This window comes from Streptomyces sp. NPDC102360, from assembly GCF_044766085.1.
Taxonomy (GTDB): Bacteria; Actinomycetota; Actinomycetes; order Streptomycetales; family Streptomycetaceae; genus Streptomyces.
In genome coordinates, this window is sequence record NZ_JBIWLG010000002.1 from 920,310 (window position 1) to 976,845 (window position 56,536).

Sequence of the window (56,536 nt, forward strand, 5' to 3'; positions counted from 1 at the left end):
GGCGTGCTCACCCTGACGTTCCAGAACAGGTGGGCCGAGGCGCTGCTGGACTTCCAGTCGACGGGCACGATCGGTTCGCGGGTGCCGCTGTTCCTCTTCGTGATCCTCTTCGGGCTCTCGATGGACTACCAGGTGTTCGTGATCAGCCGGATCAAGGAGGCCGTCCAGCGCGGGGTGCCGACGCGGCAGGCGGTGCTCGACGGGGTCGGCAGCTCGGCCGGGGTGGTGACCAGCGCGGCGTTCGTGATGGTGACCGTGTTCGCGAGCTTCGTGTCGCTGCACTTCATCGAGATGAAGCAGATCGGGTTCAGCCTGGCCGTGGCGGTGCTTCTGGACGCCTTCGTGATCCGGGTCCTGATCCTGCCCGCCCTCATGTTGCTGCTGGGTGAGCGGAGTTGGTGGCCCTCGCGCGGGCCGCTTCGAGCCGGGAGGTCCACGACCGAACGCCCGCTCGCGAACGTAGGCTGATCGCCGTGGACAGCAGCCGAGCGCCTCTCCTCACCCCCAGCCCCACGACCGTCGTACCCGCACTCCACCGGTGGAACGCCGTGGTGTGGGTGCTGTGCGGTCTGGTGCCGCCCGCCCTCGCGGTGGCGGACACCCCGGCGGGGACGAAGTACCCGACGTTCGTGCTGCTGTCCGCCATGACCTGCGCGTACGCAGCCGTGGCGATGTTCCCCGGCCGTGAGCTGCTGCGGCCGACCACCTACCTCTCGCTGCTCGCCGTTGGGGTCGGCGCGGTGTCGTACACGATGGGCAGCGGCGCCGCCCTGTTCATCGTGTCGCTGCCGCACTTCTGGATCTACGCGTCCGGGCCGGGCGCCGCCCTCGCCCTCAGCGGTGCTGCGGCCGCGCTCACGGCCGCCGGCACCATCGCCGGACGTGACCCGGGCACCCAACTTCTCGGCGGCAACGTCCTGTTCACCCTCGCCGGGTACGCCGCCGGGTCCACGGTGGGCCTCCTCGCGCACCGGCTCAGCGAGCAGGGCGAGGCCCGCACCCAGGAACTGAGCGACGAACTCGCGGACGCCCAGCAGGCGTTGGACGAGGCGCACCGCAAGCAGGGCGCGGCGGACGAGCGGGAGCGGATGGCCCGCGAGATCCACGACACGCTCGCCCAGGGTTTCGCCTCGATCATCGTCCTCGCGGAAGCGGCCCGTGCGGGTCTTCCCGCCGAACCGGCGCGCTCCGCACAGCAGTTGGCGTCGATCGAGCAGACGGCGCGGGAGAACCTGGCGGAGGCGCGCGCCCTCGTCGGCGCCACGCCTCCGCCGGGCGGCGGCGCGCAGGGACCCGTGGCAGGAACGCTGCGCCGCACCCTCGACCGGTTCGCCGAGGACACCGGGATCACGGTGGAGGCCGAGCTGGCCGAGGTGGACTGCGACCAGCAGACCCGGATCGCGCTCCTGCGCTGCACGCAGGAGTCACTCGCCAACGTCCGGAAGCACGCCGCCGCTACGACCGTCGTCGTCGTACTGGAGCAGGGCGTGGGCGCCATCGATCTGGAGGTCACCGACGACGGGCGCGGTTTCGACGTGTCCTCGGCGCGCGGCTTCGGCCTCGACGGCATGCGCAAGCGGCTCGCCGAACTCGGCGGCGAGCTGACCGTCACCAGCTCACCGGGGGACGGCACCCGCGTTCTGGCCCAACTGCCCGGCACCCGTACCGAAGAGGAGCGAGCATGAGCGGCATGAGTGGCACGAGCGACGCGGCGAAGCTGCGGGTCGTCGTGGTCGACGACCACACCGTGATGCGGGCCGGCGTCGTCGCCCTGCTCGCGCCGGAGGCCGGCATCGAGGTCGTCGGCGAGGCGGACGACGGGCGGTCCGGCGTGGCGCTCGTCGAGGAGCTGCGCCCCGACGTGGCGCTGCTCGACCTGCGGATGCCGGGGCTCGACGGGGTGGCGGCGACCGAGCGGATCGTCGCGGGGCCGAGCCGCACCCGCGTGCTGATCCTGACGACGTACGACACGGACACCGAGATCGAACGCGCGGTGGAGGCGGGCGCGATCGGCTACCTGCTCAAGGACACCACGCGCGAACAGCTCGTCGACGCGATCCGTTCGGCGGCGCGCGGCGAGACGGTGCTGGCCCCGCGCGTGGCACAGAAACTGGTGGCGAAGCTGCGCCGGCCGACGCAGACGGCGCTGACCGCGCGCGAGGTGGACGTCCTGACGGCGGTCGCGGACGGCCTGTCCAACCCGGACATCGCGAAGCGCCTCATCATCGGTGAGGCGACCGTGAAGACACACTTGCTGCGCATCTTCGCGAAGCTGGACGTCGGCGACCGGACGCGGGCCGTGGTCGTGGCGATGGAGCGCGGGGTGCTGTAGAGCCGGTCGTGGCACCGACCGTGGCGCCGGTCGTGGCGCCGGTCGCGGCCCGGAAAATCGGAGCCGTGCACGACCGTTGACACTCCCACTGACCAAGTGATCTATTCACTTTATGAGTTACGCCGACCAACCCTCGCTGTCCGAGCGCCTCGCGGACGACATAGTCGAGATCATCCGCACCGAACGACTCACCCCCGGAGACGCACTGGCCTCCTCGCGTGAGCTGGCCAAGCGGTTCGAGGTGACGACGCCGACCGTGCGGGAGGCCCTGCGACGCCTGGAGGCCATGCAGGTCGTGGAGTTCCGGCACGGTTCGGGCACGTACGTCGGGCCCGGCGTGGAGCGGCGGCTGCTCGCCAATCCGCACCGGCCGCGCACCTCGCGGCGGTCCGTGCTCGAACTCGTCGAGGCCCGCCTCGTCGTGGAACCGGCGGTGGCGGCCGAGGCGGCGCGCATCCGACTCCCGCAAGGAGTCGAGCAGTTGGAGCACGCGGCGGCCAACGCCCTCTTCCCACCCGAGGAGTCACTGCGCCGCTCCGTGCACTTCCACGTGGCACTCGCGACAGCCAGCGGGAACGCACTGCTGAAGGAGACCGTCGAGGCACTGCTCCAGGTCCGCGCCCGCGACCAGGTCGAGATCCGGCACCGGTACAACGACCGGGAGCGCGACCACGCCGAGCACCTCCAGATCGTCGAGGCGGTACGCGAAGGTGACGCGCCGGCCGCCGAGCGACTCACCCGCGAGCACCTGACCGCGATCCGGGACACCGTGCTCGGCGCCGATTTCCCCGATGGAGGTGAGCTCGCATGAGCTCCGAACAGACGCTCCGCCTGGCCGAGTTGACAACCGAGGAGGCCACCGAGGCCGTCACCCGCGCGCCCGTCGTCATCATCCCCGCCGGCGCCTACGAGCAGCACGGCCCCGGCATGCCCCTCGCGACGGACACCATCCGCGCCGAGCGGATCGCCGACCTCGTCGGGGCCCGGCTCGCCGGACGCGTGGTGATCGGCCCGCCGCTCCCGGTCGGCGTCTCCCCGCACCACATGGCGTTCGCCGGGACGTTGACGCTGACGACGACCACGTTCGCCGCCGTCGTGCGCGAGTACGTGGAGAGCCTGCGGCGGCACGGCTGGCGGCGGTTCCTGGTGCTCACCGGACACGGCGGCAACAACGCGACGCTCACCACGGTGGCGCAGGACCTCCTCGTGTCCCACCCCGACGTGCGGTTCGCCTGGACGCCGGTCACCTCACTCGCGTCCGGCGTGATCGCCGAGATGGGAGTGAGCGAGGTCAGCGGGCACAGCGGGGAGGCGGAGACCGCCCAAATGCTGCACCTGGCACCGGACTTGGTGCACCGAGACCGCCTGAAGCCGGGGTCGGTCGCCGTCGACGGACTCAAGCCCGAGGCGCGCCTCGCCCGCTCCTTCTCGCAGCCGACGCTGACCCTGCCGTACGACGAGCTGAGCGCCAACGGGGTGCTCGGCGACCCGACGTCGGTCACGGCCGAGGACGGGCGGGCCATCGTGGCCGCCGCCGTCGACCGTGTGTCCGCCTTCGTCGAGGAATGGCTCGACGTGTAACCCCCTGCCCCGTCCCTCTGAGCAACCCTCATTTAGGAGCCGCAATGAAGGGTCTACTTCGGCGTGCCTGCGTACTGGCCGCCGCGCTCGTCGCCGTACCGTTCGCCCCGGCCCAGGCCTCCCCGGACGCCCACCCCACCGGCTGCGGCGCCCCCGCCCCGCAGCAACCCGGCACCAGCGTCCCACACACCATGACCAGCGGCGGCCGTGAGCGCACGTACCAGCTGCACCTCCCCAACGGGTATACCCCGGACCGCAGTTGGCCGCTGATCGTCGCCTACCACGGGCGCGGGAACACGGGTGCCGGAACCGAGGCGTTCTCCCGCCTCTCGACGCTGCCCGCGATCGTCGCGTACCCGAACGGCGTCGTCGGCACCGGCGACGGGGAGCGGCAGGCCTGGCAGGGCGCCCCGTACGCGGCGGCCGGCGTGGACGACGTCGCGTTCACCGGGGACCTCCTCGACTCCCTCGAAGGCTCGCTGTGCGTGAACGAGCGGCGCGTGTACGCGACCGGCAAGTCGAACGGCGCCGGGTTCACCGGCCTGCTCGCCTGCCGGATGTCCGACCGTTTCGCGGCCGTCGCACCGGCCGCCGGGGCCTTCTACCCCGGCACGCGCGAGGGCGGCTGCGATCCGAAGCGCCCGATGCCCGTCCTCGACTTCCACGGCACCGGCGACACCACCATCCCGTACACGGGTGACACCGACCGGGGGCTGCCCGCGATCCAGGACTGGGTGCGCGAGTGGGCCGACCGGGACGGCTGCCGCACCCGGACGCCCGACGAGGTGACCGGGCCCGACATCACGACGTCGCGGTGGACCGGCTGCGCGGACGGCGCGGAGGTGGCGCACGTCGCGGTCACCGACGGCGGACACACATGGCCGGGGGCCGACGGATACAGCGGCGGCGGCTGCACCACTCAGACGATCCAGGCCCACAAGGTGATGTGGGCGTTCTTCCGCGACCACCAACTCCCGTCCCCGACACGCTAGTTCGGAGCCCTCATCATGACCGTACAGAGAACCGTACAGAGAGAGGCACCCCCGTCGGGCGAGGCCGGGGCCGAGGCGGCACGGCTGCCCCTCGTCATCCGCGCCCTCGGCGTCGTCGAGCGGGCGGGGAACGCGCTGCCGCACCCGTTCTGGCTGTTCTGGATCCTGTCGGCGGTGCTCGCCGTCGTCAGCGCCGTGCTCGCCGGGTTCGACGTGTCCGTGGTGTCGCCCGCCGACCACAAGACGGTCGTCGTGCAGAACCTGCTCAGCGGCGACGGGCTCGCCATGGCGGTGTCGACGATGGTGTCGAACTTCGCCGAGTTCCCGCCGATGGCGACGATCGTGGTCGTCATCATGGGCGTCGCCGTCGCCGAGCGCAGCGGGTTCCTGTCCGCCGCGATGAAGGTCGGGGTCGCGCGGGTGCCCGCGTCGTGGGTGGTGTTCGCCGTCGCTTTCGCCGGAACGGTGGCGCATGTCGCGTCGGCCGCCGCGTACATCATCCTGGTCCCGCTCGGCGGGCTCGCCTTCCGCGCCGTGGGCCGCTCCCCGATCCTCGGCATCGTCGTGGCGTACACGTCGATCGCGTCCGGCTACGACGCGAGCCCGATCCCGACGCCGAACGACGCGATCTTCGCGGGGATCACCACGGCGGCCGCGAAGATCGCGGGCGGCGACGACGCGTATGTGTCGCCCCTGTCCAACTGGTTCTTCAACATCGCCTCCTCCCTCCTGCTCGCCACCGTCATCACACTGGTCACGCGCTGGGTGCTCGCCAAGCGGCCGGACCTCGACCCGGATCCCGACGCCGACGTCGAGGATCTGGGCACGCTGGACCTCAGCGAGCGTGAACGGTCCGCGCTGCGGCGTGCGCTGCTCGCGCTCGGCGGCGGCCTGCTGCTGGTCGTGGCGGCGCTCGTCCCCACGTCCTCTCCGCTGCGCGGGGACGGCGGCAGCATCGTCGAGTCCCCGTTCATCGACGGCATCGCGGCGGTCGTGGCCATCCTGTTCGCGCTCACCGGCATCGTGTACGGGGCGCGCTCGGGGTCGATCGCGAAGCCCGGCGACGTACCGAAGCTGATGGCGGCGGGCGTGAAGCAGATGGCGCCGGTCCTTGTGCTGTTCTTCGCGATCGCCCAGTTCCTCGCCTACTTCGACTGGACGCACATCGGCGACGTCCTGGCGGTGCGGGCGGCGGAACTTTTGGAGCACAGCGGGATGCCGATCGTCGTGGTGTTCCTGCTGATCCTGCTCCTGCTGACCGTCGTGAACGTCATGGTGACCAGCGGCTCCGCGATGTGGGCGCTGGCCGCGCCCGTCCTCGTACCGATGCTGATGCTGGCGCACGTGCCGGCCGAGACGACCCAGGCCCTGTTCCGCATCGCCGACTCCGGGTCGACCGCGATCACCCCGATGAGCCCGTACTTCGTGATGGCCCTCGGCTTCCTCCAGCGCTACCGCAAGGACGCGGGCATCGGCACCCTCGCCGCGTACACGCTGCCGCTGGCGATCGCGATGACGGCGACATGGACGCTGCTCTTCCTCGCGTGGTGGGCGCTGGGGATTCCGCTGGGGCCGGGGGCGCCGGTGCGCTGAACGGCCGTACCTGCGACGGCGTTTACAAAACGTTCAGTAAACATTCCTGTCCACGGCTCTCGGGATGCGGCGCAATCCATTGACGCCTGCCGGAATTGCCGCCACCGTCTTGGCGACAAGCATTCCACTCATTCCCGAGAGCTGGGACACCCATGAAAAGAATCAAACACGGAGTCGCCTTCCTGGCGGCGTCCGCGGCCATCGCGGCGGGCCTCTTCTCCTGGCCCTCGACCGAATCCGCGCAGGCGTTCCCGCCGAGCTCCAAGCAGACCGTGCTGAATTACTTACGGTCCGTTTCCGGGAATCACATCATTTCCGGCCAGCACAACAAGGAGCCCGCCACCGCACCCGGCCAGTACACGCAACAGGTCAAGGACGTCACCGGCCAGTACCCGGGCCTGTGGGGCGGTGACCTGATGTTCAACGCCACCGATGTGGCGAACCGGCAGCGGGTGGTCGACCAGGCGAAGACGGAGTGGAAGAACGGGTCGCTGGTCAGCCTGACCTGGCATGTCTGCCCGCCGACCGGGGGCAGCAGCTGCGCGTTCGAGGGTGGCGTGAAGTCGAACATCTCGGACGCGCAGTTCTCGCAGCTCGTCACCGACGGCAGCGCCCTGAACACGGCGTGGAAGAAGCGACTCGACGAAGTCGTGCCGTATCTCAAGCAGTTGAAGGACGCGGGAGTGCCCGCCCTCTTCCGTCCGCTCCACGAAATGAACGAGTCGTGGAACTGGTGGGGGAATCGCCCCGGCACGAACGGCAGCGCACGCCTCTACCAGATCACGCACGACTACCTCGCCAATACCAAGGGCCTGGACAATCTGATCTGGGTATGGAACGTGCAGGACAATCCGGCGGGCGGCTGGAGCCGTTACTACCCCGGCAGCCAATACGTCGATGTCGTGTCCCTCGACGCCTGGTACAAGAATTACCCGAGTTCCGCCGACTATCAGCAGATGCGGAGCATCGCAGGCACCAAGCCCATGGCCATCGCGGAAATGGGCAAGATGCCGGACGCCGCCCTGCTGTCGAGCCAGCCGCAATGGGCCTGGTTCATGCTGTGGTCGGAGCAACTGCGCGGGAACAACACCAACGCCGAGATCCAGTCGACGTACTTCCACCCCCGAGTCCTGAACCAGGGCGAACTCACGCTGTAGCCGTCGAACCCGTGCTCGTGCCCCGCGGCGGCGCGCTGCTGCCGCGGGGCACGAGCACGGGCGGCGCGACCGGCTCCGACGAAGGGTTGCGGCGGTGGACGACATCGAAGAGGCGGCGGGTGACATCGGCGCCGAAGGCGAAGACGTCGTGGCTCATGGCGGACAGGTCCGGGTGCGTGAGCCGGCACAGCTGGGAGTCGTCCCAGGCGATCAGGCTGACGTCCGCCGGGACGTTCAGGCCCAGTTCGGCGGCCGCCGCGAGACCCGCGACGGCCATGATGTCGTTGTCGTAGACGATCGCCGTGGGCGGCCGCGCGGAGCTGAGCAGCCCGCGGGTGGCGCGGGCCCCCTGCTCACCGGAGAAGTCGGTGGTGACGCTGCGGGCCGGTTCGAGGCCGAGGTCGGCCACCGCCTGGTTCAGCGCGGCGGTACGCAGGGTGGTGTGACCGAGCGCCGGGTGGCCGCCGACCCGGGCGATCCGCCGGTGCCCGAGCCGCGCGAGATGGCGCACCGCCTCGCGCACGGCGGTCTCGTCGTCCGTCCACACCGAGGTGTAGCCGCCGGTCAGGGACGGGTGGCCGACCGCGACGGCCGGGAGTCCGATCGCCGGGAGCGCCGTGATCCGCGGGTCGTCGTGCTGGAGGTCGACCAGGATGGACCCGGCGATGCGGCGGGAGCGCCACCAGTGCCGGTGCACGGCGATCTCCCGGTCGGTGTCGCGCACCAGGTGCAGGAGGAGCGAGCAGCCGTGCTCCTCCAGGACCGACTCGGCGCCGGAGATGAACTCCACGTAGAACGGCTCCAGTTGGAGCTGCCGCGCCGGTCGCGCGATGACGAGGCCCACGGTGTCCGCTGCGCCGGTCGCCGCACCGGACAGTTTGCTCGGCGCCCGGTGCGGCGACCAGCCCAGTTCGGCGACCGCAGCCATGATGCGTGTCCGCGTGGCGTCGGCGAGGCCGGGGCGGTTGTTGTACGCGAGGGAGACCGCGCCCCGCGACACCCCGGCGCGGGCCGCGACGTCGGTGATCGTGACGCGTCGTGCGGGCCGGCCGGTCATTTCGTGGCGCCGGCCGCGAAGCCGTTGTAGATGTAGCGCTGCAGGAAGAGGAAGACGAGCAGCGTCGGCAGGATCACGAGGATGGCGCCGGCGGAGATGTCCTCCCAGTGCGCGCCGAACGGCCCCTTGAAGCGGAACAGGGCCGTGGAGATCGTGCCGTGCTCCTCGGACGGCATGTAGAGGAACGGGATGTAGAAGTCGTTGTACGTCGTGATGCCCTTGACAATGACGACGGTGGCGATGGCCGGCTTGAGCAGCGGCAGGATGATCTTCCAGTAGACGGTGAAGGTGTTGGCGCCGTCGAGCCGGGCCGCCTCGTCCAGCGACGTGGGGATACCCCTGATGAACTGCAGGAAGATGTAGATCGAGACGATGTCCGTGCCCATGTAGAGCAGGATCGGCGCCCACCGCGAGTCGAACAGGCCGAAGCTGTTGACCACTTGGAAGGTGGCGACCTGAGTCGTCACCCCCGGAACGAGCGTGGCGAACAGGAAGAGCGCCATGACGGTCTTCTTCAGGCGGAACTCGAAGCGGTCGATCGCGTACGCCGTCATCGAGCCGATGAGGACGGTGCCGGTGATCGAGAACAGCAGGATGAACGCCGTGTTCCCGAACGCCGTGAGCATCTTGCCGTCGCGGAAGGCCGTGACGTAGTTGGAGAGGTTCAGCCAGTCGTCGGGCAGGCTGAACGCCCCGCCGCCCCGCGCGAGTTCGCCCGACGACTTCAGCGACGTGAGGAACACGACGACGAGCGGCACCAGGACCACGAGGGCGGCGACGACCAGCGAGAGATAGGTGAGAGCCGTGCCGACGCGCGGCGCTCTTCGGGCGGTGGCGGCCCGGTCCGGTACAGGAAGCGCGGTCATACCAGGTCCACCTTCTCGTCGGGGACCAGTCGGCGCTGGATCCACGTGATCAGCAGGATGATCAGGAGCAGCACCACGGCGCAGGCCGAGGCGAGCCCCGTCTTGTTGAACTGGAAGGCGAGTTTCACCGTCTGGATGACGAAGGTCGACGTTCCGGTCGCGCCGCCGGTCATGATGTACGGGATCTCGAACACGGCGAGCGAGCCGGAGACCGCGAGGATCACGCTGAGGCTCAGCACCGGCTTGATGCCCGGCGCGATGATGTGCCGGAACTGCTGCCAGCGACTGGCTCCGTCCAGCTGCGCGGCCTCGTACAACTCCCCCGGGATCGACTGGATCGCACCGAGGAACAGCACGAAGTTGAGGCCGGTGAACCGCCACACGGACACCCCGGCGAGCGAGGTGTTCGCCGACTCCGCATCGCCGAGCCACGCGTGGTCGCCGCCGGCCCCGAACCACGAGAGGACCGAGTCGAGGGTGCCGCCGTCCTGGAAGAAGTACAGGAAGACGAAGCCGATGGCGACGCCGTTGATCAGGTACGGGAAGAACAGGATGCCCTTGAAGAGATTGCGGAAGCGCAGGTCGAAACTGAGCACGGTCGCGAAGTAGAGCGCGATCACGATCTGCACGGCGGACGCGGCCAGATAGTAGAAACTGACGAAGAACACCCTGAACAGCTCGGGCCGCGTGAAGAGTTGGGCGTAGTTCTCGCCCCCGGTGAAGTTCCGCTCGGGACTGACCCCGTCCCAGTCGGTGAAGCTGTAATAGATCATGTTGCCGACCGGCACGTACGTGAAGGTGATCAGCAGCCCAAGCGGCACCAGAAGGAACAGCCAGGGGGTGATCCGCCTCAACGGGTGCTCCCGCCAGGAGCGGGTGACCATTTCAAGCCCCTGCGGCGATTGAGCAGCGGGGTCCGGGGCAGAGCCCCGCGACGTAGGACCGGTCGGCCTGGTGGCGCGCGGCACGTCGGAGACCATGTCACCCACCCGCACTCGCGGCCGCACCACTCCACCGCTCGTCGAGCTCGGCAAGATACCCCTCCAACGACCCCTTCTGCGCCCCCCGCGCAATATCGACAAGCTTCTGCCGATAATCCGGCTTGCTGAACCCGATCTCCGCCGCATTGTCGATGGCATTGACCCGCGCCGTCTCGGCCTCCGACCGCTCGATGTACCTGACATCGTTGTCCTCGTAGGACTTCAGCGTCACCGGCATCGGCGCGGAGCGCACCGCGGAGACCGCCCCCTCCTTGGCCGCGTACCCGGACTTCCCGGTGAACCAGTCGATCCACGCCCGAGCGGCAGCCTTGTGCTCGGAATGGATATTCACGGCCTGCTGGTAATCGGAGAGCAGGGTCGCGCAGAACTTCCCGTCCTTCTGCACGGGGAACGGCATGAACCCGATGTCGTCCGGGTTCTCACCCGCCTTCTTCGCGGCGTCCTGCATCTGCGTGACGGCCCAGGAGCCGAGCAGCATGCTCGATATCTTCCCCTTGGCCAGCAGGTTCTTGGAGTTCTCCCAGTTGGTGGTGGTCGGGTCCTTCTCGGCGTACTTGTCGTGGACGATGTCGTAAAGCAGCGTGTCGATGACGTTGAGGTCGCTGCCCTCCGCCCACGGCTTCTTGTCGTCGGCGAGTTTGTCGTTGGCGAGCACGTCGCAGCTCACCGAGCCGATGGAGTTGGACCAGGGACTGCTGAGCGGCCAGCCGTCCTTGAAGTTCGTGTAGTACGGCACCGAGTCCGTCTTCCCCTTGACGGCCTTGAGGTCGTCGAGCAACTCCTGTGGTTTTGTTGGCCACTTGGTGATGCCGGCCTTCTTCCACACGGCCTTGTTGTAGAGGAATCCATTGACCGTGCCGAAGCTCGCGATGCCGTACGTCTTCCCCTTCACGTCCGTCTTTCCGGTGAAGCGGTACGTCTTCTTCAGGTCCGAGGTGTCACCGAGCGGGGCGAAGAACTTCGGGTAGTCGTTCTTGGCGATGACGCCGGGGATCATCAGCACGTCACCGTAGTTCTCGGTGTTCATGCGGATCTTGACTTCGCCCTCGTAGTCGGTGATGCCCTCGAACTTGACCTTCACCTTGGGGTACGTCTTGTTGAACTCGGCGGCGTACTTCTTCATCGCGCCGCTCTGTACGAGATCGGTGCGGTGGGTCAGGACGGTGATGCTGCCCGACACGTCCTTGGGATCGGTCGGAGCCTTCGCCTCCCCTCCCGTCCCCGTGCTTCCTCCACTGCACCCCGCGACGGCCAGCATCGCGGTGGCGAGCAGCGCGACGCCCAACGGCTTGCTCGGCTTCATCCTCATGTGCCCCACTCCTTCGCGGGTTTTGACGGCTCCGGCCCAGCGGCTGACGGCACTATGGCAGCGAACGGTGAACCGGTAAAGCCCTTTGGTACGACAAGACCGCAAAGAGCCTTCAGAGAAGGGGACTAGACCGGTTCACTGAACCGGAGTTAGGTTGGCGCTGAACTCGAACTCAGGCCTGCCGTACGCCCGATGGGAGCCGCACCATGAAGGACGCCGTCCAGCTCGGCGAGGACTGGAGCCTCGATCACGACGGGACCGGGATCCCCGCCCGCGTCCCCGGCTGTGTCCACACCGACCTGCTGGCCGCAGACCTGATCCCGGACCCGTTCCTCGGCACGAACGAGCACGAGGTCGAGTGGGTGGGCCGGCGATCCTGGACGTACACACGCCCGCTGGACGCGACTCAAAGTGCCCACGAGCGGGCCGATTTGGTATTCGACGGCATCGACACGGCGGCCCGCATCACTCTCGACGGGCAGTCGCTCGCCCGCACGCGCAACATGCACCGCTCGTACCGTTTCGACGTCACCGGCCGCTCCGGCGAGCTGCGGGTGGAGTTCGCCTCTGCCTACGAAGAGGCCGCCGCCATACGGGAGTTGACCGGCGAGCGCCCCAACGTCTATCCCGCGCCGTCGCAGTACATCCGCAAGATGGCCTGCTCCTTCGGCTGGGACTGGGGGCCCACCGTGGTGACGGCGGGCCTGTGGCGCCCGGTCCGGATCGAGCGCTGGTCGACGGCACGCCTCGCGAAGGTCCGTCCACTGGTTACGGTCGACGGCACAACAGGACGCGTAGAGCTACGAGTTGACTTGGAGCGCACCGAACGTGGCTCCGGACGACCACTGACGGCGCGGGCCTCGGTGGCGGGCGTCGAGACACACGTATCCGTGGAGGGTGACGCGGCCACACTCGCCCTGGACGTCCCCGACGTACACCTCTGGTGGCCACGCGGATACGGCGAACAGCCACTGTACGACGTCGAGTTGACGCTTCTCGACGACACGGGAACGGCCGAGCTGGACACCTGGCAGCACCGCATCGGCTTTCGCACCGTCGAGATCGACCAGAGCGCCGACGACCACGGCACCGGCTTCACCTTCGTCGTCAACGGCGTCCGCGTCTTCGTACGCGGCATCAACTGGATCCCCGACGACGTCCTGCCCTCCCGCGTCACCCCGGAGCGCTATCGCACCCGCCTCACCCAGGCCGCCGAGGCGAACGTCGATCTCGTCCGCATCTGGGGCGGCGGCATCTACGAGGACGACGCCTTCTACGACGTGTGCGACGAGCTGGGCCTCATGGTCTGGCAGGACTTCCCCTTCGCCTGCTCCGCCTACCCGGAGGAGCAGCCACTGCGCGGCGAGGTGGAGGCCGAGGCGCGCGAGAACGTGGTGCGCCTGATGCCGCACCCCAGCCTCGTCCTGTGGAACGGCAACAACGAGAACCTGTGGGGCTTTCGCGAGTGGGGCTGGGAGGACGAACTCGCCGGCAACTCCTGGGGCGAGGGCTACTACCTCGGCCTCCTGCCGCGCGTAGTCGCGGAGTTGGACCCCACGCGCGCGTACACCGCCGGCAGCCCCTGGTCCGGCTCCTGGGACCACCACCCCAACGACCCCGAGCACGGCACGTTCCACTCGTGGGAGGTGTGGAACCGGCTCGACTACACCGAGTACCGGAACGAAGTCCCGCGCTTCGTCGCCGAGTTCGGCTGGCAGGCGCCGCCCGCGGTGACCACACTGCGCCGCACCCTGCCCGGCGAGCGACTCGCGCCGGACTCCCCCGGCATGCTGCACCACCAGAAGGCGGAGGACGGGAACGGCAAGCTTCAACGCGGCCTGGAGCGTCATTTCGCCGCGCCCGAGGGCGACTTCGACCGCTGGCACTATCTGACGCAGGTCGTGCAGGCCCGCGCCGTCGCCACCGGCATCGAGCACTGGCGCGCCAACTGGCCGCGCTGCGCGGGCACCGTCGTATGGCAGCTCAACGACTGCTGGCCGGTCAGCTCCTGGTCCGCGGTCGACGGTGACGGCCGCCTCAAGCCGCTCCACCACGAGTTGCGCCGGGTGTACGCGGACCGACTCCTCAGCCTCCAGCCGGCGGTTGGTGAACCGGAGTTGGTGCTGTCCAACCTGGGCGCCACGCCCTGGACCACCACCGTCACCCTGCGCCTCATGCGCGCCGACGGGACCATGGCCGGGCAGACCCGGCTGCGGGCCACCGCGGGCGCGCGTCAGGTGACGCGGGTGCCGGTGCCACGCTCACTGGCGCCCGCGCCGGATTCGGCGAAGGAGTTCCTGGTGGCGGACGCCGACGGCCTGCGTGCACTGCACTTCCCCGTACGGGACAAGGAGTTCGGCTACCCCGAGCCCCGCTTCACGGTCGTGACGGAGACCGTCGGCGGGGACCCGGATACAGTCGACGTCGTGGTGACCGCCCAGACCCTCGTACGCGACCTGCTGCTCCAGCCCGACCGTGTCGCCCCGCAGGCACGCGCCGACCGAGGCCTGGTCACGCTGCTGCCCGGCGAACGCGCCCGGATCCGCCTCACCGGCGCACGCGGCGCGGGAGCCAACGCCGTCCGCGCCGCCCTCTTCTGCGTGGAACCGGCGTGAGCGCCCCCATCCGGAACGTCACCATCAAGGACGTCGCGGCGGCTGCGGGGGTCTCCAAGGGCGCGGTGTCGATCGCGTTCAACCAGAAGCCGGGGCTCTCGGAGTCCACCCGCGAGCGGATCTTCGCCGCCGCACGGGAGTTGGGCTGGGCGCCGAACTCCTCGGCACGCAGCCTCTCCCGGCGCACCACGGACACGATCGGGCTCGCCCTGTGCCGTCCGGCCCGGCTGCTCGGCCTCGAACCGTTCTACATGGAGTTCATCTCCGGCATCGAGAGCGTCCTGGCCGAACACTCCTGTTCCCTACTCCTCCGCCTGGTCAGCAGCCTGGAGGAGGAGATCGCGCTCCAGGAGACGTGGTGGCGCGAACGGCAGATCGGCGGCAGCGTGCTCGTCGACTTCCACCAGGACGACCCGCGCGTCGAACTACTCACCCGCCTCGGCCTCCCGGCCGTCGCGGTCGGCCACCCGGACCTCACGGGTGGCCTGCCCTCCGTGTGGACCGACGACGCCACCGCGATGACGGAGGCCGTCCGCTATCTCGCGGCGCTCGGCCACCGCAGGATCGCCCGCGTCGGCGGCCCGGCCGACCTCGGGCACAGCGCGATCCGCGAGGAGGCGTTCCAGTCGACGCTGCGCGGGCTCGGCCTCGACGCGAGCCTGCACCTCACCACCGGCTTCGCGGACGAGGAGGGGGCCCGCGCCACGCGCTCCCTCCTGCTGCGCCCCGACCGCCCGACCGCGATCGTCTACGACAACGACATCATGGCGGTGGCCGGGCTCGGGGTCGCCGCGGAAATGGGGGTGGCGGTCCCGGACGAGCTCTCGCTCCTTGCCTGGGACGACTCCCAGCTCTGCCGCCTCACCCACCCCACGCTGTCCGCGATGAGCCACGACGTGCACAGCTTCGGGGCGCAGGTCACCCGCGTCCTCTTCGACATCATCGCGGGCAACCCGGCGAACCCGGGCCCGGTGCCGACACCTTCGCTGACACCGCGGGGCTCGACGGCGCCGCCTCGGGGGTGACGTCAGTTTCGACGGGCATACGACGCAAGACGCTCGGCGAACTCACCTACGAGCTCGCGGAGTTCGGCGGGCCGCTCGACGACGAACGGCCGGTCGAGCGAGGCGAGCACCGGGGGCAGCCAGTCGAGCCGCTGCGCCCGTAGCTCGACGCACCTACGGCGCTCGGCGGCGGGCTCGGCCTCATCCAACACCGCGACACTCGCAGGGAGTTGAGCCCGAATCTGCTCGACGGTTCCATGGATCCGCAGAGTCACCTCGTACCGGTACGCGGCCGTGGCAAGCCCCGCCAGCACGCGCTGCGCCGGCTCTGGCCCGTCACCCTCCTCGGGCGCCTCGAACGTCCCCGGCAGCGCCCTCGCGTCCACGATCCGGTCGAGCCGCAGGGTCCGGTCCTCGCCGAGCCCGGCGTCCCGACCGGCGACGTACCACCGGCCGGCGTGGGCGACGATCCCGTACGGATGGAGCGTGCGCTCGCTGCGCCGCCCCTCCCCGTCGACGTACCGGATCGAGACGGGGCGCCGGTGGCGCACCGCGTCGGCGAGGGTGAGCAGCACCTCGGAGTCCGGGGCGGGGGCCCGCTCGCCAGGCCGCTCCGTGAAGGCGAGCGAGTCCAGGAGTGTGTCGAGCCGCCTGGCGACCGGCTTGGGCAGCACCCGCCGGATCTTCGCCGCGGCCGTCTCGCTCGCCGTGTCCCCCGCCGCCGTCAGCCCCGCCCGCCGGCCGGCGATCAGGCCGAGCAGCACGGCCAGCGCCTCGTCGTCGCTCAGCATGAGCGGGGGCAGCCGGTAACCGGGGCCCAGCCGGTACCCGCCATAGCGGCCGCGCACCGACTCCACGGGCACGTCGAGGTCGATGAGGTGGTCGACGTACCGCCGCACGGTGCGCCCGTCGACGCCGAGCCGGTCGGCGAGTTCGGCGACGGTCCGGGTGCCGCCGGACTGCAACAACTCCAGGAGGGTGAGCACACGGCCGGCAGGTCGGGACATCCCCGCAGACTAACGCGCCGCTCCCGAATACCGGACCGATTCTGTCCCCTATCCGTCCTAGCCTGCGAAGCACCCGACCCGCCAGAGCTCAGGGAGACCTCATGGACTTCGTATCGATCCGCATCATCACGGCCGACGTCGCACGCCTCGTCGAGTTCTACGAACGGGCCACGGGCGTGCGGGCGACGTGGGCGACCGAGGACTTCGCCGAACTACGCACGCCGGGCGCCACGCTCGCGATCGCCAGCACCCGCACGGTCCCGCTGTTCGCCCCGGACTCGGCCCGCCCGGCGGCCAACCACAGCGTGATCACCGAGTTCCTCGTCGCCGACGTGGACCGCACCCACAAGGACCTGACCGACTACGTGACGGACTTCGTCACCGAGCCCACCACAATGCCCTGGGGCAACCGCTCCCTCCTCTTCCGCGACCCCGACGGCAACCTGGTCAACTTCTTCACCCCGGTCACCGCGGAGGCGGTCGCGAAGTTCGGGCGGTGACGCCCGCACTCCGAGCGCCGCCAAGCCCGCGACGAGCGTCAGGCGTCCTTCTTCACCGGCTCCAGAATCGCCACGCACTCCACGTGATGCGTCATCGGAAGCATGTCACCCAGGTGAACTCAGAGAAACCGCAGGTCAGGTCCGTCCCTCGCCTCCGTCTTGGGGCCACCAGGTGCGAAGAGCGTCAAACAAGCGTCACGGCGGACGCCCAGTGATCCCAGCAAGCGGTGCACCAGACTCCGTCCCCGTGGTCAGGTTCAGGCTTCGGCGCTCACACGAGCGACCTCGCTCAGGAAGCGGATGACGTGCTCCCCGCCGGCTTCGGTCCGGCCACCGGAAGCACGTACTCACCGGCGAGACGCGCCAAGTGCAGCGGGAGAGGCCGGGCGAGCGGCGGGTAGTCGTCGTGGTAACGCAGCTGGTGCGTGAGCGTCGCCCACTCCGCCGGCCGGTCGGGCGGGTCACCCGCACGTCCCGAGTCCATCAGCGCCTTCTCCGACAGACAGCCGAGCACGGTGATCTCCAGTTGTGCGGGGTTCCACGCGGTCTTCCCGGGCGCTGTCCGGCCCTGTGCCGTGGGCGCCAGCTTCATGAGCCCCTTCGGCAGTTTCGCCACCGTGTGCGGCTTCGAGGCGGTACTCGCGAAGACACGGCCCTCCGTATCCGCCGTCCCCCACACACCCTCGGCGAAGCCGACCCCGTCCTCGGTGTCGTGGGCGTACCACTCCGCCACTTCGCCCCGGGCGTTGGCGTCCCGTACGAGCAGCACCCGCAGGTCGTGGCCGTAGAGCGTGTGCCGCTGGGCGGGTTCGGCCCCGAAGCCGAGCATGTCGCGGTCCAGTGCACCGTTGCGCAGGCCAGGCCAGCACTGGCGTAGATTTCCGGCGTCCGCCAGCAGCAGCGTCGGGCGGTCGCGGAGCTGGAAGAGCAGTGCCCGGATCTGCCGCTCGGTCTCCCGCTGCCTGTCCTGCTCCACGCCCTGGCGGGCAGCGGGCCGGGATCCTCCCGGGGCTGCCGAGTCATCGACGAGCTTCCCCGTGCCGGTCTCCTTCCCGCCGCTCGCCGCCGGTTCCCGTGCCTGGGAGAGCAGCAGCAACAGCTTCGGATACGGCACCCATTCGGCTCGTTCTGCGTCCCACCCCTCGATGACGCCCGGTCCGTCCCCGGGGCGCACCCGCACCGCCACCAGCCGGTGGACGGGGCATCGCGTGGGCCCCTTCCTGGTGTGGCGTACGAGCCAGAGCGCCGCGTACTGAAGGTCGCCCGGAATGCCGGCTCCCACCCGATGGGCGGGCGGGCTGATCGCGCCCAGCTGCCGGAAGGCGTCCAGCCAGGTCCACCTGGCCCGGTGTTCCAGAGCGCTGTCGGTGTCGTCGGGCGAGTTCACGAACTGGGTCAGCCGTCCCTGCCGTGTCCAGGCGATGCGCAGCGCGTGCTTGGGGTCGGAGTCCGGGACGGCGGCGAAGCGCTCCTTGCCGGCGATCTCCGTGATCACGACTCCGGCCCCGCCGAGGAGCGGGTCCGCCTGGTCCGCCACGAGCCCGCAGCGCCCTTCGATGGCCTCGGCCAGCCGGACGGCCCTGAGGCGCCTGCGGGTTCGGGTGGTCGGCAGGGCGTCGGCCAAGGGTCCCGCGGGCCGGGCCCGGACGCGGATGTCGACCCCCTCGCACTGCCACTGCCAGGTCTCCCCGTCGGCCGACGGCACTTGCTGCCCGGCGGGAAGACCAATGAGCTTGGGCAGCTCGGTGAGCAGCGCCACACGGGTTTCCGGGGACTGCCAGAAGACGTCGATCTCCAGGGGGCGGCCGTTCAGTGCGCGTGTCAGCGCCGCCCGCCGTTGCAGAGCCAGCTGGGCGTCGCGGACGCCCGGGACGCGTCCGGCGCCGGAACGGGGCAGCAGGGAAGGTGTGTTGCTCCGGGAGACGCGCGTGAGGTCGGGGACCCGGGTCAGCAGGGGGCGCAGCCCTTCCTCGACCCAGGCGTCCAGATCCGCCCGCTCCCGTGGCATCAGCCCGGGTCCGACCTCGTGCGGGCCGATCGACGGGTGGTAGACGATGCCGGCGGCCACGTCCCCGGAACCGTTGATCCAGCGTTCGGGGTCGGAGAAGAGCGCTTCGGGCCGGGGATAGTTGCGCACGATGTCCAGCTCGGGCACGAGCGGTGCGGGGCTGTGCCGACGCCAGGCCAGTTCCTTCGACCGCCGGTCGTAGCCCAGCGTGTTCACCATCAGCCGGTGGCCCCGGTCCGGCCCTTCCGGCCATGGCAGTGGAGCGTCGAGCAGGACGGTCGTACCGCCGAGCTGGTGGGGGCGTACGTCCAGTCGGGTGGCCCACCGGCGTACCTGGGTGGACACATGGACGCGGAACCGCGGGGCGAACGGCACGGTGTGGACGGTGATGGTGAGGCAGGCCGAGTAGTACCAGGTCTGCCGTCGGCGCTCGTATCGCTGAGGCGGCCAGGAGACAAGTCGCGCGCCGTCACCCGAGCTCTCGACGCGGAAGTGGAGTGTGGTGCCGCCCGTGCGGAACGTCCGGGCGGCCAGCCGGAAGGCAATCCACTCGGGCAGTAGGCTGTAGAGCCGCGCAGCGGGTTCGGCGGTTCCGCCCGCCGAGAGCACGCTCTCGGCGAGGTCCACCGGTTCCGTTTCCCAGTGGGGCAGACGTAACGTCTCGGCCGGGTCACCGGAGCGGAGCCGCTCCTCGAGATCGGCGCCCTCCGAGTCGTCGTCCTCCCGGTGCATGCCCGCCGCCCAAGCTCCTACCACCGGGGCCAGCACGTCCGGCGGGACGGCTTCCCGCGCGTAGAGCCACGGCAGACGGCCATCCGTCCCGGCGTTGCGGCCAGTCGCGATGACGCCTGGCGCCATCGCCTGGAGGAGGGAGTTGAGCCTGCGCACTGGGAGCCGGTGGGGGTGGACGGAGTTCTTGTCCGCCTCGGCACGCATCCCGGTGAGCTCGGCGTGCAGGTCCTCGCCGAGCCGCAGCACTTTCATCTCCTCCCGCCAGGGTCCGTGGAGCGGGTCGGGTTCGTAGGCCGCGACGCGAATGTGGTGGTACACGGAATTACCTCCTGGGACAGGGGTTCGGTGCTTACGGGTGGGCGGGTACGGCGGCGAGCAGGCGGGTGAGCATGCTGCGCAGTGGCGCGTACAGGGCGCGGACGATGAACTGCTCCTCCGCGGTCGTCGTGCCGCCGTCGAAATACGGGTCCAGGACGGCGAGGACGCTGTGCAGCAGACTGGATTCGGGAGTGTCGGGCCGCGCCGGTACGGCGCCGCGGTTGGGGGCGAAGGCGGCGTCGACGAAGACCACCCGGGCCGGTACGCCACCGCGTACCAGTCGCCCGATCACCTGCCACAACAGGACCAGCATGTCCCAGGTGACCTGTTCCCGTACATCGTCGTCGAGACGGCTCCACGCCATCGAACGGGCGAGTACCTGGTACCAGTACGAACGGGCGAGGCGGCGGAACTCCTCCGCTCCTTCCTCGACGGTGGGTTTTCCCTGCACCAGGGTGGCGAAGTCACCGCCGGTGACGGCGCGGACGACCCAGTCGTTGACGGCATTGACGGCCAAGTGGAGGTCCTCTGGGTGCGGATGGGGCCGTGCCAGGAAGTAGACCGTGCCGATGGCCGCCTCGTCGTCCTCGTTGAGGATGTTGTGGCCGCGTTCCAGCGCAAGCAGGGGCGCCACCAGGATGTCCGCCTCGAGGTCCTTCAGGTGCTCGACGTCGCCCCGGCGCAGTGATCGGGCGTGGTAGGCGGACGGCGCCTCGTCCTCCGCGGTGATCTCCTCATCGTCCGACACCAGGCACAGCACCTTGTTGCGCCAGCGGACGTTGAGGTTGTGCAGTGTGTCGGCCACCACACGTGCCTCGGCATAGCTGCCGACCAGCAGAAGGATCTGGTCGCGCCCTGGAGGAAGAGAGAGCAACTCCTGCTGGAGCGGACCGCCGCCAGTGACCTCGTACTCGTCTCCGCCCTCACCTAAATGGCACGCGATGCGGCGCAGCTTCTCCGGGCGGTCGTCCGGGTGGGTTCCCGACATGCGCAGTTTCTCGTCGCCGTCGTCGATGAACTCGAAGCGCATGGAGCTCTCGTTGGCGATGCGTTCGGTCGCCTCGGCCGGTGGTTCGATGACCACACCGACCGGGACACAGACGTGGTAGCGGCTGGACGCGCCCGCCCAGCTACTGCCCGACATGAGCAGCAAGTGGGCACCGGGCCTGCCGTCTACGGAGGTGAGATCGGGGATGGCGCGCAGCAGCTCACGCCCGACACCGCTGCACCGGAAGAAGGTCAGTTCGCCGCTGCGGACTCCACCCTTGTCCTCACCCGGGACCCGGAACTGGAAGCCGAGCACATTGCCCATCGGGGCCTCGGGCACCATCGGGCCGTAGTCGAGCGGCCGGCGGTACATCGTGTTGAAGCCCAGGCTGAGGGAAGCCTCGACGCGGGGCCACATGGCGTTGATCATGGCGAGCCGTGGTTCCAGGGCGCTGAGCAACAGTGTGAACTCGAAGCGCTCCGCGAGTTGCTTCCGCCATTCCTCGGGAGTCTGGGGCGGAGTCTTGGGCTTCCTACGGCGCCCGCGCTTCTTCTCCTGTTCTTCCTCCTCGCGCCGCCACTCGTCGTACGCCTCTTGGTACTTCCGCTGCCGGGCAGCCATGTACTTCGGGTCGATGGCGAAGACCTCGTCCATGACCTCGGTAAGGCGGCGCCGGGTGTTCTCCGGATTTCCGGTGTGGAGCAGTTCGTTGAGGAGGGCGGTAAGCCGACTGAAGTCCTCCTCCGTCCTGCGGTGACGGTCACCGAAGGGGTTGTCCCGGAACGCGTCGAGCAGTTTTCCGAGAGTCTCGCGGGGGGCGTGATGAGGGTGGTCCGGACCGCTGTCGTCGGGGAGTTCGTAGCGTTCGTCGAGGAGCCCCAGCTGGAGCGTCCAGGCGCTGAAGTAGCCCGTCCGCACCCACTTGCGCAGCTCGTACCCGGCGACGAGCATCGCGTACAGCCGGTCGGTGGCCGCGCCTGCGGTGTTGAGGGCGGCGGCGAAGGTATCGACGTCCCGTTCGGAGAGCTGGGTGCGTCCGCCGGCCGCGAGTTCCCGGATCTTGTGCCGGCTCAGCTGGTCGATGAGGCCCTTGTCCTCGTCGCTGGCGAGGACCACGGCGGGTGCGAAGGTCCGGTCGAGCTGCATCTGGACACGGTCGGCCTCGTCGATGATCACGAGGTCACTACGGCGGCAGGCGAGTTCGAGGAAGCGGATGCGCTCGCCGTTCTGAGGGCGGGGCGGCGAGGCGTCGATCAGCCCGGCCGGGGTGGCCACCCAGATCAGGGCGCCGACCAGGGTCCGAGCTCCGTGGTGACGTGGACAGGCGGACCAGTACGGGCAGCTCGTCACCCTCTTCTGCCACGCGGAGTGCCGTCCGTCGCTCGGGTTACGCCGCAGGGCCGAGGGGGGTCGGAGCCGGGAGCAGGGTGCCTCACCGTAGGCGAGGGGGTCGGTCGTCGACGTGGCGTCCTGCCGTCTGACGTTGAGCAGGCAGGACGTGCCGAGGTAGACGAAGGCGGGGTCGTCGTGGGCGAGCAGTCGGTGCTCGCCGCGGCCCGCCAGCCGACGGTGCAACCGCTGGGCGTGCCGCTCACGACCCGAGGAGCCGAGCACGGGTGCGGCGGCGCCGTCGGTGTAGAGGTCGTAGAGCCGGACGAGCTTCAGCACCTCCGCGACATCGGTGACGACGATGGTGGTGCGCTTGCCCAGCTTGGCGAGATGGACGGCGATGATGTCGCGCAGTGTGCTCTTGCCGGCGCCGACGATGCCGAGCAGGTGCTGGATGCCGTCGACCGTGAAGGCGAAGTCCTCGTCCTTTCTCGCCTTGTGGAAGGTTCCGTTCTCCTTGGTGGACAGGTCGAACGACCGTAGCCGCTCCAGCCACCGTGGTGCCCGGCCCTTGCCGGAGCGAGCGTGTTGGGCGTCCATCTCCGCCGCCGTGCGCTCCAGGTCCTCCCTGGTGAAGATCAAGGGCTCGCCGCCGCCGGCCGGTTCCAGGTCCATGTCGTGGGCGACGAGGGGGATGCGGGGGACCGGCGGCAGGTCGACGACGGCCATGGTGCGACTGACGGAAAAGGCGTGCGGGCCCTGACCCGCGACCGGCAGGCCCCTGCCCGCCAGCGGCGGTGCGGCACGCAGCAGTTGCTCGTAGACGGCGAAGCGGTCGCCGGCGACGGAGAGGTCGCGGCGGGCAGCGGGTGTCTCGGCGTCCGGTACGTCGTAGGCGCGCACCCTGGGGTCGAACCTCTGGTAGGTGTCCAGCGCCTCGAGCCAGGTACGGCTCCGGCGCAGCGTCCACAGCGAGTACCTGGCGATACGCAGGGTCTTCGCCGCATCGGATGGCAGCGGTGCCCGGTGCGCCTCGGCGAACCCGTACCCGCTGAACAGCACCCAGGCGCTGCCCGCGGGGCTGCCCGGCATCATCTTCTGCTGGAGATACAGGCCGAGTTCGACCTGGCAGAGGGCTTCCAGCGCGGGCTGGGGCACGGAGGACCCCAGGAATGCTTTGAGCGCGTTGAACACGTCGGTCAAGGGCGGGGTGATGCTACGCATCGTCCTTCTCCTCTCGCCGGGCCTGTCCCAGGTCGGGCACGAGGTCCATGGGGGTGGTGAGCATCAGCCGATCCCGCAGGAGCGCGGGAAGCGCATCGGTGAAGGCCTGCCGGTAGCCGTCCCGTCCGGCGAGCGCGTCGGGAACCACGACGAGGGTGCGGTCCGCGAGGGGTGTGTTGTCGGTGAGATGGGCTGCGAGGAGCGCCGGCTGCAAGCGGTCGTACACCTGGATGTCCACGATGCGGGGGCCGGTATCCCTGAGCCGGTAGGCGGGCAGAAGACCGGGCAGGGGCTCGTACGCGACTTCGGCGCGCTCCAGTGCCTCCCGGGCGGCTTCGTCGGTGCGGTGCGGCAGTACGAGGTACCACCGCAGCGAGCGCTGCAGGATCCACGCCTGGTCCGGCTCACGGATGAGCCGCTGAGGGGCATCGCACGGGCAACCCTCCCCCTCGCACCAGGCTTCCGCGCCGGTGCCGGACGGCCCGGGTACGGGCACGGCACTGTCCCGGGGTAGCGCGGGGAGCCTGCACGAGGGGCAGTACAGGAAGTCTCCGTCAACGAGCAGAAACTCGGGCAACGGACCGTAGAGGCTCTTGACCCGGCTCCAGACGGCCCTGTTCCAACCCGACGCGAAGCGGTCCTGCTGGTGGACGACCGGGTGACGCGCCAGGAACACCCGGCACTGCCGGTAGCGCTCTTCCGTTCCACTCCGCGCGTGCAGGTCCCCGAGGAGCGCGCGGGCGTGGCCCGCCACACCTCCGTCCGGTCCGTGCGAGGCCACCTCGAGACACGACCGGGTCGGCATCCGGCCGACCTGGTGCACCAGCGTGGTGCCCGGCGAGACCTGGGAGGAGGGGACCGCGAAGAGTGGGTCGTCGGACGGCCTGGTCCGGCACCACTCCCACAGCTCCGGAAGACTCCTCGGCGGCGCCTCCCCCGCATCGAGGCAGCGCATCACCGTGTGATCCAGCGCCCGCTGGGCGAGGCCGGGATAGGGCAGGGTGAAGGAGCGGAGCCCTTGGACCTCGGAGAGAGCCGCCACCATGCGGGCGAGTTCGCCGAAGAGGTCGCTGCCCACGCCCTCGGGCGCCTCATCGGCGTCCGGCCGGTCGGCCCGGCCCGCCGTCCCCGCCCTCATGCCACAGCCTCGCTGACGGACGACGCTGTGCACCAGCGGGCCGCTTCGCACCGCTCGCAGGAGCGTCCGGGCCGGGCCGCGTACTGGTCGTCCCCGTGCCAGTCGGCCACCATCGCCCGCAGCACCTCCTCGGCGGCGACCCGATTGGCCGGGGCGAAGGGATCGATGATCTCCAGGTCGGCGCCGCCGGGGCGCAGCACCTCCAGCTCGACCCGCGCGCGGAACGGATCACCGCCCAGGTCACCGCGGGCGATCAGCACGACGGCCAGGGCCAACTGCGGATAACGCTCCAGCAGGGGGCGGTCGGACCGCCGATCGATGACGGAGGTCTTGGTCTCGCGCCACACCCATGACCCGGCATCCCGGTAGAGCAGGTCGGGCGCGGCCAGGACCACCACGTCGGCGGCTGTGTCGTGCCGCACCACCCGGGGCTCGGTCCGCACATCCGTACCGTCTCCGACATACCGCAGCGGACAGACCGCGGCGTGCCGCCGCAACAGCAGGGCGCCGAGTGCGCGTTCGTGTGCGGGCAGGTCGAATCCCTCCGGTACCCACTCCTCGGGGACCTCGACCGTGCAGGGCCGAGGCGATCCGTGGGCGTGCCGTTCGGCGAGGTAGGCGTGCAGCGCCCGGCCGCGCTCGGCCGTCACCTCGCGTTCGACGGAATCCGCCGTGGGCAGGTGCAGGCGGCGCATATGGTCACGCGCCGGGCAGGTTCGGTAGGACCGCCCGTTGGTGACCGACCAGGTGCGGCGGGGCCGGTCGTGCGCCTCGATGCCCAGCAGTCCGGGCGCTGTGCGCAGGGCCGGGCACACCGACAGGTAGGGGCATCCGCCACAGGCGGACCCCGGGCGGTACTCCCGTCCGTCCAGTACGCCGGCCAGGGCAGCGGGGCCGTGTTCGCGGTACCGGGCACGCGCCTCTTCCCGGCTTCCCGCGAAGAGTTCCCGCGTACGGCCGTCGAAGAGCGCGAACTCCACGATCCGTACGTCCTCCGGCGGTGGCCCGGGGGCGCCCTCGGCCAGCACCAGGGCGGCGGCCGCGGTGAACCCGTCGGGCGGCAGGTCCCGCAGGCGGTGCACGGGCAGACGAAGCTCGCGGTAGGCACCGTCGGGGGAGGCCAGGCAGCGGCCCCACACGGTGAGGCGGTACTCCTGGGCGTCGCGCGGGTCGGGACCGGACGGCCGGTAGCGGTACGTCCACGGCTCGGGCACCTCGTGCAGGGGGCGTTCCGGGTCGAGGGGGAAGGCCGCCTCGTACAACGTAACGCCGTGCTCCGACCAGGTCCGCAGACCGTCGTGCAAGGGCCCGGTACGTGTCCGGGGCGGGTGGCCGGCAGGCCCCGAACGGATGTCGCAGGCAGCCATGAAGGGGCCCAGAGTGAAGTGTTCCAACCGCTCGCGGCGCCGCGGTACGGGGTCGGTGGTGTGGTAACCGCGGGTCTTGAGAGCGTCAGCGGCGGGGCATCGGAACTCTCCCCCCTTGAACATTCCGGCGGATACCGTGATGACGTCGGACGTGCGGGTCACCCCGTCGGGGGGCAGCCATGGCTGTGACATCTCATGCTCCATTTCCGTACGGAAAGGTGAATGGCCGTGAGGGAGATCGAGGAGGTCGGCGATGTGGAGAGGCGCTACGAAGTGCTGGACATCGTCGGCGACGGCGGCCAAGGTGACCTTTTCCTCGGGCGTGACCGCAACAGCGGGCAGAAGGTGGCGTTGAAGCTTCAGAAGGCCCGGGACCTCGGACCCGAGAGCGATTTCCACTGGGCCGGCGATGAACTCCTCGAAGAGGGGGCACGCATGATGATGCTGACGGGAATTCAGGCGATTCCCGAAGTCATCGCCACGGGGACACATCGGCGACGCCGGTGCCTGGTCATGGAATTTGTCGAAGGGCACCAACTGCAGAAGGTCCTGTCGGCGGCCCTGCCCGTTAAGGATCCTGGGACCGTTGCGGCCGTCATCGGCCAACTGTGCGAAATCCTGGCAGAAGTCCACGACCGGAATCTGGTGCACTGCGATCTCAAGCCCGAGAACGTCATCGTGCAGCCGGACGGCCGTCTCCGGCTCATTGACATGGGCCACGCGGTCGTGGCGGATCAGGAGACGGAATACGCACGCGGCACGCGCGGCTGGGCCTCCCCCGAGCAGTCCGACGCGTGCCCGTCAGGTCTGACGCGGCAAGCGGACATCTTCGCACTCGGCTGCATCCTGCTGGAGATGACCGTGATGCGCCTCCCCTACGGCGGACAGGACGAGCGGGCGGAAGAGGGCACCCCGGTGCTGTCGGCCGATCGGCTCGCCAAACTACCTCCGGAGTTCGCCTCCCTGGCACTGTGGATGGTCCGGTGGAAGGCGACGGAACGCCCCGCGGATGTTCGTGAAGTGTTCGATCGGCTCCGCTGCTACCTACCCCAGCTCGGCTCGCAACGGCCATCGAAGCCCCTGCGCCCGGACCCGACCGAGTACTACCGCACACATCTGCCCCGGCTTTGACGGTGAGCCGACGGCCGCCGACCGGGCGGGTCACCTCAGCCCTTCCAGCCGTTCTCGGACCTCCCGCACCCCCTCACCGTCCATCAGCTCACGCAGCATGATGACTCTCTCCAACTCCCGCACCGCCGCGTCGGTGTCGCCGACGGACACCAGGACATCAGCGAAGAGCATCCGTACCTTGTCCTCGTTGGGCCAGTTCTCCTGCTCGCGGTAGATGTCGGAGGCCTGCCGGTACAGAGTGATGGCATCGTCCCGTTCGGAACGGGCCAGGTGCACCTTGGCCAGGGTGAACAGCACATCGGCCAGGCCGCTGCGCTCCGTCGTGCGCTCCACCACGACCAGGGCGTCGGCGCACCGACGGAGCGCCTGCTCGTCCTCGCCCCGGTCGAGGTCGATCGCGCCGAGGACGTTCAGCACAGCCGCCTCCCCGACCCGGTCGGACACCTCCCGGCACAACTCCAGTGCGCGGCCGAGCGCTTCCTCCGCTCCCGTCCGGTCGCCCTGTTTGCGCAGGGTGAGTCCGAGCCGGTGCAGCGTACGGGCCAGACTTAGCCGGCCTTCCGTGCTGCGGTCCTCCTCGCTGAGCCGGATGGCCCTGCGCAGGCTGCCCACAGCCAAGTCGTACTCACCGAGCCGCCAGTGGGTCCCTGCCAGCGACCGGTAGACCATGGCGCAATCGACCGGGCCGGCGACGGTTTCCGCCGCCTCGGCGGCGTCCCGGAGGTTCTGCCGCGCATGATCGAGCAGGCGACGGCGCCACTGGTAGATGACCAGGGCCATCGGAAGCAGCCACACGTACCGGTCGATATGCCGATTGATCGCTAAGCGAATGCCTCGCTGGACGGTGGGGTACTCCTCGTCCAGGAACGCCATCGCCTCCGCGAGGTCCGCGGGGTCGGTGACCCGGACCGCTCCGGGCTCGCCGGTGGGCAGGGTGCGTTCGCGGTCGAGCACCCGGTCGCAGGCTCGGACGTTGTGCAACTGGTGTTCCAGCACCTGCCGTACGGTCGCCCGCTCGGTCTCCGCGTTGTCTCCGTCCGACACCGGCCGCACGTGCCGAAGGGCGAAGGCCCGCACGAGGTCGTGCAGCCCGTAGCGGTCGCCGTGATGTTCCACGAGGTTCGCCGCCACGAGGTCCACCAGAGCCCGGTCGGTACGCGTCCCTTCGTCCACTGCCCGTCCCAGATCCATCACCGCCTCCCAGGAAGCGCTGGGCCCGGGGTGGACGGCGAGCTGCCACAGCAGCAGTCGGGCTTCCTCATTCAGCACGCGCACGGAGCAGTTGAGTGCTGCGCGGACCGACAGGTCGTGCTCGGGCAGGTCCAGGGTGTCCAACATCGCCCGCTTCCGCTCCTCTTTCATCTCTTGCACCAGGAGAGGGAGGGTGTGCAGCGGACGCGCACCACCTTCCAGGATCCGGGCCACCACCACAAGGGCCAGCGGCAGTCGGCCACAGAGGTCGACAAGTTCGCTGAAGGCCATGGCGTGCTTGGCCCGGTCCTCAGCCGACACTTTCTCCTGGAGCACCTCCAGCGCGTCCGCCTCGTGCAGCGGCTCCATCTTGCGGAACAGCACCTTTCTCTCGGACTTCAGCCGCAAGAGGTCGTTACGACTGGTGACGATCACGGCGCAGGTACCGTCTCCGGGAAGCAGCGGCAGCACCTGCTGGGCGCTGAGCGCGTCGTCGAGGACGATGAGCACCGACCGGTGGGCCAGCGCCGACCGCAGCGCGTTACTCTTGCTCTCCGTTCCGGTCACCGTGGTGTAAGGCGGCAGCGCGGCCAGAAAGCCGTCCAGGACCTCGTCCGGTTCGGCGGGCCGCACGTCTCCGTCGGCGAATCCGTTCAGCTCGCCGCACAGCACCCCGTCGGGAAACCGCTCCCGCAGCCGACCGGCGAGGTTCTCGGCCACCGTGGTCTTCCCGACACCCGCCATGCCGCTGATCAGGACCAGCGCCAGATTGCCGGCATCCTGTTCCTCGCACACGGCCTTGAAAAGGTCGCCGATCAGCTCGTCCTGCCCGATCGGCTTGGGCCTACCGCCGGGCAACTGGTCGGGAACGGGGGGCAGGAGCACCCCGCCCGACCGGCGGCTCTCTCCCCGGACCTGGGCGATGGCGGTCTGTACATCGAGATCCGCTTTTCCGTTGCGCTTCTCCCACTTCTTGATGAGCCGCTCAAGTTGGGACCCCGGCAGGTCTGCGTGGGCGAGCAGGTAGAACCGGAAGATCTGGGGTAATTCCGGCGCGCGCTCGAACCATTTCTCCGTCTCCTCTCGCAGCCATTTGACCTCCATGGACTTGTGGGCTGCGTCCAGCCGCGCATACACCGCGGCCATCAACTCGGCCCGTAGCTCCTCCCGACGCAAGTGGAAGCCGGTCTCGGACAGTCCGTGCAGCGGTTCGTCCTCGCCGTTCCACTCCTCCAAGGCCGCACCGAGCAGCTCGAACTGCGCTTTCCAGGTCAGCCCCTCGGCCTGCTTCACCTTTTCGCGAAAACGGAGCAGGTCGACGTCGCCCACCGGGACGCGGAGCGTGCAGTAACCCGACTTGCCGCTATGGGGCACGGACTCCTGGCCCAGCCGCTTCCGCAGGTCGGCGACGACACGGTCAACCCGGACGCCGACATCCTCGTCGCCCTCCCAGAGGACCTCGGCTATTTCCTTCCTGGTACACCGGCAGCCTGGTGAGGTCACCAGGAGGGCGAACAGGGCAGCCACCTTCGACCCTTCGACCACCCTTCTGCCGCCGTTCCCTTCCGCTCGCACCGGGCCCAGCACGCATCCCTCCATCACCCTCCCCCTCACCGCGCCGCAGTCAGTGATCCGGCCCCTCGCCGGCGCTCCTTCATCTGTGCGCCGCGCTGTACCGCTTCACACGCGCTTGCTTCTTCACGCCCCCGAGGACTCAGTCATCCCTCAGTTTTGGCTCTGCGGCCCCGCTTCACCCCCGGGCACGATGGCACCAGCCGCTCGCAGAAGCACGAAACGGCGGCTTAGTCACCCATCGACTCATCAGAGAGGAACCGCGAACCCGATGAACAGCCGTCAGCGCAACCGCCGGGCAGCCCGTCTGCGCCAGTCCCCCGACTGGCCGCCGAGCCGCCGCCGACGGGCGGCCGGCCGGACTGAGGACACCATCCCGGCGACCCGGCCCAACGAAACGCCGGACACCTCGTCCTCCGAGACCGCCTGAGCGCAATAGTTCGTGGGTGCCCGTTCTGTACGGGCACCCACCAGCCTCGCGAACTTCGTCACTGGCGCGCTCGCGGCCTGGCTGCCGCGCTTGTTACACGCTCGTGGTCAAAAGCGGCGTTACCTGGTCGAGAAGACCACTACCGCATGCTCACGCATCAAAGTGAGGCTGGTGGGACTCGTCTCCGCTTGACGCGGATATGAGGCAGTACGTCCCCACCACGGGACCCACCTCGTCCAGCATCTCGGTATCTCCAGCACCTTCGGACCCAGGTTTCTGCAGTCTGAAGAGAGGACATTTCCTGATGTATCCACCGCACAGCAGTGCGTTCGCCTCGGTGAGGCGGCACTTCGACGATCCCCGGACCAGTGACACGGTCTTCGTGCTCGTCCCCACGGACGCCGACGAGGCTGATCCGGTCCGGCTGACCGCCGCCGAGACGCACGAGGCCTTGTACGGCCCCGACTCCGACCCGCAGTTCGCCACCGCGGTCTGGAAGGAGGTCATCCGCACGGCGCAGAGCGACCTGACTCCAGACGGCACGGGGAAACTCCTGGCGATCTGGCTGGCCCTGCCCCGGTTGGCCGGAACGGTCCATCGGGTCTGCACGCGCCTGCGGGCCGACCGGTCGGACGTGGAGGCCGAGATGGTTTTGGCTCTCATGGAGAAGCTGGCGGACCGGGACGGCGCGAGCTGTCTCACCGACTCCTCCCTGCTGCACGCGGCGCGCGCCAGGGCGTGGCATCTCGCCCGGGAAGGGCTGCGGGAACTTCCCTCCACCCAGATTGAACGCATCACCGAGGAGCACGCTTTCACTGCGTCCGGCGAGGTGGCGGACGCTCCAGCGGCGGAGAGCCTGGATGTACGGGTCGACCGTCCGGACGGCCCGGACGGGCTGTGCGCACCGCTGCGTTTCCGGGTGAGCCCGGAGCATCTGCGCCGACAGGGAATTTTCATCGAGACCGACGACGGGTCACAGGACCGTTCGGCGGGTCACAGCCCCGGGAAGAGGCGACGGCCCGGGCGCCGCGCGGACACCCGGCCGGTCCGCCCTGCGGGGAGGCGAGGGTGAAGGACCCGGCAGAGGGCCGCCTCAGTTTCACGGAGATGTTCGACCTGCCCGTCGCAGTGGACCTGCGCACGGCGGCCCGAGCACTCGGAATCGGCTCGACGACCGCGTACCGGCTGATCCGCGAGCACGAGTTCCCCTGCCCCGTCCTCCGCATCGGACGTAGGTACAGGATTCCGACCAACGAGCTGATGCGCGCCCTGGGGATCGAGGACCGCCCGCTGTACAGCGTGGACCCGGAAGAGGACACGGACGATCCGAGCGTCGGCTTCTGACGGTAACCACTGTGCGGCTCCGTGGCATCGGCCACGGAGCCGCACGGCCCTGCCTCCTACGACGGGCCGTTCGCCGCCGACGTGCGCCACACGGTTCTCCACGGCTGCTCGGCAATCGGAGGGCGAAGGGATGCCCTCCTTCTTCGCCGAGCGGTTCGGCGGCCGACAGCCCGCGCGCGTCGGCCAGTTCGTGAACCCGCCGGCGATCACCGACCCGAGCTACGGCGAGGAGGCCCGTCAACCCCGAACCTGCCGGTGAGCCGTCGACGTACGCTTCGACACCCGCGTCATGATCGCCGCGCCCGGCCGGGGCGCGGATCTGAACGGCCCGGCGGCCCAGCCCTATGCACCGCTCGCCACGACCGCCTTAGAGGGGATGCCCCCGAAGGTCCTCGTCGTCGTGGGCACGTAGGACTGGCACCCACCCAATCTTCCCTGACCGGCGGGACTGGGGGAAGCGACGCCCACACGGCGTCGCTCTCAGCGAAGACCAGGTTGGAGTCCCCCGGCAGACTGCCAGAAGCCAGCACCGCTCCCAGAACCTCATTCCGTCTCGTACCCACGACGTCGAACGTCAGGAAACGGGGAACCAGGCCGACAGACGCTTGGCAATAGCCGGTACATCGATGTTGTCCTGCGCGACTTCCTCGACGAATGGGCCAGCCACGGAGACGAGTGGCGGGGCGGTCCTGGCGCTGACGCCGTTGAACCGCAGGAAGACACGCATGGCAAGCCAGGCGGTGCGCTTGTTGCCATCGATCAGCGCGTGATTGCGAGCGACGGAGTGCAGCAGTGCCGCCGCCTTCTCGTGCAGCGTGGGGTATAGCTCGGCCCCGAACACGTTCGTCCGGGGCCGTTCGATCGCTGACACCAAAAGCCCCATGTCACGCACACTGTGCTCGGTACCGTTGACCGTGCGAGCGATGGCCAGGATCTCGTCGATATGGATGTAGCGCACTTGGGTCACTTCAGGTAGTCCAGGATCCCCGCATCGCTGTCCATCAGCTCGGCCAGGACGTCATCGACCTTCAGCTGGGCCCGGTCCTGGGCGTCACGGATGGCCTCGATGGCAAGCTCCTGCTTACTGCGACCCTCCCGACGAGCCCGCTCGGTGAGCTTCGCGTCAAGGTCGTCGGGAAGTCGGAGTGTCATCGCCATACAGCAATGATACCGGACTGGTATCTGGGTGGCGAGGTGATGCCAGCCACTCAAGACCTCGGACCACGACGCCGTCCTTCGTGGCCCGGTCGGGCCGCGGTCTCGGTTCCGAGGTGCGTGCGACGAGGTAGCAGCACGCGCCGCCGCTGGCGAGGTGCAGTCGGCCCCCGAACCGGAGTCCTTGCCCCGCACCGAGGGCCCCGGTCTACGGCCCAGGGCCGGAGAGGTCCGAGGTTGAGGCTTCCGATATTCGAGCGTCATCCGAGCGTCAAAAATTCTGCATTGCGCATCGCCACGTCGCCGCGAGACCCACGTCGGCCCCTTGAACCTGCAGTTCAGCGCGTTCTGCACAAGCGAACCTCAGTCGACGCCTTCCACGAGCGAAAACACGTCGAGCTGACCATCTGAGATGCAAAACGGCGGGTCAGCGCCCCTTCTCAGCCGGCTCCAGAATCGCCACGCACTCCACATGATGCGTCATCGGAAACAGATCGAACGCCCGCAGCGACCGCACCCGGTACCCGCCCTCCTTGAAGTACCCGAGGTCGCGCGCCAGCGCCGCCGGGTCGCAGGCGACGTAGGCGATGCGGCGGGCGCCGAGCGTCGTGAGGTGGGTGACCGTCTTCTTGCCCGCGCCCGCGCGCGGCGGGTCCAGGACGATGAGGTCGACCTCGGAGATACCGGTGCGCGGCAGGACCGCCTCGACCTTGCCCTGCTCGATGCGGACGCGGTCGAAGGCCTCCAGGTTGTGCCGGGCGTCCTCGACCGCGCGCTTGCCGGACTCGATACCGAGGACCGCGCCCTTGTCGCCGATCCGGTCCGCGAGCGCGCCCGCGAAGAGGCCGACGCCGCAGTACAGGTCGAGGGCCATGTCGCCCTTGCGCGGCAGCAGCCCCTGCATGACGGCGCGCATCAGCGTGTCCGCGGCCTGCGGGTGCACCTGCCAGAAGCCGCCGCTGCCGACGCGGTACGTACGGCCGTCGGCGCGCTCGCGCACGAAGGGGCGGCCGTGGACGCGGTGCACGCCGCCGTCCTTCTCCTCGACCCGCATGACGGATACCGGCTTGTCGAGCTCGACGATCGGCAGGCGGGCGCCGGGCTTCGGAGCGAGGATGACCTGGCGGTCCTGCGAACCGCTCGCCGCGATCGCCTCGACCGACTCCATGCCGGACCAGTCGCGCTTCTCGATGCCCAGCTCGGAGACGCCCTCGGCGGCGATCATGCAGTGCTCGATCGGCTCGACCTCGTGCGAGCGATGGCGGCGCAGGCCCGCGTTGCCGTCGGCGTCGACCGCGTACTGGACGCGCGTGCGCCACTGCGGGACCTGGCCCGAGGGGAGCTTGTCGCCCTCGGCCGGCATGACCGTGCCGTCCCAGCCGGCCTCCTCGGGCGTGAGGCCCGCGAGGCGCTGCAACTGCTCGGCGATGACCTCGCCCTTGAGCCGACGCTGGGCGCCGGGCTTGGCGTGCTGCCAGTCGCAGCCGCCGCAGCGGCCGGGGCCCGAGTACGGGCAGGGCGCCTCGACGCGGTCCTTGGACGCCTCGATGACCTGGACGGCGTCGGCCCGCAGGAAGCGCGCGCCCTCCTCGCCCTCGGTCACCCGCGCCACGACCCGCTCTCCGGGCAGCGTGTGCCGGACGAACAGGACCTGGCCCTCGGCCGTACGCGCGATGCAGTGGCCGCCGTGCGCGACGGGGCCGACCTCGACCTCGTACTCCTCCCCCACCAGTGACGTCGTCGGTTCTGCCTGCATGGCGGGGCTCCAGTACGTAAGGGGAAGATCTTTCGGCTTCGCGGCCACATAGGAAAGCGGCCGGACACCAGCCCACCAGTTTACGTGGCTGTCGCCCGGCCGCTCACCAAGGCAGGTCCTCCTGTGGAGGGACTACTTCGGGCTGGGCTCCTTCGGGCGCTTCTCGACCGGACCCCGTCGCACGGCACCCGGCGCGTTCCACTCGGACCGCCTGCGGGCCCGCTTCTTGGCGACCTCGGAGGACTCCAGCTGGTACGGGACGGACGTCACCATGATGCCGGGCGTGAAGAGCAGTCGGCCCTTCAGCCGCAGCGCGCTCTGGTTGTGCAGCAGGTGCTCGTACCAGTGGCCCACCACGTACTCCGGGATGATCACGCTCACGGCGTCGCGCGGAGACTCCTTACGGAGGTTCTTGACGTACTCGATGATCGGCCGGGTGATTTCCCGGTACGGCGAGTCAAGAACCTTGAGCGGCACGTCAATACCTCGACGCTCCCACTCCTCCCTCAACGTCTTCGTCTCAGCTGGATCAACATTGACGCTCAACGCCTCAAGGGTGTCCGTACGCATCAACTTCGCGTACGCGAGCGCACGCAGCGTCGGGCGGTGGATCTTCGACACGAGGACGAGGGAGTGCACGCGCGAGGGGCGCACGCTGTCGTCCGTCGGGGTCTCCGGGGCGGCGATCTCCTCGGCGACCCGGTCGTAGTGCTTGCGGATCACGGTCATCGTCACGAAGAAGATGCACATGCCGAGCAGCGCGACCCAGGCACCGTGCGTGAACTTCGTCAGGAGGACGACCACGAGGACCAGGCCGGTCAGGAACGCGCCGAACGTGTTGATCGCGCGCGAGCGGATCATGCGGCGCCGCTTGGCGGGGTCCCGCTCCGTGGCCAGGTGCCGGTTCCAGTGCCGCACCATGCCGATCTGGCTGAGCGTGAACGACACGAACACGCCCACGATGTAGAGCTGGATCAGGCGCGTCGAGTCGGCCCCGTAGATGACGACCAGGAGGGCCGCGGCCCCGGCGAGGAGCACGATGCCGTTGGAGAACGCGAGGCGGTCGCCGCGGGTGTGCAGCTGGCGCGGCAGGTAGCGGTCCTGGGCGAGGATCGAGCCGAGCAGCGGAAAGCCGTTGTACGCGGTGTTGGCCGCGAGGAAGAGCACGAGGGCGGTGGCGGCCGCGAGGACCAGGAACATGAAGCTGCCGCCGCCGAAGACGGCCTCGGCGACCTGCGAGATCACCGGGTCCTGCACAAAGCCTGCGCCGACCGCCGCACCGTTGTGGATCAGGTCCTTCGCCGGGTTCTCGGCCATCCGCACGTCGGTCACGAGGGCGAGCACGATGATTCCGCAGAACATGGTGACGGCGAGGCCGCCCATGAGCGCGAGCGTGCTCGCCGCGTTCTTCGACTTGGGCTTGCGGAACGCCGGTACGCCGTTGGAGATCGCCTCGACGCCCGTGAGCGCCGCACACCCTGAGGAGAAGGCGCGCAGCAGCAGGAAGACCAGGGCGAAGCCCGCGAGGCCCTGGTGCTCCGCCTTGATGTGGAAGTCGGCGGTGGGCGCGTGCATGGAGTCGCCGAGGACGAGCCCGCGGAACGCACCCCAGGCGATCATGATGAAGACGCCGGCCACGAAGACGTACGTAGGAATGGCGAAAAGCTTCCCCGACTCCTTCACACCGCGCAGGTTCATCAAGGTGAGCAGCACGATCACGACGACCGCGCACATCACCTTGTGCTCGACCACGAAGGGGATCGCGGAGCCGAGGTTCTCGATGCCGGACGAGATCGACACGGCGACGGTCAGGACGTAGTCGACGAGCAGCGCGCTCGCGACGGTGAGACCGGCCTTCGGACCGAGGTTGGTGTTGGCCACCTCGTAGTCGCCGCCGCCGCTCGGATAGGCGTGGACGTTCTGGCGGTAGGAGGCGACGACCGTGAACATCAGCACGACGACCGCGAGCGCGATCCAGGGGCTGAAGTGGTACGCCGACACGCCCGCGATGGAGAGGACCAGCAGGACCTCGCCGGGCGCGTACGCCACGGAGGACAGCGGGTCGGAGGCGAAAACGGGGAGGGCGATGCGCTTCGGCAGGAGCGTTTCTCCGAGCCGGTCGCTGCGCAGAGCGCGCCCGATCAAGATCCGTTTGGGCACGTCGGTCAGTTTGGACACGGAGAGGATCGTAAGCGTTCGAACGGGGGGCCGCCCACCCACCACCCCCATTCAGCTTCGTGCTCTGTGCCACGCCTTCGGCGATCTCGCCGCCGACGCGGAGGACGAGTTCTCTTACAGAGCCGATACGGTGGTCCAGAGCGCGAGCCGCAATGCTGCCCGCACCGTGCCCGAGATCAAACCGCACCGGGCGGACCAAGCCGCGAGAGAGAGCCATGAGCAGGACGTTTACGCAGGTCAGAACGCCTATGAGGAGTGCGGGGTAGGGCCGTGCATATCGTGATCATGGGCTGTGGCCGAGTAGGGTCCCAACTCGCCCAGACCCTGGAGCAGCAGGGCCACACGGTCGCCGTGGTCGATCAGGACCCGACGGCGTTCCGTCGCCTGGGTTCGGGCTTCGGTGGCCGCCGCGTCACCGGGGTCGGTTTCGACCAGGACACCCTGCGCGAAGCGGGCATCGAGGAGGCCGGCGCCTTCGCCGCCGTCTCCAGTGGTGACAACTCGAACATCATCGCCGCGCGGGTCGCCCGCGAGATGTTCGGCATCGAGAACGTGGCGGCGCGCATCTACGACCCACGGCGTGCGGAGGTCTACCAGCGCCTGGGCATCCCGACGGTCGCCACGGTCCGCTGGACCGCCGACCAGATGCTGCGGCGCCTCCTGCCGTCCGGCGCCGAGCCACTGTGGCGCGACCCCACCGGCGGCGTACAGCTCGCCGAGGTGCACGCGTCGGAGTCCTGGATCGGCCAGAAGATCAGCCGCCTCCAGGAGGAGACGGGCGTGCGCGTCGCGTTCCTGACCCGGCTCGGCGAGGCGATCCTGCCGACGTCGCAGACGGTGCTTCAGGAGGGCGACCTCGTGCACGTGATGATGCGCACGGACGACGTCGAGAAGGTCGAGGCGGCGTTCGCCGAGGGCCCTGATGAGGAAGGCGGTCACTGATGAGGGTCGCCATTGCCGGAGCCGGGGCGGTCGGCCGCTCCATCGCGGGCGAGCTGCTCGAGAACGGTCACGAGGTGCTCCTCGTCGACAAGGCGCCGACGGCCATCTCGGTCGAGCGCGTGCCGCAGGCGGAGTGGCTGCTCGCCGACGCCTGCGAGATCACGTCTCTGGACGAGGCGGCGCTGCAGCGCTGCAACGTGGTCATCGCGGCCACCGGCGACGACAAGGTCAACCTCGTCGTCTCGCTGCTCGCGAAGACCGAGTACGGGGTCCCGCGGGTCGTCGCCCGCGTCAACAACCCCAAGAACGAGTGGCTGTTCAACGAGTCGTGGGGCGTGGACGTGGCCGTCTCGACGCCGCGTCTCATGTCGGCGCTCGTCGAAGAGGCGGTCAGCGTGGGCGATCTCGTCCGCCTGCTCCGCTTCAGCCACGGCGACGCGAACCTGGTGGAGCTGACCCTCCCGGAGGAGTCGGCCCTGGCCGGCACGCGCGTGGGTGACGTCCAGTGGCCGCAGGACACGTCCCTGGTGACGATCATCCGCGGCACCCGCGTGCTGGCCCCCAGCGCGGAGGACTCCCTCGAGGCGGGCGACGAGCTGCTGTTCGTCGCGGCGCAGGCACGCGAGGAGCAGCTGGAGGACCTGCTGTCGGTGCGGCGCGAGGACGCGTAGGCGTCGCCGCGCCGGGCGAGCAACAAGGAGGCGGCCCCGAGCTCTTCGCTCGGGGCCGCCTCCTTGTGTCGTACTCGGGCCGCACGGGCTTGTGTCGTACTCGGGTCGTACGGGGATCAGGCCTCGCGGCGGTGCCGCGCGCGCCCGTTCTCCGCGCCGGCGGCCTGGGCCTGCTCTCGCTCGGCCTCGGCCTCGGCCTGCCGCTCCTTCTCCTCCATCTCCGCGAACACGTCGATGGGCGCGGGCGCCTTCGCGAGGAAGACCCAGGTGAGCCACACGGCCAGCAGGAACGGCGGAATCTTCAACGCGACGAGCACCCAGCCGAATTGGGTGTTGGCCGAATCCGTGTCCGCCCAGAAGTACATCGGGAACAGAATCGCGCACTTGGCCAGCAGGATGAGCCCCCAGGCCCAACTCGCCTTGGCGTACGCCTTCTTGCGCCCGGGGTTACGGGTCCGCCAGGACAGGTTCTCCTTGAACACCGGCCCGAGGATCAGGCCGATCAGGGGCACCCCGCACAGCGTCGTGACGATGTACGCGAGCGCGAGCCCCAACGTGTAGAGCATGCCCGGCAGATAGAAGTCCTTGGCGTTGCCCGTCATCATCGCGAAGACGACACCGAAGGCGACGCCGAAGACGCCGCTGAAGGCGTGCTTCACCGTGTCCTTCATGACGAGGCGCACGGCCACCATGACCAGGGACACCGCGATGGCCGCGATGGCCGCCATGTGCAGGTCCTTGTTGACCGTGAAGATGCTCACGAAGAGCAGGCCCGGCAGGACGGTCTCCACCATGCCCCGCACGCCGCCGAAGGCCTCGAAGAGCGCGGCCTCGGTCACGGACTTGTCCGTGACGTCCTGCCCGTCCTGGCCTGTGGGTTCGCGGTCGGTCGGCTTGTCGAGGGACGTCACCGGCTACTCCCGTCCGAGCGGTCTGAGTTCGTACTTCGGATTGAACAGCACCCTACGGCCCCGACTCATCGAGATCCGTCCCGAAGCTATGAGTTTGCGCCCCGGCTCGATCCCGACGATCGAGCGCCTGCCGAGCCACACCACGTCCACGGCGGCCGAGCCGTCGAACAGCTCCGCCTCCAGCGCGGGAACTCCGGCGCGTGGTCGCAGGGTTACCGTGCGCAACGTACCAGTTACGGTGACCATTTGTCGGTCCGCACAGTCGCCGATACGTGTACAGCCGGTGGTCTCCGAATCCTCGCGCAGCTCCTCCGACTCCAGGTCCTCCTGGGAGCTGGACAGCCTGTCGAGCATGCGTCGGAACCGGCCCGCCGGTTTCTCGGACGACGCCCTGTCGGAACGCGGAACAGCACTCATACTGGAAGCGTACCTGGGCCCTGTGACAGCGTCGTACCCGCTGGTGTACCCCGCTTTCGCGGGCCTCACCGCTCGAATCGGTACCCCATCCCCGGTTCGGTGACGAAGTGCCTCGGGTGCGAGGGATCGGTCTCCAACTTGCGTCGCAACTGCGCCATGTACACCCGCAGATAGTTGGTCTCCGTCCCGTACGAGGGCCCCCACACCTCCTGAAGCAGCTGCTTCTGGCTGACCAGGCGGCCCGTATTGCGTACGAGGACCTCCAGGAGATGCCATTCGGTCGGGGTCAGCCGTACGTCGTGCCCGCCGCGGTTGACCTTTTTCGCGGCCATGTCGACCGTGAAGTCGGAGGTCTCGACGATCCCCTCGTCCTCGGTCCCGCCCGTGGGTTCGGCCCGCCGCACCGCCGCCCGCAGCCGGGCGAGGAGCTCGTCCATGCCGAAGGGCTTGGTCACGTAGTCGTCGGCGCCCGCGTCGAGCGCCTCGACCTTCTCGTCGGACGAATGCCGCGCGGACAGCACGAGGATCGGCACGCGGGTCCAGCCGCGCAGCCCCTTGATCACCTCGACGCCGTCCATGTCGGGCAGGCCCAGGTCAAGGACGATCACGTCGGGGTGGCGGGCGGCGGCGAGCTGCAGCGCGCTCGCTCCGTCGTGGGCGGCGTCCACCTCGTACTTGCGCGCCTTCAGGTTGATGACGAGGGCGCGCACGATCTGCGGCTCGTCGTCGACCACGAGCACCCGGGTCATGCGTGCCTGCCTCTCTGGGGTCCAGCTTCCTGTCCGGCTGCTTGTCCGGCTGTCTGTACGGCTGTCTGTACGGCCTCCGGGACCGGGTCCTGGGTGGTGCGGGTCGCGGCCCGCAGGGTCAGGACCATGGTGAGCCCGCCTCCTGGAGTGTCCTCCGCGCCGAGCGTGCCTCCCATGGCCTCCGTGAAGCCGCGCGCCACGGCGAGTCCGAGGCCCACACCGGCGCCGCGCGGAGCGTCACCGTAGCGCTGGAAGGGCTCGAAAATCCGGTCCTTGGCGTCGTCCGGCACTCCGGGCCCGCGGTCCACGACGCGCAGCTCCACACGGTCGCCGAGCGCGCTCGCGGAGACGAGGACGGGTTTGTCGGGCGGGCTGTACTTGACCGCGTTCTCGACGACGTTGGCGACGGCCCGCTCCAGGAGTCCCTTGTCGACGCTGACCATGGGCAGCGTCTCGGGTACGTCCAGGTCGACGCTGAGGTCCGGGTCCGGCACGCCGACCAGCGCCAGCGGCACGACCTCGTCGAGGTCGATCTCGCGGATGAGCGGGGTGACGGTGCCGGTCTGGAGGCGCGATATGTCGAGCAGGTTCCCGACGAGGTGGTCGAGCCGGTCGGCGCCCTCCTCGATCCCGGCGAGCAGTTCCGCCTGGTCCTCGGGCGACCAGTCGACGTCCTCGGAGCGCAGTGACGACACCGCCGCCTTGATGCCCGCGAGCGGCGTCCGCAGATCGTGCGAGACGGCGGCCAGCAGAGCCGTACGGATGCGGTTGCCCTCGGCGAGCGTCCGCGCCGTGTCGGCCTCGGACTGCAGGCGCTGGCGGTCCAGCACGACGGCGGCCTGCGCGGCGAAGGCGGCGAGCACGCGCCGGTCCTCCGCGGGCAGCACGCGCCCGGTCAGGGCGAGCGCCAGGTGGTCCCCGACCGGCATGTCGACGTCGGCGTCCTCGGGCCGGCCGAGGGACTGCGCGCCGACGCTCGCCGCACAGGTCCACGGCGCGGTGTCGCCCTCCCGCTCCAGGAGCGCCACGGACTCCATCGCGAAGGTCTCCCGTACGCGTTCGAGGAGCGCCTCCAGGCTGGTGTCGCCGCGCAGCACGCTGCCCGCCAGGAAGGAGAGGATCTCGGACTCCGCGCGCAGCCGGGCCGCCTGGTGGGTGCGCCGCGCCGCGGTGTCGACGACCGAGGCCACGGACACCGCGACGCCCACGAAGATCACGATGGCGACGATGTTGCGGGGGTCGGCGACGGTCCACAGGTGCAGGGGCGGCGTGAAGAAGTAGTTGAGCAGCAGTGAGCCGAAGGCCGCGGAGGCCAGCGCCGGGAGCAGCCCGCCGACCAGCGCGGCGGCGACCGTCAGCGACAGGAACAGCAGCATGTCGTTGGCGAGGCCGAGGTCGCTGTTGGCGTGCGTGAGGAGCAGCGCGAGCAGCGCGGGGCCGCCGATGCCGGTGAGCCAGCCCCACACGATCCGGGACCGGCCGAGCCGGGCGCCGCGGGCGACGGGCAGTCCGCGCCCCTTGGCGACCTCGTCGTGCGTGACGATGTGCACGTCGAGGTCGGGCCCGGACTCACGGGCGACGGTCGCGCCGACTCCGGGGCCGAACATGTACTGCCAGGTCTTGCGCCGCGAGGAGCCGAGGACGATCTGGGTGGCGTTGACGCCGCGGGCGAACTCCAGGAGGGCGGCGGGGATGTCGTCGCCGATGACGTGGTGGAACGTGCCGCCCAGGTCTTCGACCAGGGTGCGCTGGACGGCCAGCTCCTTGGGCGAGGCGGCGGTGAGGCCGTCGCTGCGGGCGATGTAGACGGCGAGCACCTCGCCGCCCGCGCCCTTCTCGGCGAGCCGCGCCGCACGCCTGATCAACGTACGGCCCTCGGGGCCTCCGGTCAGACCGACGACGATGCGCTCGCGGGCCTGCCACGTGGAGCGGATGTTGTGCTCGCCCCGGTACTCCTGGAGGTACTCGTCGGCCCGGTCGGCGACCCACAGGAGCGCCAACTCCCGCAGTGCGGTGAGGTTTCCGGGGCGGAAGTAGTTGGAGAGTGCCGCGTCGACCTTGTCGGGCTTGTAGATGTTGCCGTGGGCCATGCGGCGGCGCAGCGACTGGGGCGACATGTCGACGAGCTCGATCTGGTCGGCACGGCGGACGACTTCGTCGGGGACCGTCTCGCGTTGACGTACACCAGTGATCGAATCAACCACATCGCCCAACGACTCAAGATGCTGGATGTTGACGGTCGATATGACGTCGATGCCCGCACCAAGCAGTTCCTCGACGTCCTGCCAGCGCTTGGCGTTGCGTGAGCCCGGCACGTTCGTGTGGGCCAGTTCGTCGACGAGGGCGACGGCCGGGGCGCGCCGCAGTACGGCGTCCACGTCCATCTCGTGGAAGACCGCCCCCCGGTACGCGAGCTCGCGGCGCGGGATCTGCTCCAGGCCGTGCAGCATCACCTCGGTGCGCGGCCTGTCGTGGTGCTCGACGAACGCCACCACGCAGTCCGTGCCCCGCTCCACCCGGCGGTGCGCCTCGGACAGCATCGCGTACGTCTTGCCGACGCCCGGTGCCGAACCGAGGTAGATCCGTAGTTTGCCCCGCGTCCCGCGTCCCATGGCCTCATTGTCTTCCCGTGACTGCTCTACGCAGCGTCGAGCCTACGGCCTGCGATCTGCGCAAATGGGGCGGATGGCGGCCGGACGGGTGGCCTTGACGCAACCCTGATGCACGAAACCGGGGCCGCGCACCCTGAAGGATGCGCGGCCCCGGCCACGTACGACGGTGTGAGCGCCTCAGCGCACCTCGGTGATCTCCGGACCGCGGGCCAGCTGACCCATGCCACCGGAGAAGCGCGAGGGCTCCTGGCCGTCACCCTGGGAGCTCTCGGCGACCATCTGCGCGTCGTCGGGGAGCTTCAGGACGATCGGGTCGCGCGGGGCCATCGGGCCCTCGCCGCGCACCACGACGGTGTCGCGGAAGATCTGCTCCAGGAGACCGGCGGCCTGCGGCTGCACGGCACCCTGGCCCGAGATCACGCCGCGCAGGAACCAGCGCGGGCCGTCCACGCCGATGAACCGCACGACCTGGAAACCGCCCGTACCGTCCGGCAGTTGCACCGGCACCTGGGCCCGCAGCTCCCAGCCGAGCGAGCCCTCGACCTCGTCGATCACACCACCCTGCTGGGTGATGCCGGAGGCGATCTCCTCGCGGACCTCGCCCCAGATGCCCTCCTTCTTGGGGGCGGCGAAGGCCTGCAGCTGGATCGCGCTGTCCTGGAGGACGACGGTCGCCGCGACGATCGCGTCGCCCGCGACCTCCACACGCAGCTCCATGCCCTCCACGCCGGGGACGAAGACTCCGCCCAGGTCCACCCGGCCCTCGCCGGGCTCGCGGACCTCGGAGGCGTCCCAGGGCCCGTCGGGACGGGGCTCGGGCTCGAGCCGGACACGCTCCGAGCCCTCCTCGCCCGAGTCGACACTGCCGACGCTGTCGACGACCTGCTCGGCCTCGTCGGCCGCATCCTCGGCGGCGCCGTTCTTGTTACGACGTCCGAACACGTCACTGTCCTTCCCGGTCGGATACGACCGAAGCGTATCGATTCCCACCCTTTTGACCGTCCGCGCCGCTGCCGGCCACGGTCGGGCCACCCACGGCAGCGTGCCCGCCGGTTGACCCGAAGCCCCCTTCGGCCCGCACCGAATCGGGAAGCTCCGCGACCTCCTGGAAGCGGACCCTCTCGACCTGCTGGACCACCAGTTGGGCAATCCGGTCCAAGCGCTCGAACCGCACGCTCTCGCGCGGGTCGAGATTCACCACGATCACCTTGATCTCCCCACGGTACCCGGCATCCACTGTCCCTGGGGCATTCACCAGAGCCACGCCGCAGCGCGCTGCGAGGCCGGATCTGGGGTGCACGAAGGCCGCGTACCCCTCGGGCAGGGCGACCGACACACCGGTGGGCAGGACGACCCGCTCACCGGGCGCGAGCTCGCACGCCTCGGTGGTCCGCAGATCCGCTCCGGCGTCACCGGGGTGTTCGTACGAGGGCAGCGGCACGTCGGGGTCGACGCGCCGCACGAGCACGCCGAGTTCGTTGCCGGGTCCGCCGGGGACAGTGCTCACGGGTTCACCTCGAAGGCGCGGGCGCGCCTGACCTGGTCGGGGTCGCTCATGGCCGCCTCGATCTCTTCCGGACGGCCGTTCTCGATGAAGTGGTCGACCTTGACCTCGATGAAGAGGGCGTCGGCGCGTACGGCCACGGGCCCGTCGGGCGCGCCGATCCGGCCGGTCGCGGTCGAGTAGATCTTGCGGCCGGCGACGGCCGTCACCTCGGCGGACAGATACAGCACCGTGTCCACGGGAACGGGCCGCACGAAGTCGGTCTCCAGGCGGCCGGTCACGGCGATGGCCTGAAGCAGCCAGTTCAGGGAGCCGAGCGTCTCGTCGAGCGCGGTCGCGAGGACCCCGCCGTGCGCGAGACCCGGCGCACCCTGATGCGCGGGGCGCACGGTGAACTCGGCGGTGACGGTGACGCCTTCACCGGCCCGCGCCGCCAGGTGCAGCCCGTGCGGTTGGTCGCCACCACAGCCGAAACAGTGTCCGTAGTGCGCGCCGAGGAGCTCACCGGGGGCGGGCGCGTCGGGGTGCCGCACCGGGGCTATGGCGTCGGCGGGGGGCGTCAGAGCTGCAGAAGTACCACTCACAGCCGCAGACCTTACCCGCGCGTCCTATCAGTGCACGCATCGTGCCAAGCTTGACCCCATGGAGCTCTCGGCGACGCCTTACGACGAACGACTCACCGCGCCCCGTACGTGGTGGTTGATCACGTTCATGGTGGGGGTCGTGGGGGCCATCATCCTGCTGCCCTTCGGCCCGTTGCCGCTGCTCGGCGGCTTCGTCGGCGGCCTGCTCATCGCGGCCGTGATCACCAGCTCGTACGGCTCGGCGCGGGTCCGCGTCGTGGCCGACTCGCTGGTCGCGGGCGACGCGAAGATCCCGCTGTCCGCTCTCGGCGAGGTGCACGTCCTGGACGCGGAGGAGGCCCGGGCGTGGCGCACGTACAAGGCCGACCCGCGCGCCTTCATGCTGCTGCGCAGCTATGTCACGACCGCGGTGCGGGCGGAGATCACCGATCCGTCGGACCCGACGCCGTACGTCTACGTGTCGACGCGCGACCCTGAAGCTTTGGCAAAGGCTCTGAGTCGCGCCTGAACTCAGCGCCGCGCCCGACGAGGGCGGACTCAGGCCCCGATCTCCAGGGCGTCGGGCGGCTCCTCCAGGCGCGGCTGTTCGTTCAGCGCCTCCCAGGGAATCTGGTGTCGCCGCAGGTCCTGGCGTACCCGGTCGGCCAGTTTCCTGGTGTCACGCCGGTTCATGAACGCCCCCACGGCCGCACCGATCATGAACGGTGTCAGGCTCGGAAGGTTCCGCACCGTCCGCTTCATGATCTGCTGCCGCAGCTCGCGCTTCATCTGACCGCCGAGCGCCGCGTTGACCGTGTCCGGCTTCGCCACGTCGATGCCGCGCTCTTCCGTCCATGCGGTCAGATAGGCACCGCTACGGGCCTTCAGGTTCCCTGGCGGGCGTAGTCCGTAGACCTCGTGCAGCTCGGCGATCAGCTTGAGCTCGATCGCGGCCACGCCGGTCACTTCCGCGGCCAGTTCGGTCGGCATCGCGGGCGGAACGGGCAGCATCGCGGCGGCGCCGATCCCCGCGCCCACGGTGGATGTGGCGGCGGCCGCGCCCGTCACCAGCTTGTCCGCGAGCCGTTCCGGGTCGAGACCGGGGAACTGCTCGCGGAGGGTCGCCAGGTCCCGCACGGGAACCCGCGGCGCGTTCTCGATGATGCGATCGGCGAGGTAGCCGATCGAGGCCTTGGCGGCCGCGCCGCTCTTGGCCAGCCCCGTTCTGGCTGCTCTGGCTGTTCTGGCACCTCTCGCGACGGCGCCGCCTCTGCGCGTGCCGTCGCCGCCGGCCACCGGGGCCACCGGCAGGTCGCCCGTCGACTCGTGGTCGTCCGCCGATTCGAGCGAGGCGTCTTCTCCGGGGGCACCGGGTACACCAGGTGCTCCTGGGAAAGAGCCTCGCTCGTCGTCACGCACGGCCTCTGACGGGCCTTGAGCCGTCCCGCGGTCCTTCTTGTTGCGGGAGCGGCGCTTCCAGGGCGGGGTCGAGCTGGTCATGCCCGACCCGCCCTCAGTCGCAGTCGCGGCAGATGGGCTGCCCGTTCTTCTCCCGCGCGAGCTGGCTGCGGTGGTGCACCAGGAAGCAGCTCATGCAGGTGAACTCGTCCTGCTGCTTGGGCAGGACACGGACGGCCAGTTCCTCGTTCGAGAGGTCGGCGCCCGGAAGCTCCAGGCCCTCCGCCGCCTCGAACTCGTCCACGTCGACGTTCGACGCCGACTTGTCGTTACGCCGCGACTTCAGTTCCTCAATGCTGTCTTCGTTGAGGTCGTCATCCGTCTTGCGTGGGGTGTCGTAATCCGTTGCCATGTCGCTCTCCCCCTCTGGGTGTCTGCGGTGTCTCATGCGCCGTAACGCATGAGAGGCCGGACTTGTGCCCGACCTGAGGCGGAGATTTTGCCTCACATCAAGGTCTGTTACTCAATCGACACCCAACTGGATCCCTCACGAGTGATCGTCTTGGGTGGCGAACGGGACCGTACACGGTCCGATTGCCGCACTGCACAGGTGCCACCCCGTGTACTTCCCGTGATCAAGGCGCCCGAAAACCCGGACTTTCCCGGCTTTCACACGGCTTTTGCGATCACGGAGAGTGGACGGCCGAAAAAATGCCCATGTGATCGATCACACACGGCAATCTCCGGCGCAGGTCCGGAAAATTCAGCCAAAAGCGAACGTCCCCAGCGCGTCGGCGGAAGCATGTCAGATCCCTGCGCGCGACGCACGTTGAACCGGCCTAGATCGGCAGGGTGACCCGCATCACGAGCCCACCCCCCTCACGTGGCTCGGCCGTGATGCGGCCGCCGTGGGCGCGCGCGACGGACCGGGCGATGGAGAGCCCGAGGCCCACCCCCTTGTCGCTGCCGGTGCGCTCGGTGCGCAGCCGCCTGAACGGTTCGAAGAGGTTGTCGATCTCGTACGCGGGGACCACGGGACCCGTATTCGCGACCACCAGGACCGCCTGGCCGTGCTGGGCCTCCGTGTCCACCTCCACCCATCCCCCTTCGGGGATGTTGTAGCGAACCGCGTTCTGTACGAGGTTCAGGGCGATGCGCTCCAGAAGCACACCGTTGCCCTGGATCACCGCTTCCTTGCACTCACCGCGGATCTCCACGCTCTTCTCGTCGGCCTCGGCCCTGGCCTGGTCGATCGCCCGCGAGGCGACCTCCGCCAGGTCCACGGGCTTGCGCTCGACGATCTGGTTGTCGCTGCGGGCGAGCAGCAGCAGGCCCTCCACGAGCTGCTCACTGCGCTCGTTCGTGGCGAGCAGTGTCTTGCCGAGCTGCTGGAGCTCCACAGGTGCGCCCGGGTCGGAGAGGTGCACCTCCAGGAGGGTGCGGTTGATCGCGAGCGGCGTACGCAGCTCGTGGGAGGCGTTGCCGACGAAGCGCTGCTGCGCCGTGAAGGCGCGCTCCAGGCGGTCCAGCATCTCGTCGAAGGTGTCCGACAGCTCCTTCAGCTCGTCGTCCGGTCCGTCCAGCTCGATCCGGCGCGTCAGGTCCGTGCCGGCGACCCTGCGCGCGGTGCGCGTGATCCGGCCGAGCGGGGACAGGACGCGGCCCGCCATGGCGTAGCCGAAGGCGAAGGCGATGACGGCGAGGCCCATCAGGGCCATCAGGGAGCGGCTGAGGAGCACGTCGAGAGCATGCTGGCGCTGCTTGTTGACGCAGGCGTTCATCAGATCGTTCAGCTCGCTCGCCGAGATGTTCCCCGACGGGAAATTGCAGCTGGTGCTGATGACATGCCCGTCGGTGACCTTGAACGGCAGATCGCCGCCCACGTCGAGGGCCTGCGCGGCCAGCAGGTAGATGATCGAGAGCAGCAGGATGCCCGCGATGAGGAACATGCCGCCGTACAGCAGCGTGAGCCGTATCCGGATGGTCGGGCGGAGCCAGGGGAAGGGCGGCTCCGCCTTCGTCCCGGGCTTCCATGTCGGTTTCGGTGGCGCCGGAGAGGGTGGCGCGGGTGCGGCGGCCATCTAGGGATCAGATCCGGTAGCCCGAGCCGGGCACGGTGACGATGACGGCGGGCTCGCCCAGCTTGCGGCGCAGGGTCATCACGGTGACCCGCACGACGTTCGTGAACGGGTCCGTGTTCTCGTCCCAGGCCTTCTCCAGGAGCTGCTCGGCCGAGACGACAGCGCCTTCACTGCGCAGCAGCACCTCGAGGACCGCGAACTCCTTGGGAGCGAGCTGGATCTCCTTGCCGTCCCGGAACACCTCGCGGCGGTTCGGGTCGAGCTTGATCCCCGCGCGCTCGAGCACGGGCGGCAGCGGCATGCTCGTACGCCGCCCGAGAGCCCGTACACGGGCCGTCAGCTCGCTGAACGCGAAGGGCTTGGGGAGGTAATCGTCCGCCCCGATCTCCAGGCCCTCCACGCGGTCGCTGACGTCACCGGAGGCCGTCAGCATGAGGATGCGGGTGGGCATGCCCAGCTCGACGAGCTTGCGGGCGACGTCGTCGCCGTGCACAAGCGGAAGATCGCGGTCGAGGACGACCACGTCGTAGTCGTTGACGCCGATGCGCTCCAGGGCGGCCGCACCGTCGTACACGACGTCGACGGCCATGGCCTCCCGGCGGAGTCCGGTGGCCACCGCATCGGCGAGCAGTTGCTCGTCCTCGACGACGAGTACGCGCACGTCGTTTGTCCTTCCTCTGGTCGCCCACCGGCACGTTTCTCGGGTACGCGGGCAGGTCGGGTGTGGGGCTGTGGTCACCATCCTGCCCCTTTCGGCCATAAACCGGCTGTAAGACGGACGGCGCCCCGGGGAATGCGGGATTTTCTGGGTAGGTCGAGGTTTCTCCGGAAGGGACCTTGGGGAGGACGGCTGTACATCCGCGATCACGCTTTGTATGTGGCATGCCACGAGCCGCTGTCGAGCCCGCTCTCCGCCAGGACGGCTCGGGACGTGATCGCCCCTTCCAAGGGCACACCCCCGTGCCATCGACCCACGACCCAGGACGAGGGGGCGCAACCATGGACGCATTCACCGCAGGACTTCTGCAGCGCATCAAGGCGGCCGAGACCGACCTGACGCGGGCGCGCGAGACCGGTGACGACTTCCTTGCCGAGGTCGAGCAGGGCGAGCTGGACGACCTCCACCGCCTCGCCGCCGAGCACGGCGTGGAGGTTCACGCCTCGAGCGTCTGATGCACGTCTGATGCACGCAGGAGGGCCCCGGCGCCTGGTTCGATCCAGGCGGGCGCCGGGGCCCTTTCGTGTGCCGTGAGCTTTCGTGTGCCGTGAGCTTTCGTGTGCCGTTCGCTCGCGTGCCGTGAGCCGGGACGGTCAGTCGTGCCAGGCGCCGAGCTCTTCCAGCCAATTCTGGAGGGGCTCGAAGACGCCGGGGGGCGCCGCGACGGTCAGCTCCGGCGAGAGCGGCTCCCCCGGGCGGCCGCCGGTGAGGGCGCCCGCCTCGCGCGCGATAAGGTCGCCGGCCGCGAAGTCCCAGGGGTTCAGGCCGCGTTCGTAGTACGCGTCCATGCGGCCGAGCGCCACGTCGCACAGGTCGATGGCGGCCGAGCCGCCGCGCCGGATGTCACGCACGCGCGGCACCAGCTGACCGAGCACCTCGGCCTGGCGGGCGCGGCGCGACTCCAGGTAGCCGAAGCCGGTACCGACCAGCGCCTGCTCGAGGGGCGGCGCCACGCGCGTGTGCGCGGGGCGGTCGTTCACGAAGGCGCCCTCGCCGAGGACGGCGCGGTAGGTCTCGGCGCGCATCGGGGCGGCGACGACGCCGACGAGCGTCTCGCCGTCCTTGCGGGCCGCGATGGAGACGGACCAATCCGGGCGCCCGTAGAGGTAGTTGACGGTGCCGTCGATGGGATCGATCACCCACTGGATGCCGCTGGTGCCCTCCACCGAGGAGCCCTCCTCGCCGAGCACCCCGTCGTCGGGGCGGCGCTCGGCCAGGTAGTCGGTGATCAGCTTCTCGGAGGCGATGTCCATCTCGGTGACGACGTCGACGGCGCTCGTCTTGGTGGCGGCGACGCCGAGGTCCTCGGGCCTGCCGTCGCGCAGGAACACGCCGGCCCGCGCCGCCGCCTCCAGGGCGATCTCGAGCAGTTCCGCCTTGAGGGACGCGAGGTCGCCGGCGGTGTGGGCGGCCTCGGTGGCCCTGGGGGCCTGGGAATCGGTCACGTCACTGTCCTTACGCGTACGGGCTGTCGGAGCCGGCGGCGGCCGGCTTGGGGGTACGTGCGGGGCAGCAGCCCACGGGGCACAGGTCGTGGCTCGCGCCGAGGGCGCCCAGCGCGCAAGGCGTGACGTTCCTGCCGCTCTCGGTGGCGGCCCGCTCCAGGGCCAACTCCCGTACGGCGGCGGCGAAGCGCGGGTCGGCTCCCACGGTGGCGGAGCGGCGCACCGGGAGGCCCAGCTCCGCGGCCTTCGCCTCGGCCTCCGTGTCGAGGTCGTAGAGGACCTCCATGTGGTCGGAGACGAAGCCGATGGGCGCCATGACGACGGCCGGTACGCCCGCCGCGTGGCGCTCCTCCAAGTGGTCGCAGATGTCGGGCTCGAGCCACGGGATGTGCGGAGCGCCGGAACGCGACTGGTAGACGAGCCGCCAGGGGTGGGCGACGCCGGTCTCCTCGCGCACCGCGTCGGCGATGAGCTGCGCGACGTCCAGGTGCTGCTTCACGTACGCGCCCCCGTCGCCGTGCTCCTCGGTCCGCCCGGAGGTGTCGGCCGCCGCGTTCGGGATGGAGTGCGTGGTGAAGGCGATGTGGGCGCCGGCGCGAACGTCCTCGGGGAGATCCGCGAGGGACTTCAGAACGCCCTCGATCATGGGGCGCACGAAGCCGGGGTGGTTGAAGTAGTGCCGCATTTTGTCGATCTTCGGCAGTTCCAGGCCCTCGGCCTCCAGGGCGGCGAGCGCCTCCGCGAGGTTCTCGCGGTACTGGCGGCAGCCCGAGTACGAGGCGTAGGCGCTGGTGGCGAGAACGAGGATGCGGCGGTGGCCGTCGGTGACCATCTCGCGCAGCGTGTCCGTCAGGTACGGCGCCCAGTTCCGGTTGCCCCAGTAGACCGGCAGTTCCAGGCCGTGGTCGGCGAAGTCCTTGCGCAGGGCGTCGAGCAGGGCCCTGTTCTGGTCGTTGATCGGGCTGACCCCGCCGAACAGGAAGTAGTGCTGCCCGACCTCTTTGAGCCGCTCCTTGGGGATGCCCCGGCCGCGCGTCACGTTCTCCAGGAACGGGACGACGTCGTCGGGACCCTCCGGGCCACCGAACGAGAGCAGCAGCAGGGCGTCGTAGGGGCGGGCATCGAGGCTGGCAGCGTGCGCGTCTGGCATGTCTTCGATCCTCCCACCCGGCACTGACAGGCGGAAAACCGCGTGTGCCCGGGCCGCGGCACACGTAAGCTGTATCCACTGCTTTTACGCCTTACCGGAGTCGAGTTGCCCAGCCCCTACCGCGCCATATTCGCCCTGCCCGGAACCAAGAGCTTCTCCGCGGCCGGGCTCCTGGGCCGGATGCCCCTGTCCATGATGGGCATCGGCATCGTCACGATGGTCTCCCAGCTGACCGGGCGCTACGGGCTCGCCGGCGCCCTGTCCGCGACCGTGGCGCTGTCCGCAGCGCTGATCGGGCCACAGATCTCCCGGCTCGTCGACCGGCACGGCCAGCGCCGGGTGCTGCGGCCGGCCACTCTGGTCTCTCTCGTCGCCGTCACCGGTCTCCTGCTGTGTGCGAAGTACACGGCGCCGGACTGGACCCTGTTCGCGTGCGCGGCGCTCGTCGGCTGCGTCCCGAGCGTCGGCTCGATGATCCGGTCACGGTGGGCGGCTCTGTACGGCGACATCCCGCGGCAGCTGCACACCGCGTACTCCTTCGAGTCGGTGCTGGACGAGGTGTGCTTCGTCTTCGGGCCGATCATCTCGATCGGACTGTCCACGGTGTGGTTCCCGGAGGCGGGCCCCCTTCTTGCCGGCTGTTTCCTCGCGACCGGTGTCTTCTGGCTGACGTCGCAGCGGGCCACGGAACCGGTACCGCACCCGCGTGAACAGCACAGTCGCGGATCGGCGCTCCGCGCGCGTGGCTTGCAGGTTCTGGTGGCGACCTTCGTCGCGACGGGGGCGATCTTCGGGTCGATCGACGTCGTCACGGTGGCGTACGCCGAGGACCTCGGCCACAAGTCGATGGCCAGCGTGGTGCTCGCCGTCTACGCGACCGGCTCCTGCCTCGCGGGCGCGCTGTTCGGCCTGCTGCACTTCAAGGGAGCGCCCGCTCCCAGGTGGCTGGTGGGTGTCGTCACGATGGCCGTGAGTATGATCCCCCTCCAACTGGTCGGGAACCTGCCACTCCTGGCCGTGGCGCTCTTCGTCGCGGGCCTGTCCGTCGCACCGACGATGATCACGACGATGGCCCTCGTCGAGCAGCACGTACCACGCGCGAAGCTGACCGAGGGCATGACCTGGGTGAGCACCGGACTCTCGGTCGGCGTCGCGCTCGGTTCCTCCGTGGCCGGCTGGGTGATCGACGCGGCCGGTGCGGGGGCCGGGTACGCGGTGCCGGGGGTATCCGGCGCCGTCGCGGTCATCGTCGGGCTCCTCGGCTATCGCCGGCTGAAGCGGCCGGTTGTTCCGCAGCGGGGAGGAAACACCGATGAGCAGGGCACAGACGGGCACGCCGGGGACGCGGACGGGCAGCCGGAGGAGCAGCGAAGCCTGGCGTAACTGGGCGGGGAACGTCACGGCACGCCCCGTGCGCGAGGTGACGCCCGCGTCCGTCGAAGAGCTGACGGCGGCGGTGCGCAGCGCCGCGGAGGACGGCCTGAAGGTGAAGGCCGTCGGTTCGGGCCACTCCTTCACCGCGGCGGCTGCGACCGACGGGGTATTGATACGCCCTCAACTGTTGACCGGGATCCGCAGCATTGACCGGGCGAACGGGACCGTCACGGTCGAGGCCGGTACACCGCTCAAGCGACTCAATATGGCCCTGGCCCGCGAGGGCCTGTCGCTCACGAACATGGGCGACATCATGGAGCAGACGGTCTCCGGCGCCACCAGCACCGGCACGCACGGCACGGGGCGCGACTCCGCGTCGATCGCCGCGCAGATCAAGGGACTTGAACTGGTCACGGCGAGCGGAGAACTCCTCGCCTGTTCCGAGAAGGAGAACCCCGACGTCTTCGCGGCCGCCCGCATCGGTCTCGGCGCCCTCGGCATCATCACGGCGATCACCTTCGCCGTGGAGCCGATCTTTCTGCTCTCCGCGCGCGAGGAGCCGATGTCCCTCGACCGGGTACTCACGGACTTCGAGGAGCTGCACGCGGAGAACGAGCACTTCGAGTTCTACTGGTTCCCGCACACGGGCAGCTGCAACACCAAGCGCAACAACCGCAGCGCGGGCCCGGAGGCCCCCGTCTCGAAACTCAGCGGCTTCGTCGAGGACGAGCTGCTCTCCAACGGTCTGTTCCAGGTGGTCAATTCGATCGGCCGCGCCGTGCCCGCCACGATCCCGTCGATCGCCAAGGTCTCCAGCCGAGCACTGTCCTCCCGGACGTACACGGACATCCCCTACAAGGTCTTCACATCACCGCGCCGCGTGCGCTTCGTGGAGATGGAGTACGCGGTTCCGCGCGCGGCCCTCGTGGACACGTTGCGGGAGTTGAAGTCCATGGTCGACCGCTCACGCCTGCGGATCAGCTTCCCCGTGGAGGTCCGTACCGCCCCGGCCGACGACATCGCGCTGTCCACGGCGTCCGACCGCGACACCGCCTACGTAGCCGTGCACATGTACAAGGGGACGCCGTACCACCGGTACTTCACCGCGGCCGAGCAGATCCTCACCGCCCACGAGGGGCGCCCGCACTGGGGCAAGATGCACACGCGCGACGCGGACTACTTCGCGCGCGCGTACCCGCGCTTCGGCGAGTTCACGGCGCTGCGCGACCGCCTGGACCCGGACCGCGTGTTCGGCAATGCCTATCTGCGGCGGGTCCTCGGCGACTGACCCGGCAGCCCCCGGAGGGATCTGCATCGGGTCACTCCGACTGCGGCTGGACGTCCGAGCCCCGCGTGGGCGCGGTGGTCGGGTTGGTGGTGCTGCCACTGTCCGAACCGGAGTCCGAGCCGCTGTCGGAGCCCGAGTCCGAACCGGAGTCCGAAGACCCGCTGTCCGAGCCGGAGTCGGCATCCGAACCGGAGCCCGAGTCCGAACCCGAGTCGGACGACCCGCTGTCCGAACCGGAGTCCGAGCCGCTGTCGGAGCCGCCGGTGTCGCCCGTCGTCGACGTCGCGTTCGGGTCCGGCGTAGTGGCGCCGGAGTCGTCGTTCTGCTGCGTACCGGTGTCCGAGCCGGTGTCACTGCCGTCGGACGGCGTCGGGGCGGTGTCCGGAGTGGTGTCGCCGCCGGACGAGGAACTGCGCCCCTTGAAGGCGTCGCCGATGGTCGTGCCGCGTCCACCACCGAAGGTGTGGCCCGACACCAGTTCGTACGTCGTGATGCCGCCCATGGTGACGCCGAACACGAGCGCCGCGGCGATCAGCGGCCGCTTCCAGCTCTTGACGCGCGAACGGTGCACGGTGCCCTGGGTGAACTCTTCGTCGAGGTCCGCGCCGTCGTCGGCGTACTCACCATCCGGGACACGCAGCATCCGCGTGGCCACGTCGACGGTCTCCGGCTTGATCAGCTGGGTCTTCTCGGGATCGGCCGCGGCGGCCGCACCCGCGGCACCCAGCAGTTGCGTCTTGTCGGTGTCCTCGTCGGGCAGGAGGTCGGCCACGGCGCCCGTGTCGAGCAGTTGGGTCCCGTCGGTGGCGGTGGTGGAGACCTGCTCCATAGACGTGACCTGTTCCATGGCGGTGACCTGCTCGACAGCAGAGACCTGCGGCAGCGCCGTCGTCTCATCGGCATCCGCGACCGGTGCCTTCCGCGTCCCCCAGGTCGTGGTGGTCGGCAACGCCGTCGTGGCCGGTCGCGCCGCGGGCGGCTCGGAGCCCGTGACCATGGAACTCGTGGCGTCCATCGAGGAGTCCGAGCGGAACGTACGGGGTACGGGCCTGCCCTCCGCCGTCACCGGCACCCGCCGGGCCTTCGGCTTCACGCCCCCCTTGACGTCACGTATCTGCTCTCCGGTGCGCTTGAAGAAGTGCTGGAAGAGCGTGCCACCGCAGGTGGCCAGCGCGCTGACCACGCCGGCGCCGAGGATCGTCCCGTAGACACCGAGACCCGAGGCGAGCTTCGCGGCCACGACGGCGGCGATCGCACTGCCCGCCACCTGCGGGACGCTCAGATCCAGCCGCTTCCCCTTGGGCTCCTCCTCCATGTCCTCGGGTATGTCCTCGGATATCTCCGGCCTCTTGCCCATTATCGGAACTTGCCTGCCTTTCTCGACAAAACCACCCATGGCCCAACGAAGCCCCCAAGAGTAAGCGAACTCCCTAGGACACACGAGAAAGGACGTATCGGAGGAGGGATCAGTTCCGGTTTCGGAGATTTCGTGAAGCAGAACACGCGGACCCCACACATCACCCGCCGGGATCGGAGAACCTCGGCCCCAACTCCCGCCCCCCGAGAGAACTTCGACAGCGTGCCGATCCACGCAAGTGGCCCGAATGGAGTACTGTTGCGAGCCCTGGGTCCGGTCTCCCGCCAGGTGCTCGAGTCCTGCCAGGACCGTGGGGAGGGGGGTTCGCTGCACAGGGTGACGGAGTCCGTCACTTAGCGTTGCGAATAGGTAACCGTGCCATAACGGCGAACCAGGGCCCATGCCCGACACGCCGGGCAACTCGGCAAGGTTGTGGCAGGCTGCACCCGGGCAGGCCACACTCGACTAGCGGAAGCAGCGA

Annotated in this window: 50 protein-coding genes (1 of these 50 running past the window's edge); 22 read left to right on the forward strand and 28 right to left on the reverse strand. The window is 69.6% G+C overall.

Annotation, left to right across the window (positions count from 1 at the left end; all coding sequences use genetic code 11):
- From ACIRHA_RS13515 to ACIRHA_RS13550, 8 genes are all read left to right on the forward strand, one after another.
- Window positions 1–468, forward strand: the end of a protein-coding gene (locus ACIRHA_RS13515; RefSeq protein ID WP_403844064.1) for an MMPL family transporter. Its footprint begins 1,704 nt before the window's first position; 468 of the gene's 2,172 nt are visible here — the last part of the coding sequence; its start codon lies beyond the left edge, outside the window; the stop codon is at window positions 466–468.
- Between the two features lie 5 nt (window positions 469–473).
- A complete protein-coding gene (locus ACIRHA_RS13520) occupies window positions 474–1,685 on the forward strand; it encodes a sensor histidine kinase (RefSeq protein ID WP_403844067.1) in 1,212 nt (403 codons plus the stop codon).
- Complete coding sequence (locus ACIRHA_RS13525; protein WP_403844070.1) at window positions 1,682–2,332, forward strand: response regulator; 651 nt, start codon at window positions 1,682–1,684, stop codon at window positions 2,330–2,332. Before ACIRHA_RS13520 ends, ACIRHA_RS13525 begins: the two co-directional genes overlap by 4 nt.
- 112 nt (window positions 2,333–2,444) lie before the next feature.
- Complete coding sequence (locus ACIRHA_RS13530) at window positions 2,445–3,143, forward strand: FadR/GntR family transcriptional regulator (protein ID WP_403844073.1); 699 nt, start codon at window positions 2,445–2,447, stop codon at window positions 3,141–3,143.
- Window positions 3,140–3,913, forward strand: coding sequence for a creatininase family protein (locus ACIRHA_RS13535; protein ID WP_403844075.1), 774 nt, complete (start codon window positions 3,140–3,142; stop codon window positions 3,911–3,913). The genes ACIRHA_RS13530 and ACIRHA_RS13535 overlap by 4 nt, the downstream gene beginning before the upstream one ends.
- A gap of 44 nt (window positions 3,914–3,957) precedes the next feature.
- Window positions 3,958–4,905, forward strand: a complete 948-nt coding sequence (locus tag ACIRHA_RS13540) for an alpha/beta hydrolase family esterase (protein WP_403844078.1) — start codon at window positions 3,958–3,960, stop codon at window positions 4,903–4,905.
- A gap of 15 nt (window positions 4,906–4,920) precedes the next feature.
- Window positions 4,921–6,498, forward strand: coding sequence for an AbgT family transporter (locus tag ACIRHA_RS13545; RefSeq protein WP_403844081.1), 1,578 nt, complete (start codon window positions 4,921–4,923; stop codon window positions 6,496–6,498).
- A 152-nt stretch (window positions 6,499–6,650) separates the two neighbouring features.
- Window positions 6,651–7,655: a glycosyl hydrolase gene (locus ACIRHA_RS13550; protein WP_403844084.1), complete on the forward strand. Its 1,005-nt coding sequence runs from the start codon at window positions 6,651–6,653 to the stop codon at window positions 7,653–7,655.
- Here the strand turns inward: ACIRHA_RS13550 and ACIRHA_RS13555 are convergent.
- Genes ACIRHA_RS13555 through ACIRHA_RS13570 form a run of 4 tightly spaced genes read right to left on the reverse strand, consistent with a single transcriptional unit; the run spans window position 7,645 to window position 11,882 of the window.
- Window positions 7,645–8,712, reverse strand: coding sequence for a LacI family DNA-binding transcriptional regulator (locus ACIRHA_RS13555; protein WP_403844087.1), 1,068 nt, complete (start codon window positions 8,710–8,712; stop codon window positions 7,645–7,647). The genes ACIRHA_RS13550 and ACIRHA_RS13555 overlap by 11 nt on opposite strands.
- Window positions 8,709–9,578, reverse strand: a complete 870-nt coding sequence (locus ACIRHA_RS13560; RefSeq protein WP_403844090.1) for a carbohydrate ABC transporter permease — start codon at window positions 9,576–9,578, stop codon at window positions 8,709–8,711. The genes ACIRHA_RS13555 and ACIRHA_RS13560 overlap by 4 nt, the downstream gene beginning before the upstream one ends.
- Window positions 9,575–10,558: a carbohydrate ABC transporter permease gene (locus ACIRHA_RS13565; RefSeq protein WP_403844093.1), complete on the reverse strand. Its 984-nt coding sequence runs from the start codon at window positions 10,556–10,558 to the stop codon at window positions 9,575–9,577. Before ACIRHA_RS13565 ends, ACIRHA_RS13560 begins: the two co-directional genes overlap by 4 nt.
- A gap of 1 nt (window position 10,559) precedes the next feature.
- Window positions 10,560–11,882, reverse strand: coding sequence for an ABC transporter substrate-binding protein (locus ACIRHA_RS13570; RefSeq protein ID WP_403844492.1), 1,323 nt, complete (start codon window positions 11,880–11,882; stop codon window positions 10,560–10,562).
- A gap of 212 nt (window positions 11,883–12,094) precedes the next feature.
- On the opposite strand from ACIRHA_RS13570, the gene ACIRHA_RS13575 reads away from it, so the two are divergent.
- Together ACIRHA_RS13575 and ACIRHA_RS13580 are read left to right on the forward strand one after the other, a co-directional pair.
- Complete coding sequence (locus tag ACIRHA_RS13575; RefSeq protein WP_403844096.1) at window positions 12,095–14,503, forward strand: glycoside hydrolase family 2 protein; 2,409 nt, start codon at window positions 12,095–12,097, stop codon at window positions 14,501–14,503.
- Window positions 14,500–15,528 (forward strand): LacI family DNA-binding transcriptional regulator, encoded by a 1,029-nt coding sequence (locus ACIRHA_RS13580; RefSeq protein ID WP_403844099.1) that lies wholly within the window; start codon window positions 14,500–14,502, stop codon window positions 15,526–15,528. The genes ACIRHA_RS13575 and ACIRHA_RS13580 overlap by 4 nt, the downstream gene beginning before the upstream one ends.
- Before the next feature lie 2 nt (window positions 15,529–15,530).
- On the opposite strand, the gene ACIRHA_RS13585 is transcribed toward ACIRHA_RS13580, so the two are convergent.
- On the reverse strand, window positions 15,531–16,514 hold the full coding sequence (locus tag ACIRHA_RS13585; RefSeq protein ID WP_403844102.1) for a helix-turn-helix transcriptional regulator: 984 nt from the start codon (window positions 16,512–16,514) through the stop codon (window positions 15,531–15,533).
- A gap of 101 nt (window positions 16,515–16,615) precedes the next feature.
- Here ACIRHA_RS13585 and ACIRHA_RS13590 point away from each other — a divergent pair, with 101 nt between their 5' ends.
- Window positions 16,616–17,014, forward strand: coding sequence for a VOC family protein (locus ACIRHA_RS13590; protein ID WP_403844105.1), 399 nt, complete (start codon window positions 16,616–16,618; stop codon window positions 17,012–17,014).
- 289 nt (window positions 17,015–17,303) lie between these two features.
- Here the strand turns inward: ACIRHA_RS13590 and ACIRHA_RS13595 are convergent, their stop codons facing one another.
- Genes ACIRHA_RS13595 through ACIRHA_RS13610 form a run of 4 tightly spaced genes read right to left on the reverse strand, consistent with a single transcriptional unit; the run spans window position 17,304 to window position 26,310 of the window.
- On the reverse strand, window positions 17,304–20,072 hold the full coding sequence (locus ACIRHA_RS13595) for a pPIWI_RE module domain-containing protein (protein ID WP_403844108.1): 2,769 nt from the start codon (window positions 20,070–20,072) through the stop codon (window positions 17,304–17,306).
- Window positions 20,073–20,103: 31 nt separating this feature from the next.
- On the reverse strand, window positions 20,104–23,613 hold the full coding sequence (locus ACIRHA_RS13600) for a hypothetical protein (protein ID WP_403844111.1): 3,510 nt from the start codon (window positions 23,611–23,613) through the stop codon (window positions 20,104–20,106).
- Window positions 23,606–24,751: a hypothetical protein gene (locus tag ACIRHA_RS13605; protein ID WP_403844114.1), complete on the reverse strand. Its 1,146-nt coding sequence runs from the start codon at window positions 24,749–24,751 to the stop codon at window positions 23,606–23,608. The genes ACIRHA_RS13600 and ACIRHA_RS13605 overlap by 8 nt, the downstream gene beginning before the upstream one ends.
- Window positions 24,748–26,310: a PD-(D/E)XK nuclease family protein gene (locus ACIRHA_RS13610; RefSeq protein ID WP_403844117.1), complete on the reverse strand. Its 1,563-nt coding sequence runs from the start codon at window positions 26,308–26,310 to the stop codon at window positions 24,748–24,750. The genes ACIRHA_RS13605 and ACIRHA_RS13610 overlap by 4 nt, the downstream gene beginning before the upstream one ends.
- 36 nt (window positions 26,311–26,346) lie before the next feature.
- On the opposite strand from ACIRHA_RS13610, the gene ACIRHA_RS13615 reads away from it, so the two are divergent.
- Window positions 26,347–27,249: a serine/threonine protein kinase gene (locus ACIRHA_RS13615; protein WP_403844120.1), complete on the forward strand. Its 903-nt coding sequence runs from the start codon at window positions 26,347–26,349 to the stop codon at window positions 27,247–27,249.
- A gap of 30 nt (window positions 27,250–27,279) precedes the next feature.
- Here the strand turns inward: ACIRHA_RS13615 and ACIRHA_RS13620 are convergent, their stop codons facing one another.
- A complete protein-coding gene (locus ACIRHA_RS13620) occupies window positions 27,280–29,814 on the reverse strand; it encodes a tetratricopeptide repeat protein (RefSeq protein WP_403844123.1) in 2,535 nt (844 codons plus the stop codon).
- On the opposite strand from ACIRHA_RS13620, the gene ACIRHA_RS13625 reads away from it, so the two are divergent.
- The 4 genes from ACIRHA_RS13625 (at window position 29,806) to ACIRHA_RS13640 (ending at window position 32,045) form a co-directional block, all read left to right on the forward strand.
- A complete protein-coding gene (locus ACIRHA_RS13625; RefSeq protein WP_403844125.1) occupies window positions 29,806–29,937 on the forward strand; it encodes a hypothetical protein in 132 nt (43 codons plus the stop codon). The genes ACIRHA_RS13620 and ACIRHA_RS13625 overlap by 9 nt on opposite strands.
- Before the next feature lie 809 nt (window positions 29,938–30,746).
- Window positions 30,747–31,514: a hypothetical protein gene (locus tag ACIRHA_RS13630; protein ID WP_403844128.1), complete on the forward strand. Its 768-nt coding sequence runs from the start codon at window positions 30,747–30,749 to the stop codon at window positions 31,512–31,514.
- 35 nt (window positions 31,515–31,549) lie between these two features.
- The gene (locus ACIRHA_RS13635; protein ID WP_078992515.1) at window positions 31,550–31,786 is read left to right on the forward strand and encodes a helix-turn-helix domain-containing protein; all 237 of its coding nucleotides are present in this window, start codon (window positions 31,550–31,552) and stop codon (window positions 31,784–31,786) included.
- Between the two features lie 130 nt (window positions 31,787–31,916).
- On the forward strand, window positions 31,917–32,045 hold the full coding sequence (locus ACIRHA_RS13640) for a hypothetical protein (protein WP_403844130.1): 129 nt from the start codon (window positions 31,917–31,919) through the stop codon (window positions 32,043–32,045).
- A 315-nt stretch (window positions 32,046–32,360) separates the two neighbouring features.
- On the opposite strand, the gene ACIRHA_RS13645 is transcribed toward ACIRHA_RS13640, so the two are convergent.
- The 4 genes from ACIRHA_RS13645 to ACIRHA_RS13660 form a co-directional block, all read right to left on the reverse strand.
- Entirely contained in the window at window positions 32,361–32,753 is a 393-nt protein-coding gene (locus ACIRHA_RS13645) for a type II toxin-antitoxin system death-on-curing family toxin (RefSeq protein WP_403844132.1), read from the reverse strand.
- Window positions 32,750–32,944, reverse strand: coding sequence for a ribbon-helix-helix protein, CopG family (locus ACIRHA_RS13650; protein ID WP_403844134.1), 195 nt, complete (start codon window positions 32,942–32,944; stop codon window positions 32,750–32,752). Before ACIRHA_RS13650 ends, ACIRHA_RS13645 begins: the two co-directional genes overlap by 4 nt.
- 424 nt (window positions 32,945–33,368) lie before the next feature.
- Window positions 33,369–34,697 (reverse strand): class I SAM-dependent RNA methyltransferase, encoded by a 1,329-nt coding sequence (locus ACIRHA_RS13655; protein WP_403844137.1) that lies wholly within the window; start codon window positions 34,695–34,697, stop codon window positions 33,369–33,371.
- Between the two features lie 132 nt (window positions 34,698–34,829).
- The gene (locus tag ACIRHA_RS13660; RefSeq protein WP_403844139.1) at window positions 34,830–36,875 is read right to left on the reverse strand and encodes an APC family permease; all 2,046 of its coding nucleotides are present in this window, start codon (window positions 36,873–36,875) and stop codon (window positions 34,830–34,832) included.
- A gap of 270 nt (window positions 36,876–37,145) precedes the next feature.
- Here ACIRHA_RS13660 and ACIRHA_RS13665 point away from each other — a divergent pair, with 270 nt between their 5' ends.
- Both ACIRHA_RS13665 and ACIRHA_RS13670 read left to right on the forward strand, forming a co-directional pair.
- Window positions 37,146–37,817 (forward strand): NAD-binding protein, encoded by a 672-nt coding sequence (locus ACIRHA_RS13665; RefSeq protein ID WP_403844141.1) that lies wholly within the window; start codon window positions 37,146–37,148, stop codon window positions 37,815–37,817.
- The gene (locus ACIRHA_RS13670) at window positions 37,817–38,488 is read left to right on the forward strand and encodes a TrkA family potassium uptake protein (protein WP_266715002.1); all 672 of its coding nucleotides are present in this window, start codon (window positions 37,817–37,819) and stop codon (window positions 38,486–38,488) included. Before ACIRHA_RS13665 ends, ACIRHA_RS13670 begins: the two co-directional genes overlap by 1 nt.
- A gap of 116 nt (window positions 38,489–38,604) precedes the next feature.
- Here ACIRHA_RS13670 and ACIRHA_RS13675 read toward each other — a convergent pair whose 3' ends face one another.
- From ACIRHA_RS13675 to ACIRHA_RS13705, 7 genes are all read right to left on the reverse strand, one after another.
- Window positions 38,605–39,399: a DUF3159 domain-containing protein gene (locus ACIRHA_RS13675; RefSeq protein ID WP_403844143.1), complete on the reverse strand. Its 795-nt coding sequence runs from the start codon at window positions 39,397–39,399 to the stop codon at window positions 38,605–38,607.
- 3 nt (window positions 39,400–39,402) lie between these two features.
- Window positions 39,403–39,816 (reverse strand): OB-fold nucleic acid binding domain-containing protein, encoded by a 414-nt coding sequence (locus ACIRHA_RS13680; RefSeq protein WP_351338553.1) that lies wholly within the window; start codon window positions 39,814–39,816, stop codon window positions 39,403–39,405.
- A gap of 65 nt (window positions 39,817–39,881) precedes the next feature.
- Window positions 39,882–40,565 carry a response regulator gene (locus tag ACIRHA_RS13685; protein WP_403844145.1) on the reverse strand — a complete coding sequence of 228 codons (684 nt, stop codon included), beginning with the start codon at window positions 40,563–40,565 and terminating at the stop codon, window positions 39,882–39,884.
- Entirely contained in the window at window positions 40,562–43,177 is a 2,616-nt protein-coding gene (locus ACIRHA_RS13690) for an ATP-binding protein (protein ID WP_403844148.1), read from the reverse strand. Before ACIRHA_RS13690 ends, ACIRHA_RS13685 begins: the two co-directional genes overlap by 4 nt.
- A gap of 177 nt (window positions 43,178–43,354) precedes the next feature.
- Window positions 43,355–44,119: a DUF3710 domain-containing protein gene (locus ACIRHA_RS13695; protein ID WP_403844150.1), complete on the reverse strand. Its 765-nt coding sequence runs from the start codon at window positions 44,117–44,119 to the stop codon at window positions 43,355–43,357.
- 1 nt (window position 44,120) lies between these two features.
- Window positions 44,121–44,684: a dUTP diphosphatase gene (gene dut, locus ACIRHA_RS13700; RefSeq protein ID WP_403844153.1), complete on the reverse strand. Its 564-nt coding sequence runs from the start codon at window positions 44,682–44,684 to the stop codon at window positions 44,121–44,123.
- On the reverse strand, window positions 44,681–45,265 hold the full coding sequence (locus ACIRHA_RS13705; protein ID WP_403844156.1) for a PaaI family thioesterase: 585 nt from the start codon (window positions 45,263–45,265) through the stop codon (window positions 44,681–44,683). The genes dut and ACIRHA_RS13705 overlap by 4 nt, the downstream gene beginning before the upstream one ends.
- A gap of 58 nt (window positions 45,266–45,323) precedes the next feature.
- Between ACIRHA_RS13705 and ACIRHA_RS13710 the strand changes: the two genes are divergently transcribed.
- A complete protein-coding gene (locus ACIRHA_RS13710) occupies window positions 45,324–45,773 on the forward strand; it encodes a DUF3093 domain-containing protein (RefSeq protein ID WP_403844158.1) in 450 nt (149 codons plus the stop codon).
- A gap of 29 nt (window positions 45,774–45,802) precedes the next feature.
- Here ACIRHA_RS13710 and ACIRHA_RS13715 read toward each other — a convergent pair whose 3' ends face one another.
- The 4 genes from ACIRHA_RS13715 to ACIRHA_RS13730 all read right to left on the reverse strand — a co-directional run bounded on the left by ACIRHA_RS13715 (window position 45,803) and on the right by ACIRHA_RS13730 (window position 49,384).
- Window positions 45,803–46,744, reverse strand: a complete 942-nt coding sequence (locus tag ACIRHA_RS13715) for a hypothetical protein (RefSeq protein ID WP_403844159.1) — start codon at window positions 46,742–46,744, stop codon at window positions 45,803–45,805.
- A 13-nt stretch (window positions 46,745–46,757) separates the two neighbouring features.
- The gene (locus tag ACIRHA_RS13720; RefSeq protein WP_018535993.1) at window positions 46,758–47,054 is read right to left on the reverse strand and encodes a DUF4193 domain-containing protein; all 297 of its coding nucleotides are present in this window, start codon (window positions 47,052–47,054) and stop codon (window positions 46,758–46,760) included.
- 427 nt (window positions 47,055–47,481) lie between these two features.
- Window positions 47,482–48,723 (reverse strand): sensor histidine kinase, encoded by a 1,242-nt coding sequence (locus ACIRHA_RS13725; RefSeq protein ID WP_403844161.1) that lies wholly within the window; start codon window positions 48,721–48,723, stop codon window positions 47,482–47,484.
- A 7-nt stretch (window positions 48,724–48,730) separates the two neighbouring features.
- Window positions 48,731–49,384 (reverse strand): response regulator transcription factor, encoded by a 654-nt coding sequence (locus ACIRHA_RS13730; protein ID WP_266714992.1) that lies wholly within the window; start codon window positions 49,382–49,384, stop codon window positions 48,731–48,733.
- A gap of 338 nt (window positions 49,385–49,722) precedes the next feature.
- Here ACIRHA_RS13730 and ACIRHA_RS13735 point away from each other — a divergent pair, with 338 nt between their 5' ends.
- Window positions 49,723–49,896 (forward strand): hypothetical protein, encoded by a 174-nt coding sequence (locus tag ACIRHA_RS13735; protein ID WP_403844164.1) that lies wholly within the window; start codon window positions 49,723–49,725, stop codon window positions 49,894–49,896.
- 138 nt (window positions 49,897–50,034) lie between these two features.
- Here ACIRHA_RS13735 and ACIRHA_RS13740 read toward each other — a convergent pair whose 3' ends face one another.
- Both ACIRHA_RS13740 and ACIRHA_RS13745 read right to left on the reverse strand, forming a co-directional pair.
- Window positions 50,035–50,811 (reverse strand): inositol monophosphatase family protein, encoded by a 777-nt coding sequence (locus ACIRHA_RS13740; protein WP_403844495.1) that lies wholly within the window; start codon window positions 50,809–50,811, stop codon window positions 50,035–50,037.
- 85 nt (window positions 50,812–50,896) lie between these two features.
- Entirely contained in the window at window positions 50,897–52,036 is a 1,140-nt protein-coding gene (locus ACIRHA_RS13745; RefSeq protein ID WP_403844166.1) for a ferrochelatase, read from the reverse strand.
- A gap of 105 nt (window positions 52,037–52,141) precedes the next feature.
- Here ACIRHA_RS13745 and ACIRHA_RS13750 point away from each other — a divergent pair, with 105 nt between their 5' ends.
- Together ACIRHA_RS13750 and ACIRHA_RS13755 are read left to right on the forward strand one after the other, a co-directional pair.
- Window positions 52,142–53,419, forward strand: coding sequence for an MFS transporter (locus ACIRHA_RS13750; RefSeq protein WP_403844168.1), 1,278 nt, complete (start codon window positions 52,142–52,144; stop codon window positions 53,417–53,419).
- A complete protein-coding gene (locus ACIRHA_RS13755; RefSeq protein WP_403844171.1) occupies window positions 53,349–54,698 on the forward strand; it encodes a D-arabinono-1,4-lactone oxidase in 1,350 nt (449 codons plus the stop codon). The genes ACIRHA_RS13750 and ACIRHA_RS13755 overlap by 71 nt, the downstream gene beginning before the upstream one ends.
- A gap of 31 nt (window positions 54,699–54,729) precedes the next feature.
- Here the strand turns inward: ACIRHA_RS13755 and ACIRHA_RS13760 are convergent, their stop codons facing one another.
- Window positions 54,730–56,055, reverse strand: a complete 1,326-nt coding sequence (locus ACIRHA_RS13760; protein WP_403844173.1) for a hypothetical protein — start codon at window positions 56,053–56,055, stop codon at window positions 54,730–54,732.
- Window positions 56,056–56,536 lie beyond the last annotated feature (481 nt).

Excerpts from the sequence above, each read along its gene's own strand:
- ACIRHA_RS13635 (WP_078992515.1), top strand. The coding sequence starts at position 31,550 with ATGTTCGACCTGCCCGTCGCAGTGGACCTGCGCACGGCGGCCCGAGCA.
- ACIRHA_RS13690 (WP_403844148.1), bottom strand. The coding sequence starts at position 43,177 with ATGGGACGCGGGACGCGGGGCAAACTACGGATCTACCTCGGTTCGGCA.
- ACIRHA_RS13585 (WP_403844102.1), bottom strand. The coding sequence starts at position 16,514 with ATGTCCCGACCTGCCGGCCGTGTGCTCACCCTCCTGGAGTTGTTGCAG.
- ACIRHA_RS13650 (WP_403844134.1), bottom strand. The coding sequence starts at position 32,944 with ATGGCGATGACACTCCGACTTCCCGACGACCTTGACGCGAAGCTCACC.
- ACIRHA_RS13525 (WP_403844070.1), top strand. The coding sequence starts at position 1,682 with ATGAGCGGCATGAGTGGCACGAGCGACGCGGCGAAGCTGCGGGTCGTC.
- ACIRHA_RS13545 (WP_403844081.1), top strand. The coding sequence starts at position 4,921 with ATGACCGTACAGAGAACCGTACAGAGAGAGGCACCCCCGTCGGGCGAG.
- ACIRHA_RS13625 (WP_403844125.1), top strand. The coding sequence starts at position 29,806 with ATGGGGCACGGACTCCTGGCCCAGCCGCTTCCGCAGGTCGGCGACGAC.
- ACIRHA_RS13720 (WP_018535993.1), bottom strand. The coding sequence starts at position 47,054 with ATGGCAACGGATTACGACACCCCACGCAAGACGGATGACGACCTCAAC.
- ACIRHA_RS13555 (WP_403844087.1), bottom strand. The coding sequence starts at position 8,712 with ATGACCGGCCGGCCCGCACGACGCGTCACGATCACCGACGTCGCGGCC.
- ACIRHA_RS13735 (WP_403844164.1), top strand. The coding sequence starts at position 49,723 with ATGGACGCATTCACCGCAGGACTTCTGCAGCGCATCAAGGCGGCCGAG.
- ACIRHA_RS13670 (WP_266715002.1), top strand. The coding sequence starts at position 37,817 with ATGAGGGTCGCCATTGCCGGAGCCGGGGCGGTCGGCCGCTCCATCGCG.
- ACIRHA_RS13685 (WP_403844145.1), bottom strand. The coding sequence starts at position 40,565 with ATGACCCGGGTGCTCGTGGTCGACGACGAGCCGCAGATCGTGCGCGCC.
- ACIRHA_RS13655 (WP_403844137.1), bottom strand. The coding sequence starts at position 34,697 with ATGCAGGCAGAACCGACGACGTCACTGGTGGGGGAGGAGTACGAGGTC.
- ACIRHA_RS13570 (WP_403844492.1), bottom strand. The coding sequence starts at position 11,882 with ATGAAGCCGAGCAAGCCGTTGGGCGTCGCGCTGCTCGCCACCGCGATG.
- ACIRHA_RS13725 (WP_403844161.1), bottom strand. The coding sequence starts at position 48,723 with ATGGCCGCCGCACCCGCGCCACCCTCTCCGGCGCCACCGAAACCGACA.
- ACIRHA_RS13590 (WP_403844105.1), top strand. The coding sequence starts at position 16,616 with ATGGACTTCGTATCGATCCGCATCATCACGGCCGACGTCGCACGCCTC.
- ACIRHA_RS13565 (WP_403844093.1), bottom strand. The coding sequence starts at position 10,558 with ATGGTCTCCGACGTGCCGCGCGCCACCAGGCCGACCGGTCCTACGTCG.
- ACIRHA_RS13715 (WP_403844159.1), bottom strand. The coding sequence starts at position 46,744 with ATGACCAGCTCGACCCCGCCCTGGAAGCGCCGCTCCCGCAACAAGAAG.
- ACIRHA_RS13745 (WP_403844166.1), bottom strand. The coding sequence starts at position 52,036 with ATGCCAGACGCGCACGCTGCCAGCCTCGATGCCCGCCCCTACGACGCC.
- ACIRHA_RS13710 (WP_403844158.1), top strand. The coding sequence starts at position 45,324 with ATGGAGCTCTCGGCGACGCCTTACGACGAACGACTCACCGCGCCCCGT.
- ACIRHA_RS13755 (WP_403844171.1), top strand. The coding sequence starts at position 53,349 with ATGAGCAGGGCACAGACGGGCACGCCGGGGACGCGGACGGGCAGCCGG.
- ACIRHA_RS13535 (WP_403844075.1), top strand. The coding sequence starts at position 3,140 with ATGAGCTCCGAACAGACGCTCCGCCTGGCCGAGTTGACAACCGAGGAG.
- ACIRHA_RS13550 (WP_403844084.1), top strand. The coding sequence starts at position 6,651 with ATGAAAAGAATCAAACACGGAGTCGCCTTCCTGGCGGCGTCCGCGGCC.
- ACIRHA_RS13575 (WP_403844096.1), top strand. The coding sequence starts at position 12,095 with ATGAAGGACGCCGTCCAGCTCGGCGAGGACTGGAGCCTCGATCACGAC.
- ACIRHA_RS13680 (WP_351338553.1), bottom strand. The coding sequence starts at position 39,816 with ATGAGTGCTGTTCCGCGTTCCGACAGGGCGTCGTCCGAGAAACCGGCG.
- ACIRHA_RS13760 (WP_403844173.1), bottom strand. The coding sequence starts at position 56,055 with ATGGGCAAGAGGCCGGAGATATCCGAGGACATACCCGAGGACATGGAG.
- ACIRHA_RS13540 (WP_403844078.1), top strand. The coding sequence starts at position 3,958 with ATGAAGGGTCTACTTCGGCGTGCCTGCGTACTGGCCGCCGCGCTCGTC.
- ACIRHA_RS13560 (WP_403844090.1), bottom strand. The coding sequence starts at position 9,578 with ATGACCGCGCTTCCTGTACCGGACCGGGCCGCCACCGCCCGAAGAGCG.
- ACIRHA_RS13605 (WP_403844114.1), bottom strand. The coding sequence starts at position 24,751 with ATGAGGGCGGGGACGGCGGGCCGGGCCGACCGGCCGGACGCCGATGAG.
- ACIRHA_RS13610 (WP_403844117.1), bottom strand. The coding sequence starts at position 26,310 with ATGTCACAGCCATGGCTGCCCCCCGACGGGGTGACCCGCACGTCCGAC.
- ACIRHA_RS13530 (WP_403844073.1), top strand. The coding sequence starts at position 2,445 with ATGAGTTACGCCGACCAACCCTCGCTGTCCGAGCGCCTCGCGGACGAC.
- ACIRHA_RS13640 (WP_403844130.1), top strand. The coding sequence starts at position 31,917 with ATGCCCTCCTTCTTCGCCGAGCGGTTCGGCGGCCGACAGCCCGCGCGC.
- ACIRHA_RS13600 (WP_403844111.1), bottom strand. The coding sequence starts at position 23,613 with ATGCGTAGCATCACCCCGCCCTTGACCGACGTGTTCAACGCGCTCAAA.
- ACIRHA_RS13630 (WP_403844128.1), top strand. The coding sequence starts at position 30,747 with ATGTATCCACCGCACAGCAGTGCGTTCGCCTCGGTGAGGCGGCACTTC.